Here is a 51,372-nt window from a genome sequence, read left to right as displayed (position 1 = left end):
GGTGGGAGAAGGTGGCGCGGATGCAATCCGCGCCGGATGAGGGGTCTGCATCCGCGGAGACAAACCCCTCACCCGGCTTCAATGCTTCCGCATTGAAGCCACCCTCTCCCACAAGGGGAGAGGGTGAAGACTACGCCGCGTTGCTGCCTTCCTGGCGGCTTGCCTCGAACAGGAACCAGGTGCGACGCTCGGTTTCGTCGATGAAGGTTTCCAGCAGGCCGGCGGTGCCGGAGTCCTCGTGATCATCGGCGAGCTTGTGCGCCTTGCGCATCGCAGCGGCGATGTGCTTGTTGTCCTCCATCAGCTCGCGCAGCATTTCGCGCGGCGGGACATAGTCCTCGTCATTGTCCTTGATGGTCTGATGCTTGGCGATGTCGCCGATCGAGCGCAGCGTCGCGCCGCCGAGCTTGCGCACCCGCTCGGCGAGCTGGTCGGTGGTCGCGAAGATCGCGTCCGACTGCTCATCCAGCAACAAATGGTAATCATGGAAATGCCGGCCGCTGACATGCCAGTGAAAATTCTTGGTCTTCAAATAGAGCGCAAAGGCATCAGCCAGAAGCGTGTTGAGCGAGGTCGAGATCGTATCCACCGCAGCCTGCGGCAGGTCGCTCGGCGTGTCGAGATCGGGCGAAATCTTGTCGGTCCTGTTGGCGTCAATCTTGGCTTTGCTCACGTTGAACCTTCCTGTTAGGAACCCGTATTTCGGCGCATTGAACATTGGCCGCCGGACCGCTAACGCATCGTCAGCCCACCCGTTCCTGGAAGTCAGGAACCCATTCTGCCGGATACCAAACGCGATGGATGAATGGATCGACTATTACGATTCCACGCATACGATTTATGCTAGCCGACTGCACCGCGACCTGCATTTCCAGGTCATCGCAAACGACATTATCGGATACATCACTTCGCCCGACGCCGTGGTGCTGGATTACGCCTGCGGTGAGGCGCTGTCGGCTGTGAAGGTCGCCAATGCCTGCGCCCAGCTCTATTTGGCGGAGCCTGCGCCCGGCGTGCGCGGCCGTCTGGTTGCGCGCTTTGCGGCCGACACCCGGATCCGCGTCCGCTCGCTCGATGAGCTGAAGAACATGCAGGCCGACTCGATCGACCTCGTGGTGATGAACTCGGTGGCGCAATACATGACGCCGCAGGAGCTCGATTCGGCGTTCGACGTGATCCACCGCCTGCTGAAGCCGTCGGGCCGTTTCGTGCTCGGCGATATCCTGCGGCCGGAAGTCGGCATGGCCAGGGACGTCATCGCGCTGCTGCGCTTTGCGGCGGCCCACGGCTTCCTGCGCGACGCGGTGGTCGGGCTCGCCTCGACCGCACTGTCCGATTACCGGCAGCTGCGCACCAGGATCGGGCTGCAGCGCTATCGCGAGGACGAGATGATCAAAAAGCTCGCGGCCGCCGGCTTCAGCGCCACCCGCGCGCCGCGCAACATCGGGCACAATCCGTGGCGGATGACATTCGTGGCGCACCACTGATCAAAGGTTGTAGAAAAAATTAGGGTTAACCAAAAGTAAACGTAGCGGCCGCGGAAATAATCAGCAATGATCCACTCGGCCCGGTGGCGGAAGCTTCGACGCGGCAGTGGTGCAACACTGTTTATCCTGGTTCAAATCCAGGCCGGGCCTCCACGCTTCGCCCTGACAGGCTACGCGTGGCGCAGCCACGCCGGACCGGCGGGGCAAAGCGTGTCCGGCGTAGCTTGAGCGCAGCGAAAGCGTAGACGGACCAAAGACGGCCCCAGCAGGGCCACTCCCTCGCTTCTGGCACCCCCAACCGGGCATAGGTCGAATGAGGAATTTCCCCCAGAATCGCGGTTGATCGGGCGTTTTTGGGGGTTTCGCGGGTGCGGAAACTGGTCTAAAGACCTCCCGCGCGCGAGGGATCGCGCTTCCGGCGCTACAAAATGTAGCGCATGGCTCGAGGGACGCGCGGAAAGCGCGCCCTTTTTTTGTGCCCAAATTCCAGTCCGCGAGAGCTGATGCCCAAAAGAAACGACATCTCCACCATCCTGATCATCGGCGCCGGTCCCATCGTGATCGGCCAGGCCTGCGAATTCGACTATTCCGGCACGCAGGCCTGCAAGACGCTGAAGGAAGAGGGCTTTCGGATCGTCCTGGTCAATTCCAACCCGGCCACGATCATGACCGACCCGGAGCTGGCGGACGCGACCTATATCGAGCCGATCACGCCCGAAATCGTCGCCAAGATCATCGAAAAGGAACGCTACGTCCTGCCCGGCGGCTTCGCGCTGTTGCCGACCATGGGCGGCCAGACCGCGCTGAACTGCGCGCTGTCGCTGCGCAAGCAGGGCACGCTGGAGAAATTCGACGTCGAGATGATCGGCGCCACCGCGGACGCGATCGACAAGGCCGAGGACCGCCAGCTGTTCCGCGACGCCATGGAGAAAATCGGGCTGCAGACGCCGCGGTCGCGGCTCGCCAACGCCTCGGCGCTGAAGAAGTCCGATCGCGACAAATACCTCGCCGATCAGGCCAAGCTGTCCGGCGCCGAGCTCGAAGCGTTCGAGCGCAAGTGGGAAGCCGGCGAGAACGAGCGGCGCAAGCGCTACCAGCAGCAGGCCCTGGCCGAAGCGCTGATGGCGCTGTCCGACATCGGCCTGCCCGCGATCATCCGCCCCTCCTTCACGCTCGGCGGCACCGGCGGCGGCATCGCCTACAACAAGGAAGAGTATCTCGACATCATCGAGCGCGGCCTCGATGCCTCGCCGACCAACGAGGTGCTGATCGAGGAATCCGTTCTCGGCTGGAAAGAGTTCGAGATGGAGGTGGTGCGCGACAAGAAGGACAATTGCATCATCATCTGCTCGATCGAGAACGTCGATCCGATGGGTGTGCACACCGGCGATTCCATCACGGTGGCGCCGGCGCTGACGCTGACCGACAAGGAATACCAGATCATGCGCGACGCATCGATTGCGGTGCTGCGCGAGATCGGCGTGGAGACCGGCGGCTCCAACGTGCAGTTCGGCATCAATCCGGACGATGGCCGCATGGTCGTGATCGAGATGAACCCGCGCGTTTCTCGTTCTTCGGCGCTGGCTTCGAAGGCCACCGGCTTCCCGATCGCCAAGGTCGCGGCCAAGCTTGCGATCGGCTACACGCTCGACGAAATCGCCAACGACATCACCGGCGGCGCGACGCCCGCTTCGTTCGAGCCGACGATCGACTACGTCGTCACCAAGATCCCGCGCTTCGCGTTCGAGAAGTTCCCCGGCGCCTCCTCCACGCTGACGACCTCGATGAAGTCGGTCGGCGAGGTGATGGCGATCGGCCGCACCTTCCAGGAGAGTCTGCAGAAGGCCCTGCGCGGGCTCGAGACCGGGCTGACCGGCCTCGACGAGATCGACATCGAAGGCCTCGGCCGCAGCGACGACAAGAACGCGATCCGCGCGGCGCTCGGCACGCCGACCCCGAATCGCCTGCTGCAGGTCGCGCAGGCGATGCGGCTCGGCTGGACGAACGAGGAGATCTTCAACTCCTGCAAGATCGATCCCTGGTTCCTCGCCGAACTGCGCAGCATCGTGGAGATGGAAGACAAGGTCCGCAGCAGCGGCCTGCCGTCGAATGCATTCTCGATGCGCATGCTGAAGGCGATGGGCTTCTCGGATGCGCGGCTCGCCGTGCTGACGCAGACCACCGAGGCCGACGTCACCGCCAGGCGCCATGCGCTCGGGGTGCGCCCGGTGTTCAAGCGCATCGACACCTGCGCGGCGGAGTTCGCCTCGCCCACCGCCTACATGTATTCGACCTATGAGCGGCCGTTCGCGGGCGAGCTTGCCGACGAGAGCGCGCCGTCGGACCGCAAGAAGGTGATCATTCTCGGCGGCGGGCCGAACCGCATCGGCCAGGGCATCGAGTTCGACTATTGCTGCTGCCACGCCTGCTTCGCGCTCGAGGACGCCGGCTACGAGACCATCATGGTCAACTGCAATCCGGAGACGGTGTCGACCGACTACGACACCGCCGACCGGCTGTATTTCGAGCCGCTCACCGCCGAGGACGTGCTCGAGATCATCGCGACCGAGCGCACCAACGGCACCCTGCACGGCGTGATCGTGCAGTTCGGCGGCCAGACCCCGCTGAAGCTTGCCCGCGCGCTCGAAGCCGCCGAAGTGCCGATCCTCGGCACCTCGCCCGACGCGATCGACCTCGCCGAGGACCGCGACCGCTTCAAGCGCGTGCTCGACAAGCTCCGTCTCAAGCAGCCGAAGAACGGCATCGCCTATTCGGTCGAGCAGGCGCGCCTGGTCGCTGCCGATCTCGATCTGCCGCTGGTGGTGCGTCCGTCCTACGTGCTCGGCGGCCGCGCGATGCAGATCATCCGCGAGGAGACCCAGCTCAACGACTACCTGCTGGGAACGCTGCCCGAGCTGGTGCCCGCCGACGTCAAGGCACGCTACCCGAACGACAAGACCGGGCAGATCAACACCGTGCTCGGCAAGAATCCGCTGCTGTTCGATCGCTATCTGTCTGACGCGACCGAAGTCGACGTCGACTGCCTCTGCGACGGCAAGGATACCTTCATCGTCGGCATCATGGAGCACATCGAGGAAGCCGGCATCCACTCCGGCGATTCAGCCTGCTCGCTGCCGCCGCATTCGCTCGACGCCAAGACCATCGAGGAGCTGGAGCGGCAGACCCGCGAGCTCGCGCTCGGCCTCGACGTGGTCGGCCTGATGAACGTGCAATACGCCATCAAGGACGGCGAGATCTACGTGCTCGAGGTCAACCCGCGCGCATCCCGCACCGTGCCGTTCGTCGCCAAGGTGATCGGCACGCCGGTCGCCAAGATCGCGGCGCGGATCATGGCCGGCGAGAAGCTCGCCGACTTCAAGCTGAAGAAGAAGAAGCTCGGCCATGTCGGCGTGAAGGAATCGGTGTTCCCGTTCGCGCGCTTCCCCGGCGTCGACACCGTGCTCGGACCGGAGATGCGTTCGACCGGCGAGGTGATGGGCATCGATCGCTCGTTCGAGGTCGCGTTCGCGAAGAGCCAGCTCGGCGGCGGCACGCGCGTGCCGCGGCAGGGTACGGTGTTCGTCTCGGTGCGCGGCGACGACAAGATGCGCATCGCCGATGCGGTGCGGCTGTTGCACTCGCTCGGCTTCAAGGTGATGGCGACCTCGGGCACGCAGCGCTATCTCAGCGACAACGGCGTGCCGACGGAGAAGGTCAACAAGGTGCTCGAAGGCCGTCCGCACATCGTCGACGCCATCACCAATGGCGACGTCCAGCTGGTCTTCAATACCACCGAAGGTCCGCAGGCGCTGGCCGACAGCCGCTCGCTGCGGCGGGCTGCCCTCTTGCATAAAGTGCCATATTACACCACTCTTTCAGGCGCGGTGGCGGCCGCACGGGGGATCCGGGCCTATCGGGACGGGGACCTTGAGGTCCGCACGCTTCAGAGTTACTTTTCCGAAAGCTGACCGCTGTCCGGGCTGAAGGCCCGCAACGGTCAATTAGCCGAATGGCTGGAACTCACCGCGCGATTGGATGTTGTCACGGCCCTTAGCGGGGCCGAAAATCACTGGGCTTCCGGGCGCGCGTGCGTCCTGATTCCTGCGTTAGCTGAACTGGATATTCCTGCACGACCGCCGGGCGCGCAGGATGAAGGACGAAGATGATGGATAAGGTTCCGATGACCGCGGGCGGATACGCCGCGCTGACGGACGAGTTGAAGCGACGCCAGTCGGAGGATCGTCCGCGCATCATCGAACACATTGCGGAAGCGCGCTCGCATGGCGACCTCTCGGAAAATGCCGAGTATCACGCCGCCAAGGAAGAGCAGTCGCACAACGAGGGCCGCATCGCCGAGCTCGAGGACAAGCTCGCGCGCGCCGATATCATCGACATCTCGAAACTGTCCGGCGACACCATCAAGTTCGGCGCGACCGTGACGCTGATCGACGAGGACACCGAGAAGAAGGCGGTGTGGCAGATCGTCGGCGAGGTCGAAGCCGACGCCAAGAAGGGCCGCATCTCGATCACCTCGCCGCTTGCGCGCGCGCTGATCGGCAAGAAGAAGGGCACCACCGTCGAAGTGATGGCGCCGGGCGGCGCCAAGGCCTACGAGATCACCAAGGTCGAGTGGCGGTAGTTACCTCGATGTGACTGGTGCAAAAAGGCCGCGTCCTCACGCGGCTTTTTTTTGTGCCCGCGTTTTACCCCCGGTCTGACAGCAATGTGAGTGGAGAGCCGCGGCGCACCATACTAGTGAGGCCGTGACATGTTTATGCAATATAATCATGTCGGGGGACTGCGGCTCGGCTGATGATTGCGTCGCAACACGCAATCGCGGCGCGTCACCGTGTCACTGGTGCGTTCTCTCGCAACTGCAATCGCGCGAGGAATGATTCCAGGCACAAGGTGTTGACATCACACTCCGGTGGCGAACACCGTGTGGTTCTGCATCGTGCAATGTTCCAGCGTGTCAAACAGGGGGTAAATGACAATGGACCAGATGTTTTCCAAGTTTCAACCGGTGGCGCTGAGCCTGTTTCGGTTCATCACGGGACTGCTGCTGTTTCAGTTCGGCGTCGCCAAGCTTCTCAAATTCCCTCCCGGGACGATGTTCGAGAAAGTCGAACTGTTCTCGCTGATCGGCGCAGCCGGCACGCTCGAACTGATCCTGGGCGGGCTGCTGATGATCGGCCTCTTTTCACGGATCGTGGCCTTCATCCTGGCAGGCGAAATGGCCTTCGCCTACTTCATCGGCCATTTCCCCAAAGGCTTCTATCCGCTGCTCAACAACGGCAGTCTTGCAATCGCGCTCTGCTTTGCCTGCCTGTATCTCGCGACCTCGGGCCGGCCCGATCAGCGTCGATGCCGCAATGGGCAAGCGGTAGCGCGCCCTCACCTCGTCATTGCGAGCGAAGCGAAGCAATCCATCTGTCGGCATATGCGGAGCGATGGATTGCTTCCGCCTTCGCCAAGGCTACGGCGGACAAGTCGTCGCTTCGCTCCTCGCAATGACGGGTCGACGTGCTGCGTACTTCAGCTCGCCGCCTTCACGCCCAGCGGCACCGCGGCTTCGTATTTCGAATTGTGCAGCACCAGCGACGTCCTGACATTGCGCACATGCGGCGCGGCGGTCAGATGGGTGACGAAATCCTGGAACGTCGCCATGTCGGGGGCGACGCATTTGAGGATGAAATCGACTTCGCCCGACAGCATCCAGCATTCGCGCACCAGCGGCTCGGCGCGCACGAAATTCTCGAAGGCGCGCAGATCGGCATCTGCCTGGCTCGACAGATGCACCGAGGCGAACACCGTGACGTCGTAGCCGAGGCGGCGCGGATCGAGCAGGCCGCGATATCCCTGGATGTAGCCTTCCTCTTCCAGCGCCCGGACCCTGCGCAGGCAGGGTGGCGGCGAGATCCCGACGCGTTTGGCGAGTTCCACATTGGTGATTCGGCCATCGGCCTGGATCTCGGCGAGGATTTTGAGGTCGATCTCGTCAAGGTTCTTCGACACGCGACTACGGTTCCCCTGGAGTTTGGAAGGTTTGGCAGGTCTGCCGGCAACTCTCATAGCGCAGCCAGCCGGCATTGCGCAATTTTATTGCGCGTGCAGCGCATGATTTCGCGAATGTGACTTCAGTTCCGGGGAAAAATCGCTGCCATGGATTGCAATTCTTGCATAGCTTCCCAGATATCCTAGACTTGGATTTGACACTTTTGGCGCCGCCGTGACGCGTTTCCGGGGCGCTTCCCGCACAAGTCCTTGATCAAAATCCCCAAAAGAGAGGGATCTTAAAATGCCCGCGCCTACCCATGCCAAGGTCGTCATCATCGGGTCCGGCCCCGCCGGTTACACCGCAGCGATCTACGCGGCGCGCGCGATGCTCGAACCGATCCTGATCCAGGGCATTCAGCCGGGCGGGCAGCTCACCATCACCACCGACGTCGAGAACTATCCCGGCTTCGCGACGTGATCCAGGGCCCCTGCTGATGGAGCAGATGGAGAAGCAGGCGGCTCATGTCGGCACCAAGATCGTCACCGATCTGGTGAACAAGTTGGAACTCGGCCAGCGGCCGTTCCGCCTGACCTGCGATTCCGGCGACGTCTATCTCGCCGAGACCGTCATCCTCGCCACCGGCGCCCAGGCGCGCTGGCTCGGGCTGCCCTCGGAAGAGAAGTTCCAGGGCGGTGGCGTCTCGGCCTGCGCGACCTGCGACGGCTTCTTCTACCGCGGCAAGGAAGTCGTGGTGGTCGGCGGCGGCAACACCGCGGTCGAGGAAGCGCTGTACCTGACCAATCATGCCTCCCAGGTCACCATCGTGCATCGCCGCGATCACTTCCGCGCCGAGCGCATCCTGCAGGAGCGGCTGTTCAAGCATCCCAAGATCAAGGTGGTGTGGGACTCCGCGATCGACGAGATCTGCGGATCGGAGAATCCGAACAAGGTCACCCATGTGCGGCTCAAGAACGTCAAGACAGGCGCCCTGACCGACCTGAAGACCGACGGCATCTTCATCGCGATCGGCCATGCGCCGGCGACGGAGCTCGTCAAAGGCCAGATCAAGCTGAAACCGTCGGGCTATGTCGAGGTGGCGCCGAACTCCACGGCGACCTCGATGCCCGGCCTGTTCGCCGCCGGCGACGTGGCGGACGAAACCTTCCGGCAGGCGGTCACCGCCGCCGGCCTCGGCTGCATGGCTGCGCTCGAGGCCGAGCGCTTCCTGGCTCTTCGCGCGAGCGATCGCGCAGCGGCGGAATAATCATGGCACGATCTCGCGACGGATTTACGGATATGGATTGGGACAAGCTGAAGGTCTTTCACGCAGCGGCGGAAGCTGGCAGCTTCACGCATGCCGGCGAGCAGCTTGGCCTGTCGCAATCGGCGGTCTCCCGCCAGGTCAGCGCGCTGGAGCAGGAGCTCTCGGTCTCGCTGTTTCACCGCCATGCCCGCGGCCTGATCCTCACCGAACAGGGCGACCTCCTGTTCCGCACCGCGCATGACGTGTTCATGCAGTTGCAGGCGGCCCGCGCAAAACTCACGGACAGCCGCGAGCGGCCGAGCGGCGACCTCAAGATCACGACGCCCCCGGCGCTCGGCATCAACTGGCTGATCCCGCGGCTCGACGAATTCACCGCACTCTATCCCGACATCCGGATCTCGCTGATCGTCACCGACGAGGACCTCGATCTGTCGATGCGCGAGGCCGACGTTGCGATCCGCACCCGCAAGCCGACCCAGCCGGACCTGATCCAGCGCAAGCTGTTCTCGATCGGCTTCCATGCGTATTGCTCGCCGGAATACATCAAGCGCTTCGGCACGCCGCGAACGCTGGATGATCTCGACTCGCATCGCATCATCATGCTCGGCGACTCGCAGGTGCCGCCGCATCTGCAGAACCGCAGCTGGCTGATCGACGCCGGCCGCAACGGCTCCGGTCCGCGCGAACCCTACTTCAAGGTCAACAACATCCTTGGCCTCGTGCGCGCCTGCCAGCAGGGCCTCGGCATCGCCGCGCTGCCGGACTATCTGGTCGAACAGAACAACCTCGTGCAGCTGTTCGGCGAGTCCGACTCGATCGCGCTCGACACCTACTTCGTCTATCCGGAAGAGCTGAAGACAGTGGCCCGGGTGCAGGTGTTCCGCGACTTCGTGGTCAGCAAGGCGCAGCGCTGGCCGTCCTGATTAAGCCGGCCTTATAGGACCGGTTAATAGGGATGCCCGCGCTGTCCCAAGAGGCCCCTGAATCTCCGCATGACTGACATGCGACCTGGATAGTTGCTGCATGGCGTCGATGGGGATCATACTGTTGCCACGCTGAGCGGTCGCGTCGCGCATATGTCCCCCTCCTCCAGTGGCGCGGAAGTTCAGTAATCCCTCTTGGAAGGTGATTGTGTCGGCCTCACGTGGCCAATACCTTAAGCCGGGCTCTGCTGAGCCCGGCTTTTTTTCATCGTCAGATCCATTCACCGCTGCCCCTTCACCTCGACGTCATGCTCGAACGTGCTGCACGTCACGGTCAGCATGTGCATTGACAACAACCTCGCAGCGCAGCATCATTACGGCATGATCACGACTTCGTGCGCCGCTCTCTCGTCGAAAAAAGCTCCCCTCCCGGGGACACGCGATCGCGCGCGATAAGATCACCTTCGCATTCAACGATCCCGAAACCCCGCCGCCTGGACGGGGTTTTTTGTTGGTCCCGTCTCCGGCTTTGTCCCCTTAGGAGATGGAACATGACCGAGCTACACCAGCAATTGCAGGGCCTCTGGCTGCCTTTGATCACGCCGTTCCGCGGCGGCGAACTCGACGTCACCTCGCTGCGCCGCCTCGTGCGGCACTATGCCAGCGGCCCCGTCGACGGCTTCATTCTCGGCGCGACCTCCGGTGAAGGCATGGCGCTCAGCACCGATGAACTGGAGGGGCTCGTGAGTGTCGTGCTCGACGAGCTCAGTGCCAACTCCCGCCATTTACCGGTCGTCCTCGGGCTCTCCGGCGCCTCCACCGCCAGGATGAAGGAAACGCTGGACGATACGGCCGACTGGCCGATCAACGGCTATCTGATCGCGAGCCCCTACTACATCAGGCCCTCGCAACGCGGGCTCGTGCAGCATTTCAACGCGCTGGCCGATCACGCGTCGTGGCCGATCGTGCTCTACAACATTCCGTATCGCACGGCGGTGAACCTCACCAACGAAACGCTGCTGGCGCTCGCGGAGCATCCGAACATCGCCGGCATGAAGGACTGCTGCGCCGACCGCGCGCAGTCGATCGACTTCCTCAACCGGCGGCCGGAAGGCTTCCGCGTGCTGACCGGCGAGGATGCGCAGACATTCGATGCGCTCTCGGACGGTGCCGACGGCGCGATCCTGCTGTCCGCACATCTGGAGACAGACACCTTCGCTTCGATCCGCACGCTGCTGCGGCAGGGCAAGCGCGACGCGGCACTGGCCGCCTGGCAGAGCGTCGTCGGCCTGACCCGGCTGCTGTTCGCGGAACCCAGCCCCGCGCCAGCCAAGCACTGGCTGTGGCGGCAGGGGCTGATCGACAGCCCGGAGGTGCGGCTGCCGATGGTCGAGGTGAGCGAAGATCTCGCAACCTGGCTCGATGCCGAGATGGAGCGCCGCGCACAGTTGCTGTTGCAGCCGGCGTGAGGCTGCTTCTCCCTCGCCCCGCTCTTGCGGGGAGAGGGTTGGGGTGAGGGGAGCTTCCGCGAATATGGTGAGAGATGGACTCGTGGAGAGTCCCCCTCACCCGGATCGCATCTAACGATGCGATCCGACCTCTCCCCGCACGCGGGGCGAGGTAAGAAAGATCAATCCAGCTTCACCTGCGACAGCCGCAGCGCATTTCCGATCACGCTGACCGAAGACAGCGCCATCGCAGCCGCGCCGACCATCGGCGACAGCAGGATGCCGAACAGCGGATACAGCACGCCGGCCGCGATCGGCACGCCGGCGGCGTTGTAGACGAACGCGAACGCCAGATTCTGGCGGATGTTGCGCATGGTTGCGACCGACAATCGCCGCGCGCGGACGAGGCCCATCAGATCACCGGTGAGCAGCGTGATGCCTGCGCTCTCGATCGCCACATCGGTGCCGCCGCCCATCGCGATGCCGACATCGGCCGCGGCGAGCGCCGGCGCATCGTTGACGCCGTCGCCGGTCATCGCGACGGTGCGGCCCTCACCGCGCAGCCGCTGCACGACCTCGCTCTTGCGCTCCGGCAGCACGCCGGCCTCGACCTCGTCGATGCCGAGCGTCTTCGCCACCGCGCGCGCGGTGGTCTCGTTGTCGCCGGTCAGCATCACGATGCGCAGGCCTTCGGCGCGCAGCGCCTGCAGCGCGCTCGTCGCCGACGGCTTGACCGGATCGGCAATCGCGATCACGCCGGCAATGCTGCCATCGATTGCAACATAGATCGCGGTTGCGCCGTCGCGCCGCGCGGCTTCTGCGGCTTGGTCCAGCGCTACCGTCGCGATCTTCTGTTCGGCCATCAGCACGGCGTTGCCGAGCGCGACCTGCTTGCCGTCGACCGTACCGGTCGCGCCCTTGCCGGAGGGCGAGGCAAAATCGCTGACGGCTGATGATGCGAGCTTGCGTTCCTTCGCGGCCGCGAGGATCGCCTGCGCCAGCGGATGCTCGCTGCCCTGCTCGACGCTAGCGGCCAAGCGCAGCAACTCGCTCTCATCGACCCCTTCGGCGGCAATGACGCGCACGACCTTCGGCTTGCCCTCGGTCAGCGTGCCGGTCTTGTCGATCACCAGCGTGTCGATCGCTTCCATCCGCTCCAGCGCCTGCGCATCGCGGATCAGGATGCCGGAATGCGCGCCGCGGCCGACACCGACCATGATCGACATCGGCGTCGCCAATCCGAGCGCACAGGGGCAGGCGATGATCAGCACCGTGACGGCGGCGACCAACGCAAAAGTCAGGCGCGGCTCGGGGCCGAACACCGACCAGGCGATGAAGGCGAGCACGGCGGCGGCGATCACCGCCGGCACGAACCAGCCGGCGACGCGATCGGCGAGCCGCTGGATCGGCGCGCGCGAGCGCTGCGCCTTCGCCACCATATCGACGATGCGCGATAGCATGGTGTCGCGGCCGACCTTCTCGGCGCGCATCACGAGGCCGCCGCTCTGGTTGACGGTGCCTCCGATCACGCTCGCGCCTTCCGCCTTCGTGACCGGCATCGATTCACCCGTCACCATGGATTCGTCGATGACAGCGCTGCCCTCGACGACGACACCGTCGACCGGCACCTTCTCGCCGGGGCGCACGCGCAGCCGATCGCCGACCTTGATCGCGTCGATGTCGATGTCCTCGTCGCCATGTTCGGTGATGCGCCGCGCGGTCTTGGGCGCGAGACCGAGCAATGCGCGGATCGCGCCCGAGGTCTGCGCGCGGGCGCGCAATTCCAGCACCTGGCCGAGCAGCACCAGCACCGTGATCACGGCCGCCGCCTCGAAATACACCGCGACCGCGCCATGCATGTCGCGCAATGCAGGCGGGAACAGCTGCGGCGCCAGCGTCGCAACCACGCTGTAGGCATAGGCGACGCCGGTGCCGATCGCGATCAGCGTGAACATGTTGAGATTGCGCGTGACCAGCGACTGCCAGCCGCGCACGAAGAACGGCGCGCCCGCCCACAGCACCACCGGCGTCGCCAGCACGAACGAGATCCAGTTCGACCAGGGCTGCGGCACCAGATGCATCAGCCCGAGATGGCTGCCCATCTCGAGCACGAACACCGGGAGCGTCAACGCCAGGCCGATCCAGAATCGCCTGGTCATGTCGATCAATTCAGGATCGGGACCATCGTCGAGTGAGACCTGCTCGGGCTCCAGCGCCATGCCGCAGATCGGGCAGCTGCCAGGACCGACCTGACGCACTTCGGGATGCATCGGGCAGGTGTAGATCGTGCCGGCCGGTGCCGGCGGCTCCGCCTCGCGCGGCTTGAGGTACTTCTCAGGCTCGGCCTCGAAGCGCTCGCGACAGCGGCCGCTGCAGAACAAATACTCCTCGCCCTTGTAGCTTAAGCGGTGCTTGGCGGTCGCCGGATTGACCTTCATGCCGCAGACCGGATCGATCGCGAACGCAGCCTCGGCCGGCGCGGCGCCGTGATCGTGCTTGCCGCCGCAGCAGAAATGCGCGGCCGCGCCGTGATGGTGGTGATCCGCGTGCGAATGGTCGTGCTTTGCCTGTGCCACGAAACTCTTCCCGGCCAGTATCCCGGCCTCTTGATTTAGATACCCTAGGGGGGTATATGAACCCTATGCGCGAAGAGATCAAGACATCCTGTTTAAAACGGCTCAAACGAATCGAGGGCCAGATCCGCGGCCTCGCCGGCATGGTCGAGGAGGATCGCTACTGCATCGACCTGGTGACGCAGATCGCGGCCGCGCGCGCGGCGCTGCGCCGCGTCGAGGAAGAGGTGCTGCGCGATCACGTGGCACATTGCGTGGAACATGCGATCTCGTCCGGCGACAAGGCCGACCAGCGGCGCAAGATCGCCGAGCTGATGGATGTAATCGGCCGCGCGGATCGGTGAGGCGTCAGAAGTACTGCATACTCGCTGTCGTCCCGGCGAAAGCCGGGACCCATAAGCACAGGAAGTAGTTGTTGGCGCGCGCTGGAGCCCCAGCGTGCTTCATAACCACGCCCTGTGGTTATGGGTCCCGGGTCGCGCTTCGCTTGCCCGGGACGACGTGGGGAGAGAGCACTGCCGCCTCACGTCGACTGAACGGCACGATCAGGTATTGAACCTGAAATGCATCACGTCGCCGTCGGCGACGACATACTCCTTGCCTTCAAGCCGCAGCTTGCCGGCATCGCGCGCGCCGGCTTCGCCGTTCCCGGCGATGTAGTCGTCGTACGCGATGGTCTCGGCGCGGATGAAGCCCTTCTCGAAATCGGTATGGATCACGCCGGCGGCGGCAGGCGCCTTGGTGCCGCGGTCGATGGTCCAGGCGCGGGCTTCCTTCGGGCCGACGGTGAAATAGGTGATGAGGTCGAGCAGCCGGTAGCCGGCGCGGATCAGGCGGTCGAGCCCGGCCTCTTCGAGACCCAAGGTCTCCAGGAAGTCGGTACGCTCCTCGCGCGACAGCGTCGCGATCTCGGATTCGATCTTGGCGGAGATCACGACCGCCACCGCGCCCTCCTCCCTGGCACGCTCGAACACCGCCTTGGAGAAATTGTTGCCGTCCTTGGCCGAGCCTTCCTCGACGTTGCAGACATAGAGCACGGGCTTCGAAGTCAGCAGCCCGAGCATGCGGAACGCGCGCTCCTCCTCCGGCTTGCGCTCCATGCCGCGGGCCGGCTTGCCGTCGCGCAGCAACGCCAGCGCGCGGTTGACCAGCTCGAGCTGCTCCTTGGCTTCCTTGTCGTTGCCCTTCGCCTTCTTGGTGAGATTGTCGACGCGCTTCTCGAGGCTGTCGAGGTCGGACAGCATCAGCTCGGTCTCGATGGTCTCGATGTCGGCGAGCGGCGCGATCTTGCCTTCGACGTGGGTGATGTCGGAATCCTCGAAGCAGCGCACCACGTGGGCGATGGCGTCGACCTCGCGGATGTTGGCGAGGAACTGGTTGCCGAGGCCTTCGCCCTGCGAGGCGCCGCGCACCAGGCCGGCGATGTCGACGAAGGTCAGCCGGGTCGGAATGATCTGCGCGGACTTCGCGACCGCGGCGAGCTTCTCCAGCCGCGGATCGGGCACCGCCACCTCGCCGACATTCGGCTCGATGGTGCAGAACGGATAGTTCGCCGCCTGGGCAGCCGCCGTCTCGGTCAGCGCATTGAACAGCGTCGACTTGCCGACGTTAGGCAGCCCGACGATCCCGCATTTGAATCCCATGTCTTCCTCTATCCATCTTCGTCATGCCCGGCCTCGCGCCGGGCTCAAGGGGATCAGGCCGGCTCGCCGCCGTTCTCACCCTTGTCGAAAAATCCCTTGGCCTGCATCGTCAGATGCACCTTGTTGGCGAACGAGGCGTCGTGCCCCGCCGCCAGCAGGCCGGCATTGTCGGCGACGGCCTGGCACAAGGCCTCCACCCACGCCCGGTCGCTCTTGGCGAAGTCCGACAGCACGTGGCTGTGCACGAGCTCCTTGACGCCGGGATGACCGATTCCGAGCCGCACCCGCCGATATTCGTTGCCGATATGTGCGGAGATCGAGCGCAGCCCGTTATGGCCGGCGATCCCGCCGCCGATCTTGACCCGCACCTTGGCGGGCGGCAGTTCGAGCTCGTCCTGGAACACGGTGATGTCGGCGGGCGCGAGCTTGAAGAAGTTCGCCGCCTCCTGCACCGCGCGTCCGGACTCGTTCATGAAAGTCGTCGGCTTCAGCAGCACGACCTTCTCACGATCGACGACGCCTTCGGAGGTCTCGCCCTGAAAGCGACGGCGCCATGGTGCGAAACCATGACGCCGTGCAATCTCATCGACCGCCAGGAAACCGATATTGTGCCGGTTACTGGCGTATTTCGCGCCGGGATTACCGAGACCGACAAAAAGGCGCATGGCGCGGCATCCCGCGTCGGCGCGCCATCAGAGGATCGCGCGCCGACCTGATCGATTACTTCTTCTTGTCGCCACCGCCGGCGGGAGCCTTGGCACCCGCGGCCGGAGCCGCAGCACCTGCAGCCGGAGCGGCAGCAGCCGGAGCCGCAGCACCCGCGGCCGGAGCCGCAGCGCCACCGGCAGCCGCCGCAGCCGCGGCCTTCTGCTCTTCGGCGTAGCCGGACGGCGGCACGATGGTGACGAGCGTCGCGTCCTCGCGGGTCAGCGACTTCACGCCCTTCGGCAGCTTCACATCGGAGAGATGCAGCGAATAGCTGATCTCGAGGCTGCCGACATCGGCTTCAATGTATTGCGGGATGTTGTCGACCGCGCACTCGAGCTCGAGCGTGTGGGTGACAATGTTCACGGTGCCGCCGCGCTTGACGCCAGGCGAGGTTTCGCCGTTCACGATGTGCAACGGCACGCTGACGCGGATGGTGGCGCCTTCGCCGAGCCGCATGAAGTCGACATGGAGCGGGAAGTCCTTCACCGGATCGAGGTGGTAGTCGCGCGGAATCACGCGATGCTTCTTGCCCTCGAGATCGATATCGAACAGCGTGGTCAGGAACCGGCCCGCCAGGATGCGCTGGCGCAGTTCACGATCGTCGACCGAGATGGTGACGGGGGGCTGGTTGTCTCCGTAGATCACTCCGGGAACTCTCCCGGCGCGACGCTCTGCCCGGGCGGCCCCCTTGCCGCTCTTCGGACGCGCGGTCGCCTTCAATTCCTTGACGGTCGCCATAGCGTTAAGTCCTTGTATTTAAAAAGTTAAAGGCCGCAGCGCGGCCCATGCTCAGGTCCACAGCAAGCCTCCAGGGGTGCGGGGGCCGCGGACGTGGCGGGCTTTTAGCCCCAAAGGGCCGAAATGACAAGGAAATGAAGGGATTTTTCTCACCCCCCTTTTCTTACCCTCTCCTGGAGGGGGAGGGTCGGATCGCGTTGAGCGGAGCGAAACGCGAGCCGGGGTGGGGTGATCTCTCAACACGAGTAGCGCCCGGGTGGAGGCACCTTCACCCCACCCCGGCTCAAATTTCGCTGCGCTCAATTATGAGCCGACCCTCCCCCTCCAGGGGAGGGTGAAAGATATCAGCCCGCCGAACCGCCGAGCTTGGCTTCCAGCGCGGCGATCCGCACCTTCAGCGCCTCGTTCTCCTCGCGCGCCAGGCGGGCCATGTCCTTGACCGCGTCGAACTCCTCGCGCTTGACCACGTCGAGGTCGCGCAGGATCCGTTCGGCCTGGTTGCGCATGACCGTGTCGACCTCGCGCTTGACGCCCTGGGCGGCGCCTGCGGCATCGTTCATCAGACGGCCGATCTCATCGAAAAACCGGTTGCTGGTCTGGGTCATCTCGCAAAACTCTCCGCGTTCACTGGCTTGCGCTCAAGACAATGGCGATCCCCGCCATCCGGTTCAAGTCTGCCGCGAATGGCAGGCCTCCCGAGCGCTTGCCTTGTCATGCTCCGGTTTCCTTGCAATCGTATGAACTCACAACAGAAATCGCACACATAACGCGAGCAGAAGCGCCATGATCGAAGCGACCGTCGAGATCCCGACCAAGGACGGCAAGACCACCACCTTCATCACCCATCCCGAACGCGGCGGCCCCTTCCCGGTCATCATCTTCTACATGGATGCACCGGCGATCCGCGAGGAGCTGCGCGACATGGCGCGCCGGCTCGGCACGTCGGGTTATTATGTGATGCTGCCGAACATGTATTACCGCGCCGGCGTGATGGAGCTCGGCCCGATCAATCCCGATCCGGAATCGCCAGAGCGCAAGCGCATGTTCGAGCTGATGCACTCGCTCAACATTCCGCTGGTCATGGAAGACACCAGGGGCCTGCTCGCCTATGCCGAGACCCAGAAGGCCGCCAACACCAACATCATCGGCACCGTCGGCTACTGCATGAGCGGCCGTTACGCGGTGAACGCGGCGACCCATTTCGGCGATCGGGTCAAGGCCGCCGCCTCGATCTACGGCACGCATCTGGCAACCGACCAGCCCGACAGTCCGCATCTTGCCGCGCAAAAGACCAAAGCCGAACTCTATTTCGCCTGCGCCGAGACCGACATCTACGCGCCACAGGAAATCATCGAGCAGGTCAAGGCCGGCATGAAGGGATCGAACAACGAGGTCGAGATCTATCCGGGCACGCATCACGGCTTTGCGTTCCCCAAGCGCCCGGTCTATGACCGCGACGCCGCCGAACGCCATTGGGAGCGGCTGCTCGCGCTCTACCGGCGCAACCTCGCGAACTGAGTCTCAACCCGCACGATGCCGCTCCTGCTGATCGACTTTCCGGTGTTCAACCCCGTCGCGCTCGCGCTCGGGCCGATCGTGATCCGCTGGTATGCGCTGGCCTATATCGTCGGCATCGTGCTGGGTTGGGTCTACGCCCGCTCGCTGATCAAGAAGGATCGGCTGTGGGGCGGGCCGGCGCCGATCACGCTGCCGCAGCTCGACGATTTCATCCTCTGGGTCACAATCGGCATCATCGTCGGCGGCCGCACCGGCTATGTGCTGTTCTACAATCTGCCGTTCTTCATCGAACACCCGTCGGAGATCCTGGAATTGTGGAAGGGCGGCATGTCGTTCCACGGCGGCTTCCTCGGCTGCGTCGCCGCGGTGATGCTGTTTGCCCGCCGCAACAACATCCCGATCCTGTCGCTCGGCGACATCACCACAGCGGTCGCGCCGATCGGGCTGTTCCTCGGCCGGCTCGCCAACTTCATCAACAGCGAATTGTGGGGCCGGCATGCCGATCCGAGCCTGCCCTGGGCGATGATCTTCCCCAATGGCGGACCGCTGCCGCGCCATCCGAGCCAGCTCTACGAGGCCGGGCTCGAGGGCATCGTGCTGTTCACGGCGCTGGCGATCATGATCCGGATGGGCGCGCTGAAACGGCCCGGCCTGATCCTCGGCAGCTTCATTGCGATCTACGGCATTGCCCGGATCATCGGCGAGCACTTCAGGGAGCCCGACCCGCAACTCGGATTCCTGTGGGGCGGATTAACGATGGGGATGCTGCTGTCGGTGCCAATGATTATTGTCGGCGCTATCATCATCACGGCCGCCGTCCGCCGCAGGGCAAACGGGCCGGCACCAACAACTCCAACCTGAAGCAAGTTCAATCCAAGGAAGGCCGTGAGCGAACCCTCCCCGCTGCTGGATGAGATCAGGAAGCTGATCAAGCTGTCCGGACCGATGCCGGTCTGGCGCTACATGGAATTGTGCCTGATGCATCCGCGCTACGGCTACTATTTGTCGCGCGATCCGCTCGGCCGCGAGGGCGATTTCACCACGGCGCCCGAGGTCAGCCAGATGTTCGGCGAACTGCTCGGACTGTGGAGCGCCTCGATCTGGCGCGCGATCGGCTCGCCGGAGACGTTCCGCCTGATCGAGCTCGGGCCCGGCCGCGGCACCATGATGTCCGACGCACTGCGTGCGCTGCGCGTGCTGCCGCCGCTCTACCAGTCGCTCAGCATCCATCTCGTCGAGGTCAATCCGGTGCTGCGCGAGAGGCAGCACGCCACGCTGACCGGCATGCGCAACATCACCTGGCACGACAGCATCGACGATGTGCCCGAAGGGCCGGCGGTGATCCTGGCCAACGAATATTTCGACGTGCTGCCGATTCACCAGATGGTCCGGCGCGAGACCGGCTGGCACGAGCGGACGGTCGGGATGGATGCCAATGGCAACCTGTATTTCGCGCCCGCCCCCGAGCCGACACCGCATTTCGAGGTGCTGCTGCCGCCGCTGGTGCGGGCCGCGCCGCTCGGTGCAGTATTCGAATGGCGGCCCGACAACGAGATCATGAAGCTCGCTACGCGCGTGCGCGACCAGGATGGCGCCGCGCTGATCATCGACTACGGCCATCTGCGCAGCGACGCCGGCGACACCTTCCAGGCGATCGCGCGCCACAGCTTCGTCGACCCGCTGAAGAACCCCGGACAGGCCGACGTGACCGCGCATGTCGACTTCCAGGCGCTGGCGCGGGCCGCCGAGGACGTCGGCGCGCTCGTCCACGGGCCGGCGACGCAGGGCGACTTCCTCAAGCGCCTCGGCGTCGAGGCCCGCGCCGCCGGACTGATGGCGAAAGCCAGCCCCGAAATGTCCGCCGACATTGCCGGCGCGCTGAAGCGGCTGACCGATTCCGGGCGCGGCGGGATGGGCTCGATGTTCAAGGTCATGGCCATCTCCGACCCGCAGCTCACCTCGATCGCGGGCCTCAGCGATCAGCCTGACGAGACCGAACAATGACGTTGGGATCACCGCTGCTGTCGGCCATTCCAGGCCTGCGTCACGCCTTCTTCTCGCGCGAGGGCGGCGTCTCCGAGGGTATCTATGCCGCGCTCAACGGCGGGCTCGGCTCGAACGACGATCCGGCCAAGGTCGCGGAGAACCGGCGGCGCATGGCAGCGCAACTCGGCGTACCGCTCGATCACCTGATCAGCGTGCATCAGGTTCATTCGCCTGACGTCGCTGTCGTGGACAGCCCCTGGAACGGCGCGCCGCGCCCGAAGGCGGACGCGCTCGTCACGCGCACCGAAGGTCTTGCGATCTCGGTCACGACCGCCGACTGCGGCCCGATCCTGTTCGTCGATCCCACTGCGCGGGTGATCGGCGCGGCGCATGCCGGCTGGAAAGGCGCGCTGACCGGCGTGCTGGAATCGACCATCGATGCGATGGAGAAGCTCGGCGCCGAGCGCGGCGGCATCGTCGCCGCCATCGGCCCGTTGATCCGCAAGGAATCCTACGAGGTCGGCAACGAATTCGTCGAACGCTTCATCGAGGCCGATGCCGAGAACGGCATGTTCTTCATGCCCAGCGAGCGCGACGGACACGCGATGTTCGATCTCCCCGGCTTCATCCGGATGCGGCTGGAGAACGCCGGTGTGCTGATGATCGACGACCTCGGCATCGACACCTACTCGGACGAGCGCTGCTTCAGCTACCGCCGCTCCGTGCATCGCAAGGAAGGCGACTACGGCCGGCACGTTCACGCCATCGCGCTGGAAGGCTGACGCCGGGTATCCTCTCGATATTTGTGCGACAAGCGGCTTGACTCTCCACCTGCTGGAGACCGGACAAGCGGCGCATGACACAACGCACCTACACCATCGGCGAGGCGGCACGGCTCAGCGGAATGAGTGTCCGCAAGCTGCGCTTCTATTCGGACCAGGGCTTGCTGCCGCCGGCCGGCCGCACCGCGAGCGGCTATCGCGTCTTCACCGACGACGAACTGGTTCGCCTCGACCTGATCCGCTGCCTGCGCGATGCGGGGCTCGGTCTCGACGCCATCCGTGAGGTCCTGACCAAGGAGCTCTCGCTGGACGAGGCGCTGAAGCTCCGCCTCGAGACGCTGGAAGCGGAGATCGCGGCGCAGCGCCGCGTCGCCTCGGCCCTGCGGGCTGCGTTGCGTTCACCGCAACTCACCGAAGCAGATTTGAGGAGATTCCTGACTATGACGCAGCTGTCCCGCACCGAGCGCCGCAACGTCGTCGAACGCTTTTTCGAGAAAGTGTCCGACGGCATCAACTTCGACCGGACGTGGATCCGGCAGATGATCGAAACCAGCGTCCCCGAATTGCCGGACGAGCCGACGCCCGAACAATGCGATGCCTGGATCGAGCTTTCGCAGATGCTCAACGATCCCACGCTCGTCGCCAACATGCGCGCCAACGCAGCGGATGTCTGGAATCACCACGTGCTGGATCTTGCCGCCTGGCAAGAGGCCAACGAGGCCGTGTTGGCCAGAGCCAAGGAGATCATCGCGCGCGGCCTCGCACCGAATTCGGCGGCCGGCCAGGCGCTGGCGCGCGATTGGCTGGAGACGTCGGCGCGATTGCTGAAGCGAGAGCCTGACCTCGACTTCCGCAATTGGATTCGCGGCAAGTACGCACTGCACGACGCCCGTGCGGCGCGCTACTGGGAGCTGGTCGCCATCATGCGCGGGCAATCGCCGGACGCGAGCCCGAACCGCGAATGGGCCTGGATCACGGAAGCCATACGGCACCATCTCTCTGACTGAGCAGGGAAATCCGAATCCTTGTGGCGCGGCCGCCGGTTCGGTTAAGGGCTGTGGCCGTCCTGCCCTAGACGTTAAGCCGTTTTAACGATATCGCAGGACGCAATGAGGGAAGCGTCAAACCACCAGTTTCAAACTGGGACAGCCATGCGTGCCGCGCTCGCAGCCAGCTGGCTGGCGATCGCCTGCGCGCTCGGCGGCTGCGCGGCCGGCGGCAATGTCGCCGACTCCTACGCCATGGCCACGCCGGCGAGCGGCGGCGCAACCGTCGCGTTCGAATCGATCGACGGCCCGCCTCCCCAGGTGTTCGACCGGATGGTCGGCGCGCTCGACAGCGAATCCAAGCTGCGCAGCCTGTCGATCGTGTCGCGCGAGGGCACCGCGTCCTATCGCGTGCGCAGCTATTTGTCGGCGCAGGTGGTCCGCGGCCGCACCATGATCGCGTGGGTGTGGGACGTCTACGACAGCAACCAGCAGCGCGCGCTCCGCCTCTCCGGCGAAGAGCCCGCCGGCAAGGCCGGCCGCGACGCCTGGGCCGCCGCCGACGATCTGGTGCTGCGCAAGATCACCCAGGCCGGCCTCAGCGGCCTCTCCAGCATGATCAATGGCAGCCCGGCCCCCGCCCCGGCACCGGAGCTCCGTGGGCCGGCGATGGTCAGCGCCCCGGCCTCCGCCGCGCCCGAGACCGTGGCACTCAGCTATTCCGCCAACTAACCCCCGGTATCTCCCGGGGAAAGGCGTTTTTTGCCCAGGAAAACCGCGGCCAAGGCGACCTAATGGGTTGCCAGCGGAGCCGCCTGCCTGATATTCCCTCGCGCACCGAAAACCCGCCGGTTCTGTAAGGACTTGAGATGCTGAACGTCGTATCCAGCAAGGCGCGGGGGGAAGCATCGATGTCGGCAAAAAACGGATCAATCAAGCTCGTCGCCGGCAACTCCAATCCTGCGCTGGCGCAGGACATCGCCAAGGGACTTGGCATCGAATTGACCAAGGCCGTGGTCCGGCGCTTCGCCGACATGGAGATCTTCGTCGAGATCCAGGAGAACGTCCGCGGCTCGGACATGTTCATCCTGCAGTCGACGTCGTTTCCGGCCAACGACAATCTGATGGAACTGCTGATCATCACCGACGCGCTGCGCCGCTCCTCGGCGCGCCGCATCACCGCGGTGGTGCCGTATTTCGGCTATGCCCGCCAGGACCGCAGGTCCGGCTCGCGCACCCCGATCTCGGCCAAGCTCGTCGCCAACCTGATCTCGCACGCCGGCGTCGACCGCGTCATGACGCTCGACCTGCATGCCGGCCAGATCCAGGGCTTCTTCGACATCCCGACCGACAATTTGTTCGCGGCGCCCTTGATGGTGCGCGACATCAAGGAAAAGTTCGACCTCGCCAAGGTGATGGTGGTGTCGCCCGACGTCGGCGGCGTGGCGCGTGCCCGCGGCCTTGCCAAGCGGATCAACACCCCGCTCGCGATCGTCGACAAGCGCCGCGAGCGCCCCGGTGAGTCCGAGGTGATGAACGTGATCGGCGACGTCGCCGGCTACAATTGCATCCTGGTCGACGACATCGTGGACTCCGGCGGCACGCTGGTGAACGCGGCCGAGGCGCTGATCGCGCACGGCGCCAAGGAGGTCTCGGCCTACATCACCCACGGCGTGCTGTCCGGCGGCGCCGCCGCACGCATTGCCTCGTCGCGGCTGAAGGAGCTGGTCATCACCGACTCGATCCTGCCGACCGAAGCCGTCAACAAGGCGCCGAACATCCGCCAGATCTCGATCGCCGGCCTGATTGCCGAAGCGATCGGCCGCACCGCGGCGGAAGAGTCGGTCTCCAGCCTCTTCGATTAGCACTCTGTCGTCCCTGCGAAAGCACTAGGGCATGCACACATCTTTTCCGATCGAAAAACCGACTCTTAATCAAGGACTTGGATGTGGGGCGATGACCAAAGTTCGCGAGCGCAGCTTAGCTAAACGTCGTCATTTCTCTGCGTTCTTCAGCCAAGTCCTTGAGAAGACTCCAGAAGATGTGTGCATGCACTAGTGCGAAAGCAGGGACCCATAACCACAGCGCTCTGTTGTAGAGCGCAACTGTGGCCCCATCTTTTACAACAACACACATTCGTGGTTATGGGTCCCGGCTCAAGGCCGGGACGACGGCGAGTGTGTGGCGCCTGATGCGCTAGAACCCCGGCCGCGGCACGTGGCTCATCAGCGTCCGCGCATAGCCGCCATCGACGATGATCTCCTCACCATTGACGTAGGACGAGCGGTCGCTGGCCAGGAACAGGGTCGCGTCTGCCATGTCCTGCGGCGCGCCGATCCGGCGCATCGGCACCACGGCAGTGCGGCGCTCCGTAACCCCGGGCGTATCGTAGAACGCCTGGCTCATCGGCGTGACGACGAGGCCGGGGCTGACCACATTGCTGCGGATGCCGTGCGGCCCCCATTCGGCGGCGAGCTGCTGCGAGAGCATCACGACGCCGGCCTTGCTGACGCTGTAGGCGCCGCTCTGGCCTTGCGCGTTGCTGGCGGCGATCGAGGCGATGTGGATGAGGCTACCGCGCCCGGCCTTGCGCATCTGCCGGCCGAACGCCTGCGCGCAGATGAAGTAGCCGGTGAGATTGATCGAAAGCACCGCGTTCCACTCGGCAAGCGGCAGCGTATCGAGCCCGCCGGGACGCAGCACCGCGGCCGTGTTGACGAGGATATCGCAAGAACCAAGCGTGCGCGCGACGGTGTCAGCGGCGGCCGCGACGTTATCCTCGCTGGTGCTATCGCAGCTTGCGACGAGGTGACCATCGCCGAACTCGCGCAGCTTGGCCTTGGTCTCCGCCAGCCCGCGCTCGTCGCGATCGAGCGCTGCGACCTTGGCGCCGGCACGCGCGAAGCTGACCGCGGTGGCACGGCCGATGCCGCCGCCCCCACCGGTGACGACGGCAACGCGACCCGACAGGCCGAGCCAGTCGGAGGAATGTTGTTCGGTCATGGGCGCCTCCCGCGCATTTTGATTTATGCCGGCAAGCATAACCGAACGCGCGGCGCGCGAGAGCGATCCCGGCACGCATGCCGGAATCGCTTTTGTGTCAGGACTGGAGCGCTTGGTGCTCTTGTTATTTGCGCATGATCTTTTCGGAAAACCGCTTTACACTTTTCCGGATCATGCGCTTTATCCAGGAATCCCCGCCGCGACCTGGCCGCGCAGGCGTTCCAGGCTGAGCAGCGTGTTGGCGCAGGCTTCCGCGACCTCGATCCCCTTGATCACGAAGTGCTTGCGGAAGAACTCGTAATGCACCTCGGTCTCGTGGAATTGCTGCGGCGTTAGCACCGCCGAGAACACTGGCACCTCGGTGCGCAGCTGCACATCCATCAGCGCCTTGATCACGGTGTCGGCGACGAATTCGTGGCGGTAGATGCCGCCATCGACAACGAGCCCGGCTGCGACGATCGCGGTGTAGCGGCGGGTCTTCGCCAGCAGCTGCGCATGCAGCGGGATCTCGAACGAGCCCGGCACCTCGAACACGTCGACATTGGTGATGTGACGCGCCCCGATCTCCTTCAGGAAGGAGATGCGGCACTCCTCCACCACATCGCGGTGCCAGGACGATTGTACGAAGGCAACGCGCTGCGGCTTTGCGAAGTGCGGATGCTCCGGTGCCGGCGGATTTGCCGGCGTGTCGGGAGCGCTTTCTGCTTGGGAGATTTGGACTTCAGCGTCTTGAACTTCAGTGTCTTGAACTTCAGTGTCTTGCAACATCTGATTCATGGCTTTCCTCTTTCAGGACCAGAATCAGGGCATACGGACAACGACACGAGCCCGCGCGAAAAATCGCGTTGGCTGCCGCAACCGTTCTCTTTCATCCGGACTGTAACCGTCGGCTTCGGAATTGCACCGAATCTGCTGACCCTTCTCCCGGCTTCGCGGAAGAAGGCGCTCGCGGGCTTGGGCTCATCACCCTTACCGCCGGTGGGGATTTTCGCCCCGCCCTGAGAACATCGGCACGCCCGGGATGGACGTGCCTGAGACGAAATATGACCAAACCGCGACAGCCGGGCAAGGCCTTTGGCATGGGGAAACAGCATGTCCCCATGAGCGCGCCGCGGCTCTTCCAGAGTGGTGTGAGCGCCGGAAAGGCTGATTCACGCGCGCGGCGAAGCGCCGGCAAATGGTTAACAAATCGTTTACCGATCACGAAGATTCCGATTTGTTCGCAAAATCACAAGTGTGGCGGAGATCAGCTGTGGACGATGCGCGCTTTGGCTGTGGACGGACTCGGCGTGCGGTTGCGCGGATTCCGCAAATCACATCACTTCATCGGCGTCAGGTCCAGGGGCATCCGGAAGCCCGTTTCAGGAACTGCACTCGGCCACGACGCAGTATGTCGCAAGTGCCGGCTTCCGTGTGCGTATCAAGCGATCATAAGAACAAGGTCCGAGACGGCATGTCCCTCCTCGAAAGCATTATCGATTCCCGGAACAACCCGCTTGCGGTGGTCGAGGATATCGCCACCGACAACAACTGGGCGTTCGAGCGTTCCGGCGAAGACGAGGTGACGATCGTCTCCAAGGGAGACTGGATCGATTATCAGCTCTCGTTCACCTGGATGGGTGAGATCGAGGCGCTGCATCTCGCCTGCGCCTTCGACATGAAGATGCCGCAGGCGCGCCGCGCCGAGGTGCAGCGGCTGGTCGCCGCGATCAACGAGCAATTGTGGGTCGGACATTTCGATCTGTGGACCCACACCGGCATGGTGATGCATCGTCAGGCGCTGGTGCTGCCCGGCGGCCTCACCGCCTCCACCTCGCAATGCGAGGCCATGGTGGTCAACGCGATCCATGCCTGCGAGCGCTACTATCCGGCGTTCCAGTTCGTGGTGTGGGCCGGCAAGTCGACCGCCGAGGCGATGGCCGCGGCGATGTTCGATACCGAGGGCGAAGCGTAAGGCTTCGTTCCAGCGCTTCCACATTTTCAGTGTCGTCCCGGCGAAGGCCGGGACCCATACTCCGTGACCTCGGGGCTCGCGCAAACTGCTTGTGGCTCCCGCTTCGCTTTACTAGAACCAGCTGTGGTTATGGGTCCCGGCCTTCGCCGGGACGACAAGCGGTGATACCGTGAACACAAGCAGCGCATTGACGAACACTTCCGGCACCATCGCGCTTGCGGGCGCGGGCAAGATGGGCGGCGCCATGCTGACCGGCTGGCTCGCACAGGGTCTTGCGCCCAAGCAGGTCGCGGTGATCGATCCGCATCTTTCGCCTGAGATCTCCGCGCTTGCCGCGAAGGGCGTGCGGCTCAATCCGCAGGCAACGGAGCTCGGCACGGTCGACACGCTGGTCGTCGCGGTGAAGCCGCAATCGTTCCGCGACGCCGGCGCAGCGCTGAACGCGTTGGTCGGCCCCTCGACCCTCGTGGTCTCGATCATGGCCGGTACGACCATCGCAGCGCTCGAGGAAGTTGTCGGCGGCGCGGTGGTACGGGCGATGCCGAACACGCCGGCGGCAATCGGCCGCGGCATCACGGTCGCGGTGCCGTCAAAGCGCGTCACCGCCGCGCAGCGCGCGATGACGGATGCGCTGCTGAAGGCGACCGGGCTCGTCGAATGGGTCGACGATGAGAACCTGATGGATGCAGTGACCGCGGTCTCCGGCTCCGGCCCGGCCTATATCTTCCTGCTCGCCGAGGAGCTGGCTCGCGCCGGCGTTGCGGCCGGCCTGCCCGAGCAGCTCGCGACCACGCTGGCGCGCGCGACCGTCGCCGGCTCCGGCGAGTTGCTGCACCGCTCGGATCTGCCGTCGGCGACGTTGCGGCAGAACGTCACCTCGCCCGGCGGCACCACCGCTGCCGCGCTTGAGGTGCTGATGGCGAATGACGGCCTACAGCCGCTGATGACCCGCGCCATCGCCGCCGCGACGCGACGCTCGAAGGAATTGGCGAAGTAGTTTCTCCCCTGGCCCCGTCATTTCGACGATCCGTCACCCTGAGGTGCTCACGTCAGCGAGCCTCGAAGGGTGCACGGCCCGCGGCCCATCCTTCGAGACGCGCTACGCGCTCCTCAGGATGACGTTCGAACAAGTGGATCCGACGTCCAGCGGACTCGAGCACGTTTACTGCGCCGACGTTCCGGCCAGCCGCTTATTAAAGCTCTCGACATTGATCAGGCCACGGGCGTGACGACCCTCGCCGAGCTTGCGCGCGCCCTCGAACGCCTCAACCTCGAAGCGGATCACGCGGCGCTCGACCGCGATCACCTTCGCGGTGGTGCGCACTGTGGCCCCGACAAGCGCGGCCGCGAGATGGCGGATATCGACCTCGGTCCCGACCGTGACCCAGCCGGGCTGCAACGCAGCGCGGATGGCATCGCCCGACGCCATCTCCATCTCGAGGATCATCATCGGCGTCGCATAGACCATCGGCATGCCGGGCACGAAATGCCCGACCGTGCGCTCCGGCGGCACCACCAGCATGCGTTCGGCGCTCAGGCCGATCTTGATGAAGTCGCGTGCGTCCATTGGTGCCTCAAAAAGACTGTCGTCCCGGCCTTGAGCCGGGACCCATAACCACGAATGCCCGATGTCACGAAAGCTGGAGCCCCAGCGAGCGCAACGACTGACATCGGTGGTTATGGGTCCCTGCTTTCGCAGGGACGACGCATGGAGAGATAGGGGCTATTTCTTCGCCGCAGCGGCGCGCTCGACGAACGACTTGCCGCCCTTCATCTTGTGATGCAGCGGCGCTTCGTTGATCTGGATCACAACCGCGTCGGCATCGACGCCGAGATTCTTCACAAGCGCCTGGGTGATGTCGCGCATCATGCCGAGCTTCTGCTCGTCGGTGCGGCCGGCGGCCATGCTCACGGTGATCTCAGGCATTGGAATATCTCCCTGGTTGTCGTTGACGCGCAAGCCGGTCATTTGCCGGCCTGGCGGGCGCTGCATCTTTTTGAAGATGGATGCGCGGGTCAAGCCCGCGCATGACAAGCCAGCTATCCCCAGTTCACGTCATGCCGCGCCAGCACCTCGCGAACCTTGGCGACCAGATCGGCCTCCGCGCAGGAGAACTGCGCCGGACGCGTTTCACGCCATTCCTGGTTGGACGCGATCGCCGCCGCCGCCTTGGCGCCCTCGATCAGATCCTTGATCTGCACCTCGCCGCGCGCCTTCTCGTCCGAGCCCTGGATGATCACGCAAGGCGAGTTGCGGCGGTCGGCATATTTGAGCTGGTTGCCCATGTTCTTCGGATTGCCGAGATAGAGCTCGGCGCGAATGCCGGCCTGGCGCAGCTGCGCGACCATCATCTGGTAGTCGGCGACGCGGTCACGGTCGAACACGGTGACGACCACGGGGCCGAACTCGGCCTGCGTGTCGAGCTGGCCGAGCATGGTCAGCGCGGCCTGCAGGCGCGACACGCCGATCGAGAAGCCGGTCGCCGGCACCGGCTCGCCGCGGAAGCGTGAGACCAGGCCGTCATAGCGGCCGCCGCCGCCGACCGAGCCGAACCGCACCGGGCGGCCCTTCTCGTCCTTGGTGTCGAGCAGCAACTCGACCTCGTAGACCGGGCCGGTGTAGTATTCGAGGCCGCGAACGACGGTGGGATCGATGCGGATGCGATCCGCGCCGTAGCCGGACGCCGCAACCAGCTTTGCGATTTCTTCGAGCTCGCTTACGCCGGCTTGACCAACCGCACTCTTGGCAAGATAGGTCTCGGCCGCGGCAATGGCCTCTCTCCAATCGGCGCGCTGTTGCGTGACGGCCAGAACGATATCGGCGTCCGCTGGGCTCAAATCGGCGCCCTTGGTGAAGTCGCCCTTGCCCTCTTCGCCGCCATCCCAACGCCCGGGACCAAGCAGCTTGCGAACCTCGTCGGCGGGAAACTTGTCGAGCTTGTCGATCGCGCGCAGCACGGTGAGCCTGCGGCCGGCATTCTCCTCACCGCCGAGGCCGATCGCCTCGAGCACGCCGTCGAGCACCTTGCGGTTGTTCACCTTCACGACATAGGAGCCGCGCGGAATGCCGAGCGCTTCCATCGTGTCGGCCGCCATCATGCAGATCTCGGCGTCGGCCGCCGGCGTCGCCGAGCCGACCGTGTCGGCGTCGAACTGCATGAACTGGCGGAAGCGGCCGGGACCGGGCTTCTCGTTGCGGAACACATAACCGAAACGATACGACCGATAAGGCTTCGGCAGCGCGTCGAAGTTTTCGGCGACATAGCGCGCCAGCGGCGCGGTCAAATCGTAGCGCAGCGAGATCCACTGCTCGTCATCGTCCTGGAACGAGAACACGCCCTCGTTGGGCCGGTCCTGGTCGGGCAGGAACTTGCCGAGCGCGTCGGTGTATTCCATCGCCGGCGTCTCCACCGGCTCGAAGCCGTAGAGCTCGTAGACGGCGCGGATCTTGTCGACCATCGCCCGCGTGGCATTGATCGCGGCCGGGCCGCGATCTTCCAGCCCGCGCGGCAGGCGCGCCTTCAGTTTCTGGGGTTTTTTGGGTTTCTCGGCCATCGCGGCCATTTACCAGCGGATGCGCGAGGCGGCAACCGGCACCGTCCTTGTCGCACCGTGATTCCGGGGCGGGTCGAAGACGCGAACCTCAGGTGCGCAATTGCGCACCGGGGAATCTCGAGATTCCGGGTCTGGTCCTATGGACCATCCCGGAATGACGCCTCGGCCGTCAGGCGACGTTTCTGATCCAGTTATGCGGATCGTTGGTGCGACCGTACTGGATGTCGACCAGCTTCTTGCGCAGGCCCATGGCGACCGGGCCGGCCACGCCGCCGCTGATCTGGAAATCGCCGCTCGCCGAGCACACCTTGCCGATCGGCGAGATCACGGCCGCGGTGCCGCAGGCGAACGCTTCCTTCAGCTTGCCGCTGGCGGCGTCGGCACGCCACTGCTGGATCGTGTAGGGCTCCTCGCGCACGCGCGTGCCGGCATCCTTGGCGAGCGCGATGATCGAGTCGCGGGTGATGCCGGGCAGGATGGTGCCGAGCGGCGGCGTCAGCAGCGAGCCGTCGTCGAACGCGAAGAAGATGTTCATGCCGCCGAGCTCCTCGATGTAGCGGCGCTCGACCGCATCGAGGAACACGACCTGGTCGCAGCCGCGCTCGATCGCCTCCGCCTGCGCGCGCAGGCTGGCGGCATAATTGCCGCCGCACTTGACGGCGCCGGTGCCGCCGATCGCAGCGCGCGTGTAATTCTCCGACACCCAGATCGACACCGGCGCGGGACCGCCCTTGAAGTAGGAGCCGACCGGCGATGCGATCACCGAGAAGATGTATTCCGCCGACGGCTTCACGCCGAGGAAGACCTCGCTCGCGATCATGAACGGCCGCAGATAGAGACTGCCCTCGCCGCCCGGGATCCATGCGCGATCGATCCGCACCAGCTGCTCGACCGCGTCGATGAACACGTCCTCGGGCAGCGGCGCCATCGCCATGCGTTCGGCCGAATCGTGGAAGCGGCGGGCATTGGCGTCCGGACGGAACAGGTTCACGCCGCCATCATCGCGCCGGTAAGCCTTGAGGCCTTCGAAAATCTCCTGGGCGTAGTGCAGCACCGCGCCGGCCGGATCGAGCGGGAAATTCGCGCGTGCCTCGACGCGGGCGCTGTGCCAGCCCTTGCCCTGGCTGTAGCGGACGATCGCCATGTGGTCGGTGAAGACGCGGCCGAAGCCCGGGTCCACGAGCTTCGCCGCGCGATCCTTGTCGGAGGTCGCATTCGGCGAAGGCTGGATGTCGAATTTCAAAGTCATTTTTCTTGCTTTCCGCTGTCGGAACCGGCGCCATACCGGGCGCCGGCCTGTTTCCCCCGGAGCCGTCAGGCTCGGCTGGCCCGGACTTCACCACCACCGGCCGCACGGGCCGGTTTCCATCGCCAACATGCCGTTTAGACATGCTTTTGCGGAATGCTGAAGTCCAGTATGTTTGCCGAAATGCCGCTCGACAATCGCACGGTAGTCCAATTTGCGGCCCAAACCGCCTCGCAGGCTCTTTCAGGCCGACTCAAACGCTGTCGGGAACGAAACGACCTAATGTTTCGTCGTGACAGGCAGTTTTGTAACATTGAACCCAAGATACGTCAATATGACTGACATAAATTTCTCAGGCATGGCTGCCAAGCCCGATTCGCAGGGAGATGATCACGCTCCTGCGGCGGGCGGACGCGACCTGCGCTGGGACATCATCGAGCTGTTGTTCTTCGCCTACCGCGACTTTGTCGGCGACGCCGACCAGGAGCTGGAGGCATTCGGTTTCGGCCGCGCCCACCACCGCGTCATCCACTTCGTCACCCGCTATCCCGGCCTGAAGGTCGCGGACCTGCTCGACGTCCTGCGCATCACCAAGCAATCGCTCGGGCGCGTGCTCAAGCAGCTCTTGGACGAAGGCTACATCGTGCAGAAGACCGGCAACAACGATCGCCGGCAGCGCCTGCTCTACGCGACGCCGAAGGGCGAGGCGCTGGTCGCCAAGCTCGCAGGGCTGCAGACCGACCGCATCAACCGCGCGATCGCCGGGATCGATCCGGCCGGCGTCGAGACGGTTCGCCAGTTCCTGCGCGCGATGATCGACCGCGACGATCCCGACAAGGTGCTCGAAGCGATCTTCGGCGGCGGCAAGAAAACAAGGGAGTGAACCTGGTGCAGGCTGCAACCATGATGCGCGCGCCGGTCGAGCCGGCCGACGACGCACCGCATCTCCTTCTGGTCGACGACGACCGGCGTATTCGCGACCTGCTGTCGCGCTTTCTCTCTGGCGAAGGCTATCGCGTCACGACGGCGATGAGCGCCACCGACGCGCGCGCCAAGCTGCTCGGGCTGCATTTCGACCTGCTCATCCTCGACGTGATGATGCCCGGCGAGAACGGCTTCGACCTCGCCCGCTTCATCCGCACCTCCTCCACAGTGCCGATCATCATGCTGACCGCCCGCCATGAGGCGGAGGCGCGCATCGAGGGCCTGCAGATCGGCGCCGACGACTATGTCGCCAAGCCGTTCGAGCCGCGCGAGCTGGTGCTGCGCATCGGCAATATCCTCAAGCGCACCGCGCCGCCGCAAGTCACGGTGGTCGAGCAGATCGCGTTCGGCCCCTACATCTTCCACATCGAACGCAGCGAGCTGCGCCAGGGCGAGGAGATCATCCACCTCACCGACCGCGAGCGCGAGATGCTGCGTATCCTCGCCAGCGCCCCCGGCGAGACCGTGCCGCGCGCCGAGCTGACCTCTGGCGGCACCGTCAACGAGCGCGCGGTCGACGTGCAGATCAACCGCCTGCGCCGCAAGATCGAGCACGATCCCGCCAATCCGCTGTTCCTGCAGGCGGTCCGCGGCATCGGCTATCGCCTGGTCGCCGCACCGTAAGACATCGCATGAGCACGCTCGACTCCGGCCTGACCCTGATCAAGAACGCCTCGCAGCGCGTCTCGAAGGCGAACGGCTGGATGGGCAATGCGTTCAAGAGCTGGATGCCGACCGGCCTCTACGCCCGCGCGCTGCTGATCATGATCGTGCCGATGGTGATCCTGCAGACCGTGGTGGCGTTCGTGTTCATGGAGCGGCACTGGAACACTGTGACGCGGCGCCTGTCGGCCGCGGTGGTGTCCGACATCGCCGCGCTGATCGACGTCTACAAGAATTATCCGCAGGACAAGGACCGCGCCCAGCTTCGCCACATCGCCCAGAAGCTGCAGCTTGTGGTCGACTTCCTCCCCGCCGGCGACATGCCGCCGCCGGGGCCGAAGCCGTTCTTCTCGCTGCTCGACCAGACCCTCTCGGTGCAGCTCGGCCGCCAGATCAGCCGTCCGTTCTGGATCGACACCGTCGGCAAGTCCAACCTGGTCGAGATCCGCGTGCAGCTCGACGATTCCGTGATGCGGATCTTCGCCCAGCGCAGCGCGGCCTACGCCTCCAATTCGGAGATCTTCATCTTCTGGATGCTCGGCACCTCGACGATCCTGTTGATCGTCGCCGTGCTGTTCCTGCGCAACCAGATCAAGCCGATCCTGCGGCTCGCCGACGCTGCCGAAAGCTTCGGCAAGGGCCGCGAGGCGCCGAACTTCCGGCCGCGCGGCGCGCGCGAGGTGCGGCGCGCGGCCCAGGCCTTCATCGAGATGAAGGCGCGCGTCGAGCGCTCGATCGAGCAGCGCACCGCGATGCTCGCCGGCGTGTCGCACGATTTGCGCACCATCCTGACCCGCTTCAAGCTCGAGCTCGCCCTGATCGGCGAAGGTCCCGAGATCGACGCGATGCGCAAGGACGTCGACGAGATGTCGATGATGCTGGAAGACTACCTCGCCTTCGCGCGCGGCGATTCCGGCGAGGTCGCGCAGCCGACCGACATGGCGATGGCGCTTGAGGAGCTGCGCAGCGACGCCGAGCGCCACGGCCACACCGCGACCGTCGCATTCCACGGCCTGCCCGTGGTCACGGTGAAGCCGGCCTCGTTCAAGCGCTGCCTCGCCAACCTCGTGTCCAACGCGGCGCGCCACGCCAACACGATCTCGATCACCGGCCAGCGCGACCACCGCTATCTCAACATCACCGTCGACGACGACGGCCCCGGCATCCCCGCCAACATGCGCGAGGAAGTGTTCAAGCCGTTCCTGCGACTCGACGATGCCCGCAACCAGGACGAAGGCGGCACCGGCCTCGGGCTTGCAATCGCCCGCGACATCGCCCGCTCGCATGGCGGCGATATCATGCTCGGCGAAAGCCCGATGGGCGGCCTGCGGGCGCAGGTGCGGGTACCGGTGTAGTTCGGGACGCGGTGACTACCAGCGGTAGGACAAGGTACCGATCACCTGACGCCGTTCGCCGGCATAGCAGTAGCCGGACTGGCAGGTCTGATAGCGCGTGTCGAACAGATTGGTGGCGTTGACGCGCATGGTGGCGCCGAGGAAGCGCCGGTCGAGCTTGCCCAGATCGTAATCGATCACGGCATCGAACAACGTCGTCGCCGCATTCTGGAACGTGTTCTGGTCGTTGCCGAAGTTCGTCCCGATGTAGCGGACGCCGAGGCCAAGCCCGAGCCCTTCGACCGGGACGCCGGACTGGAAGGTGTATTTGCCGAAGGCGGCGAAGGAATTCCGTGGAATGCCTGAGAGCTCGTTGCCGGTGGTATCGGGATTGCCCTGCGTGATCACGACGTTGAGATGGGTGTAGGCCGCGGTGAGATCGAATCCCTGCTTGAGCGCCAGCTTCGCCTCGAGTTCGCATCGAAACCGCGAATGTAGAAACTGTCGAACCGGGGATCATAGCCGAACGCCGTGGTCGTGACGCCGGGCGTATAATTGACGGCGTCCTTGAGCGTCTGAACGTTGCGATCCCTGAGCTCCTTCTGCGTGACGACCGAGAGCGACTGCGGCGTCTCGATCAGCGCCGTGCCGGTCTTGGTGCCGGCGGTGCTGGCGGTCGCGACGTAACCGGTCGTCGTACCGATCGCGCCGGCTAAGCCCTGCGACCGCGGAGCCTGGCTCTGAGCGGGTGCCGCAACACGACTGCGCCGGCTCGCCGCGACCGCGCGCGAAGACCTGGTGTTCTGACTTGAAGCGGCGGTACGCTTCCTTGCGGCGCCAGGCTGATCCACCGTCACTGCCGGAAGCACATTTGCATCGTTCTGCGGAGAGCTGGTTTGCACCCTGAGCGCTCGCGACGTTTGCACCAACTGGTGCAAGCATGACCGAACCAAGAAACGCTGCGTTGATCGCAGCCGTTGATCCGAGCAAGCCACGCCTGCTCGGATACGAAGCCATTCCCACCGAACGCATCCCCCAGACTGATCTTGATCGAACCGCGTGTTCGTCATTGCGCGGCATCGAATGCGGCGGACTTCTATCGGCGGGATCAGCGAAATTCCACACGCGCAAACTAGAATCGCTTGAAGCGCAACATTGGAGCGATTCAAAAACGACACGTTGTCGCAGCAACCCATCAGCACGGAGAGCAAGCAATCAGCACGAAGATGCGCGTCTTCACTCATTGCTCGCGCGCGTGATGCCCAACGATCTCTCGATGATGTTGATTGCATCCTGCAATGCTCTCGCGCGTTGCGCGGTCACGCGCGACATCTGCGATCCGCAATCCACGTCATTGCATACTGACAGCTTGCGCGAACGAGCGCGGAGACCCGTCATCCCCGCGCAAAGGCTTCGCCTTTGTCGCTGGAGGTGCGAGCCTTGCGGCGCAATTGCGCCGCTGGGCGAGCCTCGAAGGATGCACGGCCACCAGATGGGCCGTTGCCCCTTCGAGACGCGCGGAGCCTGTCATCGGGCCGCGCTTCGCGCGGACCCTATCCTCGTCATTGCGAGCGAAGCGAAGCAATCCATCGCACAGCGTACGCGGAAGCATGGATTGCTTCGTCGCTATCGCTCCTCGCAATGACGGGGTGAACAGTATCGCAGCCTCTCGGCATCAGAGGCGATGCATTCAGGCGCGCGGCCGCTACCGGAAGCGCTGCGCCTTACTTCTGCTTGGGCAGCAGGCCCTTCAGCTTTTCCATGTCCTTGATATTCATCTTCATGCCGCCGGGCATGATGATGTCACCGGGCTTCTGGTCGCTCTTGCAGGCGCCGAGCCATTTCGCCTCGATGGTCATCGTGGTGTCGCGGGAGCCGGCCGCGCCGCCCTCGGCATGCGAGGTGCTCTTCACGGTGTAGGCGGAATTGAAATCACCGACGATCTCGGCATGGCTCTGCATCGACATGCCGGCGACGCTGCACACGCTGTCGCTGACATAGCCGGTCGCGGTCTTCTGGACGTCCTGCTTGGAGCAGACTTCCTTGGCCATCGGCGAGGCCGCCGCGCTCATCTCCTTGTCGGTGGTCTCGTCGGTGCAGTGCTGCATGGTGATTTCCGGCATCGGACCGCCGGTGCGCACCATCTTCATCTCCCACAGACCGGCCTTGCGGATCGGCAGGTCGACGGCGCTTGCGGCGCCGGTGGACAGGACAAGGCAAACGGCAGAGCCAAGCAAGGCAAGCTGTCGGGTCATGCGGCTAGCTCCCGGCTGAACGATTAGGATATGGAGCGCGCTCAGTAGAGCGTGCGCACCGGCCGCTGCGCCGAGCCGTAGGGGACCCAGCGGCAGGCGAAGGAGATGTAGCCGCCCGGATAGCGTTGCACCGCAAGGAACTTGGCGACCTTGCCATAGGAGGCACAGTGATCGACGGCGAGTTGCCGGGCGTCGGTCTGGGTCGCCAGGCTATAGGCGATGATACCGCCGGTATCATTGCCCTTGAACGGCGGCACCGGCTGCATCCAGTCGGCTTGCGCCGGACCAACGGCCAGCATCCCGCAAACGGCAACCAGGCACGCGGCCAATTTCCTTCGCATCGCAGACTCCATTTCGCTTGGTGCCAACATAGAGTGCGCCGGCGACGGTGAAAAGAACGAGCCGGCAGCTAAAGGTGGACTTCTCGGCAGGTGTTGCCGCGCTGCACTTGACCTTGCCGGGGCTTCACGGCACCGTCCGCCGCATCGGATAATCGGGTGGATTCCCATGCGCAACCTGTTCAACTCCCGCAACAAACTCGGCCATAAGCTTGGTCTCGGCGCCGCAGTCCTGGTCGGCATGCTGGCTTTCGGGGGCACGGCCCAGGCGGCCAATCCGTTCGAGCTGAATTTCTGGCTGTCCGGACCGCGCTATGACGGCAATGTGGCGCCGTGCGAGAAGGCGCTGACGACCATCAGCGATCAATTCCACGAAAAGGAAGCCACCTTCTGGAATTCGCCGCTCGTGATCACCGGCTTCAGCCGGATTCACGAAACCGCATTCCGCCCTTGGCAATCCGACAATATTCCGCGCCGCTACTGCTCGGGTGACGCCATGCTGAGCGACGGCAAGGTGCGCAAGGTGCACTATTCGATCATCGAGGATGGCGGCTTTTCCGGCTTCAACCAGGGCGTCGAATGGTGCGTCGCCGGGCTTGACCGCAACTGGGCCTATAATCCGTCCTGCAAGGCCGCGCGGCCCTGATCTCCGACCGGATTGGTAAAACAGAAGCCGCCGCCATTCAGACGGCGGCTTTTGTTCTTGAAATGTTCCGGTACCCTGCTAGGCTCTGAGCGGTCGCGTGAGGGGAGCGTTTGATGCCTCGGTTGGTCACAATTTCACGATTTCTGATTTCGATTGCCTTTGTTCTCAGCGGAGCGGTGGGGGCCTCAGCCCAGGATCGCCGCCAGAATGCGCCGGGCGAGTTCGATTTCTACGTGCTGTCACTGTCCTGGTCGCCGTCGTTCTGCGAGGCGGCGAGCGAGCGCGGCAACAACGGACGCGGCACGCAGGCGCAATGCGGCGGACGGCCCTACTCCTTCGTGGTGCACGGCCTGTGGCCGCAATATGAGCGCGGCTTTCCGGAATACTGCCAGCGCCCCTCGCCGCGGCTCGCGCGCAACATCATGACCTCGATGCTCGACCTGATGCCGGCACCCGGACTGATCTACAACGAGTGGGACAAGCACGGCACCTGCTCCGGCCTCGGCGAGCGCGCCTATTTCGAAGCCATCCGCAAGGCCCGCGCCGCGGTGAAGATCCCCGAGGAATTCCTGCAATTGTCGGAGCCGAAGACGGTCGCGCCGGAGGAGCTGGAGACGGCGTTCATCAAGGCCAATCCGGGGCTCAGCAACTCGGCGATCTCGGTGACCTGCGACAGCAAGCGGCTCAGCGAAGTGCGGATCTGCCTCAGCAAGGATCTGCAATTCCGGTCCTGCGAGGAAATCGATCGGCGCTCCTGCCGCCGCGATCAGGTGCTGATGCCGCCGGTTCGCGGCGGCTGAAGCCTTGCTCCACGTCATCGCCGGGCGGACCCGCGTCGTCGCGCGGAGCGTCCGGCCGTCGATGCCGTCACGAAACCGCCGGGACGAGGCGCAGATCTCCGGGAGGTGGCGACGCCAAAGCTTCGCCGAGCTCAGACGTTAACTCCGCGGAAGCTTGAGCGAAGGCCGGACAGGTCGCGCATGAAGAAGTACAACATGCGCTCCCTCAGGAGCGCAGCGCGATAACAGCATGAACTACCGTCACGCCTTTCATGCCGGCAGCTTTGCCGACGTCATCAAGCACATCGTGCTGGTGCGCATGCTCACCTATCTGCAGGAGAAGCAGGCGCCGTTCCGCGTCATCGACACCCATGCCGGCGCCGGCCTCTATGATTTGACGTCGAGCGAAGCGCAGCGCGGCGGTGAATGGCTCACCGGCATCGCGCGACTGATGCAGGCACGGCTCTCCGACAAGGCGTTGCCCTTGATCGGGCCCTATCTCGACATCGTCAGGGCATTCAATCCGAGAGGCGAATTGAAAACCTATCCGGGATCGCCGCTGATCGCGCGGGCGCTGCTGCGTCCGCAAGATCGTCTGACGGCGTGCGAGCTCGAGGCTGGCGCGCGCAAGCAGTTGATCGATGCATTGCGCCGCGACGCGCAGGCGCGCGTCGTCGATCTCGACGGCTGGATGGCGCTGCCCGCATTCGTGCCGCCGAACGAGCGGCGCGGCCTTGTGCTGATCGATCCGCCGTTCGAAGCGAAGGATGAGTTCGAGCGGCTGGCCAGTGCTTTTACGGAAGCGTATGCGAAGTGGCCGACCGGCGCGTACCTTTTGTGGTACCCCGTAAAATCCCGGAGAGCCACCGACGACCTCGCGCGCAGCGTGGCCGCTGCAACAGCAAGCAGCCGGCCTGCAGGCAAATGCTTGCGCTTGGAATTCAGTGTGGCGCCGCAAGAAGCCGACGCAGGCCTCGTTTCCACCGGCCTTTTGATAGTGAATCCGCCGTGGACGCTGGCGAACGAGCTGAAGATCATCCTGCCCGAACTCGAGAAGCCGCTTGGTCAGGGCGGCGCGGCACGCTTCAGACTCGAGACGCCTAAACCTTGATCGGTAGCACCCACTGAAAAGTTCGATTTTGAGCATAGGCAATTTGCGCGGAACCGTATTATGCTCATCCTGTTACGACTGGCTTTACGTTCCGCTTCCGCGAATGGTTGCGGCGGAGTGACAAGGCCGAAATAAAATCCAGGCAGACCGGCGGCGTGACGCCGGCCTGTTCAGGTGGCCAAGCTTCCGACAAGCGAATGTCGGTCAACCGCTGCGCGGCGTGCGCGTAGCGGTGGAGCAATACGGGGGAGGAGTTTCCCGATGGCCATGACTGGGACAGTCAAGTTCTTCAACGGAGAGCGTGGCTACGGCTTCATCAAGCCTGATGATGGCGGCCGCGATGTGTTCGTTCACATCACAGCTGTCGAGCGTGCAGGATTGAAGGACCTGACTGAAGGACAGCGCATTACGTTCGAGGTTGAACCGGACAAGAAGGGCAAGGGCCCGAAAGCCGTCAACCTGGTGGTTTCATGACGAGCCCTCGCGATGCGCGGCTCGTTCTGAACGGCGAATGAAGCGTTGCGTGTGATTTGATTGCCGGGCGCGTGGCTCGCGCTCGCTGCATGACCACCTGCATGATGCGGACGCGACTGACGGTGCCCGCACATCAGATGCGTGCGGCCGACCGGCTGGCTGCGCTGATGCCGCGGCGTTGACGCTGCCGCGCGCGATCTCGCCCTGACCTGCGCAAAGAAAAACCCGGCCGCGCGAGGCGCGACCGGGAGTTGAGATCAGACGTTTTCTTGTTCTCAGAAGTGATAGTTGATGCCGGCGCGAACCAGGCTGAAGCTGTAGCCGTTCGACGCACCGCCGGTGATCGTGAAGTTGCTGTTGGCGAGATCGACGTAGAGATATTCGATCTTGGCGCTCCAATGCGGGGCGAAGCCCATCTCGGCGCCGGCGCCGACGGTGAAGCCCGCATTGGTGTGGCTCTCCGTCATGCCGAAGGTCTCGCCGCGCAGTTCGCCGAAGGCGAGACCGCCGGTCGCGTAGAACAGCACGTTGTTGACCGCATAGCCGGCGCGGCCGCGCACCGTGCCGAACCACGGGTTGGAGAATTTCCAGGGCGCGAACCGGTCGTCGGCCGTGGTGCCCTGGATATCGGCCTCGAAACCGAACACCCAGGGTGAGCCGTTCTGGAAATTGTAGCCGGCCTGCACGCCGCCGACGAAACCGGACGGCTTGGTCGGGTTGTTCTCGACCGAACCCCAGCCGTAGCCGACGTTGCCGCCGAGATAGGGGCCTGCCCAGCTATAGGCATTGAGCGGCTGATACACGGTGTAGGGCGAGCCGTAGTTGAGGTCGGCCGACGCCGCCGAGGTCGTCCAGCCTGCGACGATCAGTGCCAGCGCACGCGCAACCAACCGGGTCATAGCTACTCTCCACCACGCAACTGCCGCAGCCCGCTGGCCCCTCGGCCAGCGTGGTTACGGAATTCCACTTTTTTCGCTAAGGTTTATCGAGAGTTTTAAGTTAAAGGGCTGTTAAGCCCGGTTACCGGCCTGCTCATCAGTCTTAACAATGTGTTACCCGCCGGCTGCGGCGCCGACGCAGGGTCGGTAACCTGCTGCGATCGGGACTGTTTTCCGGTGCCGCCAACGCTGGCGAGCGGTCTCCCAAGCGCTTAGTTTACGGCTCATGGTTCACGATTCTCCCGAGCGCCCGGCGCCGGCCGCCAAGCCTGATTCCAAGCCACGGCGCGGTTCTAAGTCCGACCTGACGCAGGACAACCTGACAAGGGCCGACCTGACGCTCGACACAAGCGATGTCGATCCCGAGACCTCCGCCGCCGAGGAGGAGGATGACGCGCGCCTGCCCGAGGCTGCCGAGGACGCCACCGAGGCGGTCGCCGAGGGGACGCTCTCGGTCGGGCACGCTGCGATCGAGAACGCGGTCCGTCTCGCCCCGACCTCGCCCGGCGTCTACCGCATGCTCAATGCCGCCAACGACGTGCTCTATGTCGGCAAGGCGAAGAACGTCAAAAAGCGGCTGTCGTCCTATGCGCGCGCCAACGCGCCGCTGCCGGCGCGGATCCTGCGCATGATCGCGGCGACCACGCATGTCGAGATCGTCTCGACCATGACCGAGACCGAAGCGCTGCTGCTCGAAGCCAATCTGATCAAGCAGCTCCGCCCGCGCTTCAATGTGCAGCTGCGCGACGACAAGTCGTTTCCTTATATTCTGATATCTGGCGACCATTGGGCGCCGCAGATCCTCAAGCATCGCGGCGCGCAGTCGCGGCCCGGCCGCTATTTCGGCCCGTTCGCCAATGCAGGCGCGGTCAACCGCACCATCACGGCGCTGCAGCGCGCGTTCCTGATCCGCTCCTGCACCGACGGCTTCTTCGAAAGCCGCAGCCGGCCCTGCCTGCTCTATCAGATCAAGCGATGCGCCGGCCCCTGCACGCGCGAGATCGATTTCCCCGGCTATAGCGAGCTGGTGCGCGAGGCGACCGAATTCCTGTCGGGCCGCAGCCACGCGGTGAAGGAATTGCTCGCGGCCGAGATGGAGAAGGCTTCCGGCGAGCTCGAATTCGAGACCGCGGCGCTATACCGCGACCGCCTCGCGGCGCTGTCGGCGATCCAATCGCAGCAGGGCATCAATCCGCGCACGGTCGAAGAGGCCGACGTGTTCGCGATCCACCAGGAAGGCGGCTATTCCTGTGTTGAGGTGTTCTTCTTCCGCACCGGCCAGAACTGGGGCAACCGCGCCTATTTCCCGAAAGCCGAGAAGAGTTTTACGCCCGAGGAGGTGCTGTCCTCCTTCCTCGCGCAATTCTACGACGACAAGCCGCCGCCGAAGCTGATCCTGCTGTCGCACGAGATCGAGGAAAGCGCGCTGCTCGCCGACGCGCTGTCGGTGAAGGCCGGATCCAAGGTCGAGGTCTCCGTGCCCAAGCGCGGCGAGAAGAAGGAGTTGATCGGCCACGCGCTCACCAATGCGCGCGAGGCGCTCGGCCGCAAGCTCGCCGATACCGCGACGCAGAGCCGGCTGCTGGAAGGCATGGTCACGACGCTCGGCCTGCCGCACACACTGCGGCGCATCGAGGTCTACGACAACAGCCACATCCAGGGCACCAACGCGGTCGGCGCGATGATCGTGGCGGGACCCGACGGTTTCATGAAGAACCAGTACCGCAAGTTCAACATCAAGTCCGAAGGGCTGACGCCCGGCGACGACTACGGGATGATGCGCGAGGTGCTGGAGCGTCGCTTCAAGCGTCTCCTGAAGCCACCGGAGGGCGAGGCTGCCAAGGTCGACGATAAGGCCGACGACGAGGCGTTCCCGCAATGGCCCGACCTCGTCATCATCGACGGCGGCCGTGGGCAGCTCAACGCGGTCAGGGAGATTTTCGCGAATCTCGGACTGACCGGGGTCTCGCTGATGGCGGTCGCCAAGGGGCCGGAGCGCGATGCCGGGCGGGAAACCCTGTTCATGCCGGACCGCGAGGCCATCAAGCTGGAGCCGCGCGACCCGGTGCTGTATTTCATCCAGCGGCTGCGCGACGAGGCCCACCGCTTCGTGATCGGCTCGCACCGCAAGCTGCGCAAGAAGGACATCCGGGAAGCCGGCCTGCAGGAGATCCCGGGCATCGGCCCGTCGCGCAAACGTGCCTTGCTGCACCACTTCGGAACGCTCAAGGAGATCGAGCGGGCCTCGATCGCCGACCTCGGCAAGGTTCCCGGCGTCAGCGCCGAGAGCGCCCGCAAGATTTTCGAGTTTTTCCACGCCCAGCCGGGTTAAACCAAAGGCGAGTCATCAGGGCGTCGCCTGCGACACGGCATCTAGGGCATGATGCTGAAAGCATGGGCCAAGGTTACGAAAAGGTCATGCTTAAACAACGAGCTAAGGCGCCATGACGATTCCGCGTAATCTCGGCGCGCTTTGGCGCCCGCACGGTTGACCTTCTCGCTTCAGCGGTATTGGTAGAACGGATGAACATCGCCACGACCCGGGGACAGACCAAGACCATGTCCCTCCCGAATATCCTGACCTACGCCCGGATCGCCGCCATTCCGGTGGTGATCGGCTGCGTCTACTGGCAGTCGATCCTGGACGGCCCGCTGTGGCTGCGCTGGGTGGCGCTTGCCGTGTTCATTGCGGCGGGGATCACCGACTATCTCGACGGCTATTACGCCCGGATGTGGGACCAGCAATCCGCCTTCGGCCGGATGCTCGATCCGATCGCCGACAAGCTGCTGGTCGCCTCGAGCCTCTTGATGCTGGCCGCCGACAATTCGATCCACGGCTGGACGCTGTGGGCGGCGATCGTGATCCTGTGCCGCGAGATCCTGGTCTCGGGCCTGCGCGAATATCTCGCCGGCTTGCGGGTCAGCGTACCCGTCACCAAGCTCGCGAAATGGAAGACGACGATCCAGCTGGTGGCGATCGGCTTTTTGATCGCCGGCGAAGCGGGCGAGCAGGTCTTCCCGGCAACCACCCTGATCGGTATCGTGCTGCTGTGGATGTCGGCGATCTTCACGATCTATACCGGCTGGGATTACTTCCGCGCCGGCATCCATCACCTCATCAAGGAGGATGAGGGATGAAGCTGAAATATTTCGCCTGGGTACGTGAACGCGTCGGCAAGGCCGAGGAGACCGTCGAGCCGCCTGCAGAGGTGCGCACCGTCGGCGACCTGATCGGCTGGCTGACCGCGCGCGACGATGCCTATGCTTACGCGTTCGAGAAGCCCACGGTGATCCGCGCCGCGATCGACCACGCCCATGTCAAGCAGGATGCGGCCATCATCGGCGCCCGCGAGATCGCGTTCTTCCCGCCGATGACCGGCGGCTAAGAAGAGCGTTTTCAAGCGAAGTGGATACCGGTTCGCGTGAAGAAAACGCGTCAAACAAAGAAGTAATCATGTCCGTCGCTGCGACCATCCGTATCCAGGAAGCCGACTTCGATGTCGCGCAGGAGATCGCGGCGCTGAGCAAGGGCCGCACCGATGTCGGTGCGGTCGTCAGCTTCAGCGGCATCTGCCGCGGCAGCGAACAGGGCGAGCCGATCGCCGCGCTGATACTCGAACATTATCCCGGCATGGCGGAAGCCGAGATCACGCGCCACGCCGACGAGGCGCTGTCGCGCTGGCCGTTGCAGGGCCTCACCATCATCCATCGCTTCGGCCGCATCGCGCCGGGCGAGAACATCGTGCTGGTCGTCACCGCCTCGGCGCACCGGCAGGCCGCGTTCGAGGCAGCCGAGTTCCTGATGGATTATCTGAAGACCAACGCGCCGTTCTGGAAGCGCGAGGAAAGTGCGCGCGGCACGAACTGGATCGAGGCGCGCGACCACGACGACGCGGCCGCCGCGCGCTGGACCAAATCCTGATGGCCAAGCGCAGCAAAGTGCCGGCCAAAGTGCCGGCAAAGCGCAGCCCAGCCGCGCCGAAAGCACCGAAGGTCGGCGCCGGCGAGCTTCACACCCTGTTCGATTTCCTGCGCTACGCGGTCAGCCGCTTCAACGCGGCAAAGCTGGTGTTCGCGCACGGCACCACCGATCCGGTGGCCGAGGCCGCGTTCCTGATCTCTGAGACGCTGCATTTGCATCCCGATCAGTTCGAGAATTTCGCGACCGCGCGCGTGACGCTTGCCGAAGGCAAGCAGATCCTCGATTTGATCGAGCGGCGGATCGCGACGCGCAAGCCGGCCGCCTATCTCGTCAACAAGGTCTATATGCGCGGCCTGCCGTTCTATGTCGACGAACGCACCATCGTGCCGCGCTCCTTCATCGGCGAATTGCTGGATTCGCATTTCGGCGGCGACGAGGACGGCACCTCGCTGATCGGCGATCCCGCGGAGGTCGAAAGCGTGCTCGACCTCTGCACCGGTTCCGGCTGCCTTGCGATTCTGGCGGCCCGGCATTTCGCCAATGCCACCGTCGATGCCGTCGATATTTCAAAGGATGCGCTCGAGGTCGCCGCGCGCAACGTCGCCGACCACGGCCTCGACGACCGCCTGACGCTCCATCGCGGCGATCTGTTCAAGCCGCTCGGCGACAGCAGCTACGACCTCATCATCTCGAATCCGCCCTATGTCGACGCTGAAGGCATGGCGGCATTGCCGCGCGAGTGCCGCGCCGAGCCGAAGATCGCGTTCGACGGCGGCGCTGACGGGCTCGACATCGTCCGCCGGCTGCTTGATGAGGCCAAGCAACATCTGACCCCGCAGGGCGGGCTGCTCTGCGAGATCGGCCGCGGCCGCGACAATCTGGAGGCCGCCTACCCGAACCTGCCGCTGCTCTGGCTCGACACCGAGGACTCCGAGGGCGAGGTGTTCTGGATCGCCGCCGCCGACCTCTGAGCGGCTCGGCGCGGGCCGATCCGGAGCAATGCGGAGCCGGACAGCGGGACCGGATCGGGCGAAGCGAAAATCGTGTGCAGTTCCAGCCGGTTCCGAAGATCGCAGGCCCGTCGAATCAACAATGGTGCTAAGCTTGCGCGCCGGGGATGTTCGGACGGAGGGCGCGGGCGCGCGACATGATTCGCATTTCGACGATCTTCATCGCCATCTGCATGGTGCTGGTCGCAGCTCGCTCGGCTTCGTCCTGTATTCGGTGGCGGGCATCAGCGGATCGGAATCGGCGATCGTGGCGCTCACCGCCCTCACCTGCCTGATCCTCTACAACGCCGTCTCGATGCGGTTGCGCGACCGCAGCGATGTCGGCGGCCAGATCGCGGATCTGTCGCGCGGCACCGCCGACCTCGCCCGCCAGGTCGCCGAATTCGGCCGCCGGCTGGCCGCGGTCGAGGGCCGGATCGCTTCGGCCAACTCCACCGGCGCCGACCGCATGCAGGGCATGGCCGGCGAGATCAACGAGCTTGGCGGACTGGTGCGGCAGCTCGCGGCATCCGTCGCCCATCATGAGGATCTGCTGGCAGCGACGCCCGTGGCGCAGCCGGTCGCCTCGCCGCGCGAAGATCTGCTGCAACCGGTGGTACCGGCCCCGACCGTCGTGTTCGCACCGCCGCCGCCCGTTGCGCCTCCGCCGCCGATCTCACGCAGCCAGGCCCAGCTCGTTGCCGCGATCAGGCATGCGATCGACGAGAACCGGCTCGACATCTACCTGCAGCCGATGGTGACGCTGCCGCAGCGCAAGGTGCGCTATTACGAGGCGGTGACGCGGCTGCGCGACGAGCGCGACCAGGTGCTTGCCGCCGACGATTTCATCGAGGCCGCCGAGGCCGGCGGCCTGATCGGCCGCATCGATCACATGGTGATGCTTCGCTGCGTCCAGGTGCTGCGCCGCCTGATGATCCGCAGCAAGGATGTCGGCGTGTTCTGCAACGTGTCGGCGGCGACGCTGGCCAGTCCCGAGCATTTCACCCAGTGCCTCGACTTCCTCGAGGCCAACCGCGCGCTGGCGCCGTCCTTCGTGCTCGAGTTCAAGCAGGCGACCTTCCGCAATCTCGGCCCGGTCGAAAGCGAGAACCTCGCTGCGCTGTCGCAGCGTGGCTACCGGTTCTCGATCGACCATGTCAGCGACCTCCGCCTCGAACCGCGCGAGCTCGCCGATCGCGGCGTCCGCTTCATCAAGGTGCCGGCGGCACTGCTGCTCGACACCAGGCAGAGCGCGACGTCGGATATCCATCCGTCCGATCTGTCCGACCTGCTCGGCCGCTTCGGCATCGACCTGATCGCCGAACGGATCGAGGGCGAGCGCTCGGTGGTCGACCTGCTCGACTACGATGTCCGGTTCGGCCAGGGCTTCCTGTTCGCGCCGCCGCGGCCGTTGCGGCCGGAAGGGGCATCTGCTACCGCCGAAACTCCGCAGGCCAAACCCCAGGACCTCAATGGCGCCGGCACTTCAGCACCTGTCTCCAGCCCAACAGCGCCGCCGCGCGCAACCGGCAGCGCCGCGCTGGCGCGCCGCGCGCTCGGTCCGAACTAGTCAACGGCCAGCATCATGACGTCACTGCGCTTCGTGGAGCAATTGCGCGACCTTGTCGGCGATGTCGACGTCGTGCTGTCGGACATCTGGGGCGTCGTGCACAACGGGCTCGAGTCCTTTCCCGAGGCCTGCGAGGCCCTGCACACGTTCCGCCAGCGCGGCGGCACGGTCATCCTGATCACCAACGCGCCGCGGCCGGCCGACTCCGTGCAGCGCCAGCTGCGCAAGCTCGGCGTTGCGGATGAGACCTATGACGCGATCGTCTCCTCCGGCGACCTGACGCGGCACTTCGTGGCCGACCATCCCGGCCAGAAGATCTTCTGGATCGGCCCCGAGCGCGACAGCTCGATCCATCGCGGCCTCGACGCCACCATGGTGCCGCTGGAGCAGGCGGACTACATCATCTGCACCGGCCTGTTCGACGACGAGACCGAATCCGCCGAGGACTATCGCGACACGCTGCTGAAAGCGCTCGAACGCAAGCTCACGCTGGTGTGCGCCAATCCGGACATCGTGGTCGAGCGCGGCGACCGGCTGATCTATTGCGCCGGCGCGGTCGCCGAACTCTATCGCGAGCTCGGCGGCGAGGTGATCTTCTATGGCAAGCCGCACCGGCCGATCTACGAGCGTGCCATGGCGCTGGCCACCGAACGCCGCGGACATCCGACCGAACTCGGCCGCGTGCTCGCGATCGGCGATTCCGTGCGCACCGATCTCGCCGGCGCCCTTGGCTTCGGCATCGATCTCTTGTTCGTCACCCGCGGCATCCATTCCGAACAGTTCGAAGGCATCGAGCAGCTCGATCCGGCCTCGATCAAGGAATTGTTCGGCCATCCGCCGCGCGCGCTGATGCGCGAGCTGAAGTGGTAGCGGCGAGCGCTGTTGCGCTCCCTCGCCCCGCCCTCTTGTCCGCCGAAGCCCGCCTTCGGGCGAAGGCGGATGCGCGGAGAGGGTTGGGGTGAGGGGCTGCTTCCACGAGTTGTGAAGGTCGAGGGACCTGTACCCCCTCACCCGGATCGCATCTTCGCTCCGCTGCATGCGATCCGACCTCTCCCCGCAGGCGGGGCGAGGCGAGGACGGCGCGCTGCCAGAATATCGAAAACAACCCCATGCAAAGGAGCCGGCGGCGCCGGTGTTCGACCAGGCAACTTGACACGTCGGGCAACTCAGGAATATTCTTCTAATATTCCGAAATCGCGTCCTCTCGCCTTAACCGTCAAGACGTAAATGCCCGGGACTAGCCCGGGCATGACGTGAATTTTGGTAGATGCGATGGACGAGCGTCTTACGCCGTCGCCATGTCCGGGAAGACCGCCTCGATCTTGGTCTTCAGCGTCGCCGCGTTGAACGGCTTGACGATGTAGTTGTTGACGCCGGCCTTCTTGGCCGCGATCACGTTCTCGGTCTTGGACTCCGCCGTGATCATGATGAAGGGCGTGGTCGCCAGATTGGGATCGGCACGGACTTCCTTGAGCAGGTCGTAGCCGGTCATCGGCTCCATATTCCAGTCGGAAATCACCAGGCCATACTTCTTGCCGCGCATCTTGTTCAGCGCCGCGGAGCCATCGGAGGCATCGTCGATATTTTCGAATCCAAGCTGCTTGAGAAGATTCCGGATGATGCGGATCATGGTGCTGTAATCATCAACCACCAGAACCGGCATGGACAAATCAACCGCCATCTTTTCCCCCAAAACGCCTGACGCAACTTGGCTTCTGCACGAACGCAGGTTTCCGGCAACGAGTAACAGCTGGCATTAAACAGCGCGTTAACCGGCTGAATCCGGATTGTTACGGATTTGACGCGATTTTCGGCAAGCTTGACTTCCACGCCGCCGCCGCGTCACGGTCCGGCCCGCAACAATCATGCTTAAGAATCCTTGAAGAATACCTGACATGAGCACCGGCTTTACCGTTATCCGCGACAACACCCCCGAAAGCGCCATCCCGAAGGGCGCCGTGGTCGCGATGGGAAATTTCGACGGCGTGCATCTCGGTCACCGCGCCGTGATCGGTGCGGCGCTGGCGATGGGCAGAGCGCGCGGCGTGCCCGCGCTCGCCGTGACCTTCGAGCCGCATCCGCGCAAATTCTTCAGCCCGAACACCCCGCAATTCCGCCTCACGGACGAGACCAACAAGCTGCGGCTGCTCGCGGCCACCGGGCTCGCCGGTGCCGTCGTCATGACCTTCGACAAGGCGCGCGCCGGGACCACGGCACAGGATTTCATTCACCATGACCTGATCCGCCGGCTCGGCATCAGCGGGATCGCGGTCGGCTACGACTTCCATTTCGGCAAGGGCCGGGTCGGCTCGCCGAGCCTGCTCGTCAGCGAAGCACCGCGGCTCGGCATCGAGGTCGATGTGCAGGCCCATGTCGACATCGAGGAGCGCCCGGTCTCCTCCAGCGCGATCCGCATGGCGCTCGCCGAGGGCGAGGTTACCGATGCCACCACGATGCTGGGCGGGCCGTGGTTCGTCACCGGCAAGGTGATCCACGGCGAGAAGCGCGGCCGCGACCTCGGCTATCCCACCGCCAATATCCGCCTCGACAAGCATTGCGGTTTGAAGCACGGCATCTATGCGGTGCGCGTCGGCAAGGCACAGGGCAACGACACGGCGCGGTTCGACGGCGTCGCAAGCTTCGGGCGCCGGCCGACCTTCGACAACGGCGCGCCGCTGCTCGAAGTGTTCCTGTTCGACTTCAAGGGCGATCTGTACGACACGGTCCTCGATGTCGCATTCATCGGTTTCATTCGTGAAGAGCTGAAATTCGACACCATCGAGGCGTTGATACGCCAGATGGATGACGACAGCGCCAAGGCACGCGCGCAACTCGCCGCCGCGCCGGACGCGTTCCCGCAGCTCGGAGCGATTGATTGAAGACAGAAAAAGAGAAAATGCTGGCGGGCGAGCTCTATCGCCCGGATGCGGAGCTTGCCGCCGACCATACCGCGGCGGAACATTGGATGGCGCGCTACAACGCATCGGGCGCGTCCTCCGCGGGCGAATTGCACGCGCTGCTCGCCGAGCGCTTCCGAAAGGTCGGCAAGGGCGCCGTGATCCGCCCGCCGTTCTTCTGCGACTATGGCAGCAATATCAGCCTCGGCGACGGCGTGTTCCTCAACTTCAACTGCGTCATCCTCGACGTGGTCACGGTCGTGATCGGCGATCGCACCCAGATCGGACCCGCGGTGCAGATCTATACCGCCGACCACCCGCGCGATGCCGAAACCCGGCGCGCGGGGCTGGAATTCGGCCGCCCGATCCGGATCGGTAGCGACGTCTGGATCGGCGGCGGCGCCATCATCCTGCCCGGCGTCACGATCGGCGACGGCGCCCTGGTCGGAGCCGGCAGCGTGGTGACGCGGGACGTCGCGGCCGGCACCATCGTGGCCGGAAATCCGGCCCGGCGGCGGCAACCCAGCGCGGGCTGAGGTTAGGCTAAATCAGTTTGACCGCGGGTTCGGTCCACCTCTCCCCGGCGGGGAGAGGTCGGCGCGCAGCGCCGGGTGAGGGCTCTCGTTCTCTCGATAGACCGCAACCCCTCACCCGATTTGC

General features: G+C 64.6%; 49 protein-coding genes, 1 tRNA gene, 3 pseudogenes and 1 riboswitch. Of the genes and pseudogenes, 34 read left to right on the top strand and 19 right to left on the bottom strand.

Going from position 1 to position 51,372, the window contains the following annotated elements:
* Nucleotides 1-130: 130 nt before the first annotated feature.
* Nucleotides 131-673 carry a Dps family protein gene (locus AKN84_RS34595; protein ID WP_050424938.1) on the bottom strand — a complete coding sequence of 181 codons (543 nt, stop codon included), beginning with the start codon at nucleotides 671-673 and terminating at the stop codon, nucleotides 131-133.
* A gap of 124 nt (nucleotides 674-797) precedes the next feature.
* Here AKN84_RS34595 and AKN84_RS34590 point away from each other — a divergent pair, with 124 nt between their 5' ends.
* From AKN84_RS34590 to AKN84_RS49490, 5 genes and pseudogenes are all read left to right on the top strand, one after another.
* Nucleotides 798-1,487 (top strand): class I SAM-dependent methyltransferase, encoded by a 690-nt coding sequence (locus tag AKN84_RS34590; protein WP_050424934.1) that lies wholly within the window; start codon nucleotides 798-800, stop codon nucleotides 1,485-1,487.
* A gap of 77 nt (nucleotides 1,488-1,564) precedes the next feature.
* A tRNA-OTHER gene (locus AKN84_RS47535) sits at nucleotides 1,565-1,640 on the top strand.
* Between the two features lie 350 nt (nucleotides 1,641-1,990).
* Nucleotides 1,991-5,455: a carbamoyl-phosphate synthase large subunit gene (gene carB / locus AKN84_RS34585; protein WP_050424933.1), complete on the top strand. Its 3,465-nt coding sequence runs from the start codon at nucleotides 1,991-1,993 to the stop codon at nucleotides 5,453-5,455.
* A gap of 197 nt (nucleotides 5,456-5,652) precedes the next feature.
* The gene (gene greA / locus AKN84_RS34580; RefSeq protein ID WP_089025704.1) at nucleotides 5,653-6,126 is read left to right on the top strand and encodes a transcription elongation factor GreA; all 474 of its coding nucleotides are present in this window, start codon (nucleotides 5,653-5,655) and stop codon (nucleotides 6,124-6,126) included.
* Nucleotides 6,127-6,480: 354 nt separating this feature from the next.
* Nucleotides 6,481-6,874 (top strand): annotated as a pseudogene (locus AKN84_RS49490) (DoxX family protein).
* A 148-nt stretch (nucleotides 6,875-7,022) separates the two neighbouring features.
* Here AKN84_RS49490 and AKN84_RS34570 read toward each other — a convergent pair.
* A complete protein-coding gene (locus AKN84_RS34570; RefSeq protein WP_050402725.1) occupies nucleotides 7,023-7,502 on the bottom strand; it encodes an Lrp/AsnC family transcriptional regulator in 480 nt (159 codons plus the stop codon).
* 283 nt (nucleotides 7,503-7,785) lie between these two features.
* On the opposite strand from AKN84_RS34570, the pseudogene trxB reads away from it, so the two are divergent.
* The 3 genes and pseudogenes from trxB (at nucleotide 7,786) to AKN84_RS34555 (ending at nucleotide 11,141) form a co-directional block, all read left to right on the top strand.
* Nucleotides 7,786-8,749: pseudogene (trxB, locus tag AKN84_RS34565) on the top strand (thioredoxin-disulfide reductase).
* Nucleotides 8,750-8,751: 2 nt separating this feature from the next.
* The gene (locus AKN84_RS34560; protein ID WP_028344089.1) at nucleotides 8,752-9,672 is read left to right on the top strand and encodes a LysR family transcriptional regulator; all 921 of its coding nucleotides are present in this window, start codon (nucleotides 8,752-8,754) and stop codon (nucleotides 9,670-9,672) included.
* A gap of 551 nt (nucleotides 9,673-10,223) precedes the next feature.
* Complete coding sequence (locus AKN84_RS34555) at nucleotides 10,224-11,141, top strand: 4-hydroxy-tetrahydrodipicolinate synthase family protein (protein ID WP_050424931.1); 918 nt, start codon at nucleotides 10,224-10,226, stop codon at nucleotides 11,139-11,141.
* A gap of 161 nt (nucleotides 11,142-11,302) precedes the next feature.
* Here AKN84_RS34555 and AKN84_RS34550 read toward each other — a convergent pair whose 3' ends face one another.
* The gene (locus AKN84_RS34550; protein ID WP_050424930.1) at nucleotides 11,303-13,696 is read right to left on the bottom strand and encodes a heavy metal translocating P-type ATPase; all 2,394 of its coding nucleotides are present in this window, start codon (nucleotides 13,694-13,696) and stop codon (nucleotides 11,303-11,305) included.
* 65 nt (nucleotides 13,697-13,761) lie between these two features.
* Here AKN84_RS34550 and AKN84_RS34545 point away from each other — a divergent pair, with 65 nt between their 5' ends.
* Entirely contained in the window at nucleotides 13,762-14,037 is a 276-nt protein-coding gene (locus AKN84_RS34545; protein ID WP_050424929.1) for a metal-sensitive transcriptional regulator, read from the top strand.
* A gap of 201 nt (nucleotides 14,038-14,238) precedes the next feature.
* On the opposite strand, the gene ychF is transcribed toward AKN84_RS34545, so the two are convergent.
* From ychF to AKN84_RS34525, 4 genes are all read right to left on the bottom strand, one after another.
* On the bottom strand, nucleotides 14,239-15,336 hold the full coding sequence (gene ychF / locus AKN84_RS34540; RefSeq protein WP_050424928.1) for a redox-regulated ATPase YchF: 1,098 nt from the start codon (nucleotides 15,334-15,336) through the stop codon (nucleotides 14,239-14,241).
* Between the two features lie 53 nt (nucleotides 15,337-15,389).
* Nucleotides 15,390-16,001, bottom strand: coding sequence for an aminoacyl-tRNA hydrolase (pth, locus tag AKN84_RS34535; RefSeq protein ID WP_050424927.1), 612 nt, complete (start codon nucleotides 15,999-16,001; stop codon nucleotides 15,390-15,392).
* A 55-nt stretch (nucleotides 16,002-16,056) separates the two neighbouring features.
* A complete protein-coding gene (locus AKN84_RS34530) occupies nucleotides 16,057-16,782 on the bottom strand; it encodes a 50S ribosomal protein L25/general stress protein Ctc (protein WP_050424926.1) in 726 nt (241 codons plus the stop codon).
* A gap of 344 nt (nucleotides 16,783-17,126) precedes the next feature.
* Nucleotides 17,127-17,387, bottom strand: a complete 261-nt coding sequence (locus AKN84_RS34525) for an accessory factor UbiK family protein (protein ID WP_021077345.1) — start codon at nucleotides 17,385-17,387, stop codon at nucleotides 17,127-17,129.
* Between the two features lie 178 nt (nucleotides 17,388-17,565).
* On the opposite strand from AKN84_RS34525, the gene AKN84_RS34520 reads away from it, so the two are divergent.
* The 7 genes from AKN84_RS34520 (at nucleotide 17,566) to AKN84_RS34490 (ending at nucleotide 23,919) form a co-directional block, all read left to right on the top strand.
* Nucleotides 17,566-18,300 (top strand): dienelactone hydrolase family protein, encoded by a 735-nt coding sequence (locus tag AKN84_RS34520; protein WP_050424925.1) that lies wholly within the window; start codon nucleotides 17,566-17,568, stop codon nucleotides 18,298-18,300.
* Nucleotides 18,301-18,315: 15 nt separating this feature from the next.
* Nucleotides 18,316-19,161, top strand: coding sequence for a prolipoprotein diacylglyceryl transferase (lgt, locus tag AKN84_RS34515; RefSeq protein WP_050424924.1), 846 nt, complete (start codon nucleotides 18,316-18,318; stop codon nucleotides 19,159-19,161).
* 84 nt (nucleotides 19,162-19,245) lie between these two features.
* Nucleotides 19,246-20,304 (top strand): class I SAM-dependent methyltransferase, encoded by a 1,059-nt coding sequence (locus tag AKN84_RS34510; protein WP_050424937.1) that lies wholly within the window; start codon nucleotides 19,246-19,248, stop codon nucleotides 20,302-20,304.
* Nucleotides 20,301-21,068, top strand: coding sequence for a peptidoglycan editing factor PgeF (gene pgeF, locus AKN84_RS34505; protein WP_050424923.1), 768 nt, complete (start codon nucleotides 20,301-20,303; stop codon nucleotides 21,066-21,068). Before AKN84_RS34510 ends, pgeF begins: the two co-directional genes overlap by 4 nt.
* Nucleotides 21,069-21,142: 74 nt before the next feature.
* Nucleotides 21,143-22,075, top strand: coding sequence for a helix-turn-helix domain-containing protein (locus AKN84_RS34500; RefSeq protein ID WP_050424922.1), 933 nt, complete (start codon nucleotides 21,143-21,145; stop codon nucleotides 22,073-22,075).
* Between the two features lie 102 nt (nucleotides 22,076-22,177).
* Entirely contained in the window at nucleotides 22,178-22,786 is a 609-nt protein-coding gene (locus AKN84_RS34495) for a hypothetical protein (protein ID WP_050424921.1), read from the top strand.
* 179 nt (nucleotides 22,787-22,965) lie between these two features.
* A complete protein-coding gene (locus AKN84_RS34490; protein ID WP_028344316.1) occupies nucleotides 22,966-23,919 on the top strand; it encodes a ribose-phosphate pyrophosphokinase in 954 nt (317 codons plus the stop codon).
* Nucleotides 23,920-24,250: 331 nt separating this feature from the next.
* Here AKN84_RS34490 and AKN84_RS34485 read toward each other — a convergent pair whose 3' ends face one another.
* Both AKN84_RS34485 and AKN84_RS34480 read right to left on the bottom strand, forming a co-directional pair.
* A complete protein-coding gene (locus AKN84_RS34485) occupies nucleotides 24,251-25,057 on the bottom strand; it encodes an SDR family NAD(P)-dependent oxidoreductase (protein ID WP_050424936.1) in 807 nt (268 codons plus the stop codon).
* A 180-nt stretch (nucleotides 25,058-25,237) separates the two neighbouring features.
* A complete protein-coding gene (locus AKN84_RS34480) occupies nucleotides 25,238-25,834 on the bottom strand; it encodes a 6,7-dimethyl-8-ribityllumazine synthase (RefSeq protein ID WP_050424920.1) in 597 nt (198 codons plus the stop codon).
* A 79-nt stretch (nucleotides 25,835-25,913) separates the two neighbouring features.
* Nucleotides 25,914-26,067: riboswitch (FMN riboswitch) on the bottom strand.
* A 443-nt stretch (nucleotides 26,068-26,510) separates the two neighbouring features.
* Here AKN84_RS34480 and AKN84_RS34475 point away from each other — a divergent pair.
* Nucleotides 26,511-27,011, top strand: a complete 501-nt coding sequence (locus tag AKN84_RS34475; RefSeq protein WP_050424919.1) for a type III secretion system chaperone family protein — start codon at nucleotides 26,511-26,513, stop codon at nucleotides 27,009-27,011.
* A gap of 232 nt (nucleotides 27,012-27,243) precedes the next feature.
* A complete protein-coding gene (gene proC, locus AKN84_RS34470; RefSeq protein ID WP_050424918.1) occupies nucleotides 27,244-28,008 on the top strand; it encodes a pyrroline-5-carboxylate reductase in 765 nt (254 codons plus the stop codon).
* Between the two features lie 165 nt (nucleotides 28,009-28,173).
* Here proC and AKN84_RS34465 read toward each other — a convergent pair whose 3' ends face one another.
* The 4 genes from AKN84_RS34465 to AKN84_RS34450 form a co-directional block, all read right to left on the bottom strand.
* On the bottom strand, nucleotides 28,174-28,578 hold the full coding sequence (locus tag AKN84_RS34465) for a thioesterase family protein (RefSeq protein WP_050424917.1): 405 nt from the start codon (nucleotides 28,576-28,578) through the stop codon (nucleotides 28,174-28,176).
* 156 nt (nucleotides 28,579-28,734) lie between these two features.
* A complete protein-coding gene (locus AKN84_RS34460) occupies nucleotides 28,735-28,938 on the bottom strand; it encodes a tautomerase family protein (RefSeq protein ID WP_018269806.1) in 204 nt (67 codons plus the stop codon).
* Between the two features lie 113 nt (nucleotides 28,939-29,051).
* A complete protein-coding gene (gene hisS, locus AKN84_RS34455) occupies nucleotides 29,052-30,566 on the bottom strand; it encodes a histidine--tRNA ligase (protein ID WP_128971422.1) in 1,515 nt (504 codons plus the stop codon).
* Between the two features lie 169 nt (nucleotides 30,567-30,735).
* The gene (locus tag AKN84_RS34450; protein WP_050424915.1) at nucleotides 30,736-31,815 is read right to left on the bottom strand and encodes a branched-chain amino acid aminotransferase; all 1,080 of its coding nucleotides are present in this window, start codon (nucleotides 31,813-31,815) and stop codon (nucleotides 30,736-30,738) included.
* A 331-nt stretch (nucleotides 31,816-32,146) separates the two neighbouring features.
* Here AKN84_RS34450 and AKN84_RS34445 point away from each other — a divergent pair, with 331 nt between their 5' ends.
* From AKN84_RS34445 to AKN84_RS34435, 3 genes are read left to right on the top strand one after another with little or no spacing between them, the layout of a single operon-like run.
* On the top strand, nucleotides 32,147-32,695 hold the full coding sequence (locus AKN84_RS34445) for a MarR family winged helix-turn-helix transcriptional regulator (protein WP_050424914.1): 549 nt from the start codon (nucleotides 32,147-32,149) through the stop codon (nucleotides 32,693-32,695).
* Nucleotides 32,696-32,715: 20 nt separating this feature from the next.
* Nucleotides 32,716-33,420 carry a response regulator gene (locus AKN84_RS34440; protein WP_430649954.1) on the top strand — a complete coding sequence of 235 codons (705 nt, stop codon included), beginning with the start codon at nucleotides 32,716-32,718 and terminating at the stop codon, nucleotides 33,418-33,420.
* A gap of 8 nt (nucleotides 33,421-33,428) precedes the next feature.
* Nucleotides 33,429-34,814 carry an ATP-binding protein gene (locus tag AKN84_RS34435; protein ID WP_050424912.1) on the top strand — a complete coding sequence of 462 codons (1,386 nt, stop codon included), beginning with the start codon at nucleotides 33,429-33,431 and terminating at the stop codon, nucleotides 34,812-34,814.
* Between the two features lie 15 nt (nucleotides 34,815-34,829).
* On the opposite strand, the gene AKN84_RS49485 is transcribed toward AKN84_RS34435, so the two are convergent.
* The 4 genes from AKN84_RS49485 to AKN84_RS34415 form a co-directional block, all read right to left on the bottom strand.
* On the bottom strand, nucleotides 34,830-35,255 hold the full coding sequence (locus AKN84_RS49485; protein WP_244485668.1) for a TonB-dependent receptor domain-containing protein: 426 nt from the start codon (nucleotides 35,253-35,255) through the stop codon (nucleotides 34,830-34,832).
* The gene (locus AKN84_RS49480; RefSeq protein WP_244485667.1) at nucleotides 35,198-35,644 is read right to left on the bottom strand and encodes a TonB-dependent receptor plug domain-containing protein; all 447 of its coding nucleotides are present in this window, start codon (nucleotides 35,642-35,644) and stop codon (nucleotides 35,198-35,200) included. Before AKN84_RS49480 ends, AKN84_RS49485 begins: the two co-directional genes overlap by 58 nt.
* 873 nt (nucleotides 35,645-36,517) lie before the next feature.
* The gene (locus AKN84_RS34420) at nucleotides 36,518-37,048 is read right to left on the bottom strand and encodes a DUF3617 domain-containing protein (RefSeq protein ID WP_050424909.1); all 531 of its coding nucleotides are present in this window, start codon (nucleotides 37,046-37,048) and stop codon (nucleotides 36,518-36,520) included.
* Nucleotides 37,049-37,089: 41 nt separating this feature from the next.
* Complete coding sequence (locus AKN84_RS34415; protein WP_050424935.1) at nucleotides 37,090-37,389, bottom strand: hypothetical protein; 300 nt, start codon at nucleotides 37,387-37,389, stop codon at nucleotides 37,090-37,092.
* A gap of 166 nt (nucleotides 37,390-37,555) precedes the next feature.
* On the opposite strand from AKN84_RS34415, the gene AKN84_RS34410 reads away from it, so the two are divergent.
* The 4 genes from AKN84_RS34410 (at nucleotide 37,556) to AKN84_RS34395 (ending at nucleotide 40,396) form a co-directional block, all read left to right on the top strand.
* Nucleotides 37,556-38,032, top strand: coding sequence for a hypothetical protein (locus tag AKN84_RS34410; protein WP_050424908.1), 477 nt, complete (start codon nucleotides 37,556-37,558; stop codon nucleotides 38,030-38,032).
* 113 nt (nucleotides 38,033-38,145) lie between these two features.
* The gene (locus AKN84_RS34405; RefSeq protein WP_050424907.1) at nucleotides 38,146-38,832 is read left to right on the top strand and encodes a ribonuclease T2 family protein; all 687 of its coding nucleotides are present in this window, start codon (nucleotides 38,146-38,148) and stop codon (nucleotides 38,830-38,832) included.
* A gap of 229 nt (nucleotides 38,833-39,061) precedes the next feature.
* Nucleotides 39,062-39,922 carry a 23S rRNA (adenine(2030)-N(6))-methyltransferase RlmJ gene (locus tag AKN84_RS34400; protein ID WP_050424906.1) on the top strand — a complete coding sequence of 287 codons (861 nt, stop codon included), beginning with the start codon at nucleotides 39,062-39,064 and terminating at the stop codon, nucleotides 39,920-39,922.
* Between the two features lie 261 nt (nucleotides 39,923-40,183).
* Nucleotides 40,184-40,396 carry a cold-shock protein gene (locus AKN84_RS34395; protein WP_016844477.1) on the top strand — a complete coding sequence of 71 codons (213 nt, stop codon included), beginning with the start codon at nucleotides 40,184-40,186 and terminating at the stop codon, nucleotides 40,394-40,396.
* 275 nt (nucleotides 40,397-40,671) lie between these two features.
* On the opposite strand, the gene AKN84_RS34390 is transcribed toward AKN84_RS34395, so the two are convergent.
* Nucleotides 40,672-41,295, bottom strand: a complete 624-nt coding sequence (locus AKN84_RS34390) for an outer membrane protein (RefSeq protein ID WP_050424905.1) — start codon at nucleotides 41,293-41,295, stop codon at nucleotides 40,672-40,674.
* A 265-nt stretch (nucleotides 41,296-41,560) separates the two neighbouring features.
* Here AKN84_RS34390 and uvrC point away from each other — a divergent pair, with 265 nt between their 5' ends.
* From uvrC to AKN84_RS34355, 7 genes and pseudogenes are all read left to right on the top strand, one after another.
* The gene (uvrC, locus tag AKN84_RS34385) at nucleotides 41,561-43,666 is read left to right on the top strand and encodes an excinuclease ABC subunit UvrC (protein WP_050424904.1); all 2,106 of its coding nucleotides are present in this window, start codon (nucleotides 41,561-41,563) and stop codon (nucleotides 43,664-43,666) included.
* Nucleotides 43,667-43,857: 191 nt separating this feature from the next.
* Nucleotides 43,858-44,472 (top strand): CDP-diacylglycerol--glycerol-3-phosphate 3-phosphatidyltransferase, encoded by a 615-nt coding sequence (gene pgsA, locus AKN84_RS34380; protein WP_016844474.1) that lies wholly within the window; start codon nucleotides 43,858-43,860, stop codon nucleotides 44,470-44,472.
* The gene (gene moaD / locus AKN84_RS34375) at nucleotides 44,469-44,720 is read left to right on the top strand and encodes a molybdopterin converting factor subunit 1 (protein WP_050424903.1); all 252 of its coding nucleotides are present in this window, start codon (nucleotides 44,469-44,471) and stop codon (nucleotides 44,718-44,720) included. The genes pgsA and moaD overlap by 4 nt, the downstream gene beginning before the upstream one ends.
* Before the next feature lie 68 nt (nucleotides 44,721-44,788).
* Nucleotides 44,789-45,256 carry a molybdenum cofactor biosynthesis protein MoaE gene (locus tag AKN84_RS34370; protein ID WP_050424902.1) on the top strand — a complete coding sequence of 156 codons (468 nt, stop codon included), beginning with the start codon at nucleotides 44,789-44,791 and terminating at the stop codon, nucleotides 45,254-45,256.
* Entirely contained in the window at nucleotides 45,256-46,227 is a 972-nt protein-coding gene (gene prmB, locus AKN84_RS34365) for a 50S ribosomal protein L3 N(5)-glutamine methyltransferase (RefSeq protein WP_050424901.1), read from the top strand. The genes AKN84_RS34370 and prmB overlap by 1 nt, the downstream gene beginning before the upstream one ends.
* Before the next feature lie 176 nt (nucleotides 46,228-46,403).
* Nucleotides 46,404-47,815 (top strand): annotated as a pseudogene (locus AKN84_RS34360) (EAL domain-containing protein).
* A gap of 15 nt (nucleotides 47,816-47,830) precedes the next feature.
* Nucleotides 47,831-48,685, top strand: a complete 855-nt coding sequence (locus AKN84_RS34355) for a TIGR01459 family HAD-type hydrolase (protein WP_050424900.1) — start codon at nucleotides 47,831-47,833, stop codon at nucleotides 48,683-48,685.
* A gap of 415 nt (nucleotides 48,686-49,100) precedes the next feature.
* Here AKN84_RS34355 and AKN84_RS34350 read toward each other — a convergent pair whose 3' ends face one another.
* Entirely contained in the window at nucleotides 49,101-49,496 is a 396-nt protein-coding gene (locus AKN84_RS34350; protein ID WP_016844467.1) for a response regulator, read from the bottom strand.
* A gap of 214 nt (nucleotides 49,497-49,710) precedes the next feature.
* Here AKN84_RS34350 and AKN84_RS34345 point away from each other — a divergent pair, with 214 nt between their 5' ends.
* Together AKN84_RS34345 and AKN84_RS34340 are read left to right on the top strand one after the other, a co-directional pair.
* On the top strand, nucleotides 49,711-50,694 hold the full coding sequence (locus AKN84_RS34345; protein WP_050424899.1) for a bifunctional riboflavin kinase/FAD synthetase: 984 nt from the start codon (nucleotides 49,711-49,713) through the stop codon (nucleotides 50,692-50,694).
* Nucleotides 50,695-50,711: 17 nt separating this feature from the next.
* Nucleotides 50,712-51,248: a sugar O-acetyltransferase gene (locus AKN84_RS34340; RefSeq protein ID WP_050424898.1), complete on the top strand. Its 537-nt coding sequence runs from the start codon at nucleotides 50,712-50,714 to the stop codon at nucleotides 51,246-51,248.
* Nucleotides 51,249-51,372: the final 124 nt, after the last annotated feature.

Origin of the sequence: Bradyrhizobium tropiciagri (assembly GCF_001189845.1) — a bacterium.
GTDB lineage: Bacteria > Pseudomonadota > Alphaproteobacteria > Rhizobiales > Xanthobacteraceae > Bradyrhizobium > Bradyrhizobium tropiciagri.
Note: the sequence above shows the minus strand (reverse complement) of the source record. Positions and strands in the feature narration are given on the sequence as shown.

Excerpts from the sequence above, each read along its gene's own strand:
- AKN84_RS34480 (WP_050424920.1), bottom strand. The coding sequence starts at position 25,834 with ATGAATCAGATGTTGCAAGACACTGAAGTTCAAGACACTGAAGTTCAA.
- pgsA (WP_016844474.1), top strand. The coding sequence starts at position 43,858 with ATGAACATCGCCACGACCCGGGGACAGACCAAGACCATGTCCCTCCCG.
- AKN84_RS34350 (WP_016844467.1), bottom strand. The coding sequence starts at position 49,496 with ATGGCGGTTGATTTGTCCATGCCGGTTCTGGTGGTTGATGATTACAGC.
- AKN84_RS34510 (WP_050424937.1), top strand. The coding sequence starts at position 19,246 with ATGCCGGTCTGGCGCTACATGGAATTGTGCCTGATGCATCCGCGCTAC.
- proC (WP_050424918.1), top strand. The coding sequence starts at position 27,244 with ATGGGCGGCGCCATGCTGACCGGCTGGCTCGCACAGGGTCTTGCGCCC.
- AKN84_RS34355 (WP_050424900.1), top strand. The coding sequence starts at position 47,831 with ATGACGTCACTGCGCTTCGTGGAGCAATTGCGCGACCTTGTCGGCGAT.
- prmB (WP_050424901.1), top strand. The coding sequence starts at position 45,256 with ATGGCCAAGCGCAGCAAAGTGCCGGCCAAAGTGCCGGCAAAGCGCAGC.
- AKN84_RS34405 (WP_050424907.1), top strand. The coding sequence starts at position 38,146 with ATGCCTCGGTTGGTCACAATTTCACGATTTCTGATTTCGATTGCCTTT.
- moaD (WP_050424903.1), top strand. The coding sequence starts at position 44,469 with ATGAAGCTGAAATATTTCGCCTGGGTACGTGAACGCGTCGGCAAGGCC.
- AKN84_RS34490 (WP_028344316.1), top strand. The coding sequence starts at position 22,966 with ATGTCGGCAAAAAACGGATCAATCAAGCTCGTCGCCGGCAACTCCAAT.
- AKN84_RS34475 (WP_050424919.1), top strand. The coding sequence starts at position 26,511 with ATGTCCCTCCTCGAAAGCATTATCGATTCCCGGAACAACCCGCTTGCG.
- AKN84_RS34465 (WP_050424917.1), bottom strand. The coding sequence starts at position 28,578 with ATGGACGCACGCGACTTCATCAAGATCGGCCTGAGCGCCGAACGCATG.
- AKN84_RS34395 (WP_016844477.1), top strand. The coding sequence starts at position 40,184 with ATGGCCATGACTGGGACAGTCAAGTTCTTCAACGGAGAGCGTGGCTAC.
- AKN84_RS34525 (WP_021077345.1), bottom strand. The coding sequence starts at position 17,387 with ATGACCCAGACCAGCAACCGGTTTTTCGATGAGATCGGCCGTCTGATG.
- AKN84_RS34485 (WP_050424936.1), bottom strand. The coding sequence starts at position 25,057 with ATGACCGAACAACATTCCTCCGACTGGCTCGGCCTGTCGGGTCGCGTT.
- AKN84_RS34410 (WP_050424908.1), top strand. The coding sequence starts at position 37,556 with ATGCGCAACCTGTTCAACTCCCGCAACAAACTCGGCCATAAGCTTGGT.
- AKN84_RS34340 (WP_050424898.1), top strand. The coding sequence starts at position 50,712 with ATGCTGGCGGGCGAGCTCTATCGCCCGGATGCGGAGCTTGCCGCCGAC.
- AKN84_RS34440 (WP_430649954.1), top strand. The coding sequence starts at position 32,716 with ATGATGCGCGCGCCGGTCGAGCCGGCCGACGACGCACCGCATCTCCTT.
- AKN84_RS34345 (WP_050424899.1), top strand. The coding sequence starts at position 49,711 with ATGAGCACCGGCTTTACCGTTATCCGCGACAACACCCCCGAAAGCGCC.
- AKN84_RS34400 (WP_050424906.1), top strand. The coding sequence starts at position 39,062 with ATGAACTACCGTCACGCCTTTCATGCCGGCAGCTTTGCCGACGTCATC.
- AKN84_RS34370 (WP_050424902.1), top strand. The coding sequence starts at position 44,789 with ATGTCCGTCGCTGCGACCATCCGTATCCAGGAAGCCGACTTCGATGTC.
- AKN84_RS34445 (WP_050424914.1), top strand. The coding sequence starts at position 32,147 with ATGACTGACATAAATTTCTCAGGCATGGCTGCCAAGCCCGATTCGCAG.
- AKN84_RS34460 (WP_018269806.1), bottom strand. The coding sequence starts at position 28,938 with ATGCCTGAGATCACCGTGAGCATGGCCGCCGGCCGCACCGACGAGCAG.
- AKN84_RS34545 (WP_050424929.1), top strand. The coding sequence starts at position 13,762 with ATGCGCGAAGAGATCAAGACATCCTGTTTAAAACGGCTCAAACGAATC.
- AKN84_RS34560 (WP_028344089.1), top strand. The coding sequence starts at position 8,752 with ATGGCACGATCTCGCGACGGATTTACGGATATGGATTGGGACAAGCTG.
- AKN84_RS34590 (WP_050424934.1), top strand. The coding sequence starts at position 798 with ATGGATGAATGGATCGACTATTACGATTCCACGCATACGATTTATGCT.
- AKN84_RS34435 (WP_050424912.1), top strand. The coding sequence starts at position 33,429 with ATGAGCACGCTCGACTCCGGCCTGACCCTGATCAAGAACGCCTCGCAG.
- AKN84_RS34495 (WP_050424921.1), top strand. The coding sequence starts at position 22,178 with ATGAGGGAAGCGTCAAACCACCAGTTTCAAACTGGGACAGCCATGCGT.
- ychF (WP_050424928.1), bottom strand. The coding sequence starts at position 15,336 with ATGGGATTCAAATGCGGGATCGTCGGGCTGCCTAACGTCGGCAAGTCG.
- lgt (WP_050424924.1), top strand. The coding sequence starts at position 18,316 with ATGCCGCTCCTGCTGATCGACTTTCCGGTGTTCAACCCCGTCGCGCTC.
- AKN84_RS34450 (WP_050424915.1), bottom strand. The coding sequence starts at position 31,815 with ATGACTTTGAAATTCGACATCCAGCCTTCGCCGAATGCGACCTCCGAC.
- uvrC (WP_050424904.1), top strand. The coding sequence starts at position 41,561 with ATGGTTCACGATTCTCCCGAGCGCCCGGCGCCGGCCGCCAAGCCTGAT.
- AKN84_RS34500 (WP_050424922.1), top strand. The coding sequence starts at position 21,143 with ATGACACAACGCACCTACACCATCGGCGAGGCGGCACGGCTCAGCGGA.
- hisS (WP_128971422.1), bottom strand. The coding sequence starts at position 30,566 with ATGGCCGAGAAACCCAAAAAACCCCAGAAACTGAAGGCGCGCCTGCCG.
- pgeF (WP_050424923.1), top strand. The coding sequence starts at position 20,301 with ATGACGTTGGGATCACCGCTGCTGTCGGCCATTCCAGGCCTGCGTCAC.
- AKN84_RS34530 (WP_050424926.1), bottom strand. The coding sequence starts at position 16,782 with ATGGCGACCGTCAAGGAATTGAAGGCGACCGCGCGTCCGAAGAGCGGC.
- AKN84_RS34390 (WP_050424905.1), bottom strand. The coding sequence starts at position 41,295 with ATGACCCGGTTGGTTGCGCGTGCGCTGGCACTGATCGTCGCAGGCTGG.
- AKN84_RS34415 (WP_050424935.1), bottom strand. The coding sequence starts at position 37,389 with ATGCGAAGGAAATTGGCCGCGTGCCTGGTTGCCGTTTGCGGGATGCTG.
- carB (WP_050424933.1), top strand. The coding sequence starts at position 1,991 with ATGCCCAAAAGAAACGACATCTCCACCATCCTGATCATCGGCGCCGGT.
- pth (WP_050424927.1), bottom strand. The coding sequence starts at position 16,001 with ATGCGCCTTTTTGTCGGTCTCGGTAATCCCGGCGCGAAATACGCCAGT.
- AKN84_RS34555 (WP_050424931.1), top strand. The coding sequence starts at position 10,224 with ATGACCGAGCTACACCAGCAATTGCAGGGCCTCTGGCTGCCTTTGATC.
- AKN84_RS34420 (WP_050424909.1), bottom strand. The coding sequence starts at position 37,048 with ATGACCCGACAGCTTGCCTTGCTTGGCTCTGCCGTTTGCCTTGTCCTG.
- greA (WP_089025704.1), top strand. The coding sequence starts at position 5,653 with ATGGATAAGGTTCCGATGACCGCGGGCGGATACGCCGCGCTGACGGAC.
- AKN84_RS34520 (WP_050424925.1), top strand. The coding sequence starts at position 17,566 with ATGATCGAAGCGACCGTCGAGATCCCGACCAAGGACGGCAAGACCACC.